At 43.7% G+C, this 40,606-nt stretch carries 32 protein-coding genes, 1 tRNA gene and 1 other annotated feature (1 of these 34 running past the window's edge); of the genes, 5 read left to right on the plus strand and 28 right to left on the minus strand.

Annotated elements, in window-relative coordinates:
• The 4 genes from LJE11_RS05485 to LJE11_RS05500 form a co-directional block, all read right to left on the minus strand.
• Positions 1-341: the 5' end (the start) of a 2-isopropylmalate synthase gene (locus tag LJE11_RS05485; protein ID WP_020993933.1), read on the minus strand. Its footprint begins 1,315 nt before the window's first position; 341 of the gene's 1,656 nt are visible here — the first part of the coding sequence; it begins with the start codon at positions 339-341; its stop codon lies off the left edge, out of view.
• Positions 342-435: 94 nt separating this feature from the next.
• Positions 436-699, minus strand: a binding site (T-box leader).
• Between the two features lie 93 nt (positions 700-792).
• A tRNA-Pro gene (locus tag LJE11_RS05490) sits at positions 793-866 on the minus strand.
• A 164-nt stretch (positions 867-1,030) separates the two neighbouring features.
• Complete coding sequence (locus tag LJE11_RS05495) at positions 1,031-1,567, minus strand: hypothetical protein (protein ID WP_008703256.1); 537 nt, start codon at positions 1,565-1,567, stop codon at positions 1,031-1,033.
• 124 nt (positions 1,568-1,691) lie between these two features.
• Positions 1,692-2,933, minus strand: coding sequence for a DUF1015 domain-containing protein (locus tag LJE11_RS05500; RefSeq protein WP_008703258.1), 1,242 nt, complete (start codon positions 2,931-2,933; stop codon positions 1,692-1,694).
• A gap of 258 nt (positions 2,934-3,191) precedes the next feature.
• On the opposite strand from LJE11_RS05500, the gene dpaL reads away from it, so the two are divergent.
• From dpaL to arcC, 4 genes are all read left to right on the plus strand, one after another.
• On the plus strand, positions 3,192-4,421 hold the full coding sequence (gene dpaL, locus LJE11_RS05505; RefSeq protein ID WP_008703260.1) for a diaminopropionate ammonia-lyase: 1,230 nt from the start codon (positions 3,192-3,194) through the stop codon (positions 4,419-4,421).
• A 145-nt stretch (positions 4,422-4,566) separates the two neighbouring features.
• The gene (locus LJE11_RS05510; RefSeq protein ID WP_025581111.1) at positions 4,567-5,877 is read left to right on the plus strand and encodes a YgeY family selenium metabolism-linked hydrolase; all 1,311 of its coding nucleotides are present in this window, start codon (positions 4,567-4,569) and stop codon (positions 5,875-5,877) included.
• Between the two features lie 205 nt (positions 5,878-6,082).
• Positions 6,083-7,276 carry a knotted carbamoyltransferase YgeW gene (ygeW, locus tag LJE11_RS05515; protein WP_008703264.1) on the plus strand — a complete coding sequence of 398 codons (1,194 nt, stop codon included), beginning with the start codon at positions 6,083-6,085 and terminating at the stop codon, positions 7,274-7,276.
• A gap of 201 nt (positions 7,277-7,477) precedes the next feature.
• A complete protein-coding gene (gene arcC / locus LJE11_RS05520; protein ID WP_008703267.1) occupies positions 7,478-8,422 on the plus strand; it encodes a carbamate kinase in 945 nt (314 codons plus the stop codon).
• Here the strand turns inward: arcC and LJE11_RS20745 are convergent.
• The 21 genes from LJE11_RS20745 to LJE11_RS05620 form a co-directional block, all read right to left on the minus strand.
• Positions 8,358-8,651: a DUF6783 domain-containing protein gene (locus LJE11_RS20745; RefSeq protein WP_349826284.1), complete on the minus strand. Its 294-nt coding sequence runs from the start codon at positions 8,649-8,651 to the stop codon at positions 8,358-8,360. The two genes, arcC and LJE11_RS20745, sit on opposite strands and share 65 nt — an antisense overlap.
• A 175-nt stretch (positions 8,652-8,826) precedes the next feature.
• On the minus strand, positions 8,827-9,513 hold the full coding sequence (locus tag LJE11_RS05525; protein WP_020993934.1) for a nucleotidyltransferase family protein: 687 nt from the start codon (positions 9,511-9,513) through the stop codon (positions 8,827-8,829).
• Positions 9,514-9,519: 6 nt separating this feature from the next.
• A complete protein-coding gene (gene yqeC / locus LJE11_RS05530; RefSeq protein ID WP_008703269.1) occupies positions 9,520-10,236 on the minus strand; it encodes a selenium cofactor biosynthesis protein YqeC in 717 nt (238 codons plus the stop codon).
• A complete protein-coding gene (yqeB, locus tag LJE11_RS05535) occupies positions 10,196-11,074 on the minus strand; it encodes a selenium-dependent molybdenum cofactor biosynthesis protein YqeB (RefSeq protein WP_008703271.1) in 879 nt (292 codons plus the stop codon). The genes yqeC and yqeB overlap by 41 nt, the downstream gene beginning before the upstream one ends.
• On the minus strand, positions 11,071-11,571 hold the full coding sequence (gene xdhC / locus LJE11_RS05540) for a xanthine dehydrogenase subunit XdhC (protein ID WP_008703273.1): 501 nt from the start codon (positions 11,569-11,571) through the stop codon (positions 11,071-11,073). Before xdhC ends, yqeB begins: the two co-directional genes overlap by 4 nt.
• Positions 11,568-12,452 carry a xanthine dehydrogenase subunit XdhB gene (gene xdhB / locus LJE11_RS05545; RefSeq protein WP_008703275.1) on the minus strand — a complete coding sequence of 295 codons (885 nt, stop codon included), beginning with the start codon at positions 12,450-12,452 and terminating at the stop codon, positions 11,568-11,570. The genes xdhC and xdhB overlap by 4 nt, the downstream gene beginning before the upstream one ends.
• Before the next feature lie 15 nt (positions 12,453-12,467).
• Positions 12,468-14,741 (minus strand): xanthine dehydrogenase subunit XdhA, encoded by a 2,274-nt coding sequence (xdhA, locus tag LJE11_RS05550; protein ID WP_008703277.1) that lies wholly within the window; start codon positions 14,739-14,741, stop codon positions 12,468-12,470.
• 339 nt (positions 14,742-15,080) lie between these two features.
• Positions 15,081-15,572: a 4Fe-4S binding protein gene (locus LJE11_RS05555; RefSeq protein ID WP_020993935.1), complete on the minus strand. Its 492-nt coding sequence runs from the start codon at positions 15,570-15,572 to the stop codon at positions 15,081-15,083.
• A gap of 2 nt (positions 15,573-15,574) precedes the next feature.
• Positions 15,575-18,157, minus strand: coding sequence for a selenium-dependent xanthine dehydrogenase (gene xdh, locus LJE11_RS05560; RefSeq protein WP_008703279.1), 2,583 nt, complete (start codon positions 18,155-18,157; stop codon positions 15,575-15,577).
• Between the two features lie 428 nt (positions 18,158-18,585).
• On the minus strand, positions 18,586-21,585 hold the full coding sequence (gene ygfK / locus LJE11_RS05565; RefSeq protein ID WP_008703280.1) for a putative selenate reductase subunit YgfK: 3,000 nt from the start codon (positions 21,583-21,585) through the stop codon (positions 18,586-18,588).
• 112 nt (positions 21,586-21,697) lie between these two features.
• Positions 21,698-23,029 (minus strand): putative aminohydrolase SsnA, encoded by a 1,332-nt coding sequence (gene ssnA / locus LJE11_RS05570; protein WP_008703281.1) that lies wholly within the window; start codon positions 23,027-23,029, stop codon positions 21,698-21,700.
• Positions 23,030-23,336: 307 nt separating this feature from the next.
• The gene (locus LJE11_RS05575; RefSeq protein ID WP_008703282.1) at positions 23,337-23,936 is read right to left on the minus strand and encodes a histidine phosphatase family protein; all 600 of its coding nucleotides are present in this window, start codon (positions 23,934-23,936) and stop codon (positions 23,337-23,339) included.
• A complete protein-coding gene (locus LJE11_RS05580; RefSeq protein ID WP_008703283.1) occupies positions 23,929-24,309 on the minus strand; it encodes a bifunctional adenosylcobinamide kinase/adenosylcobinamide-phosphate guanylyltransferase in 381 nt (126 codons plus the stop codon). Before LJE11_RS05580 ends, LJE11_RS05575 begins: the two co-directional genes overlap by 8 nt.
• Positions 24,310-24,319: 10 nt before the next feature.
• Positions 24,320-25,096: an adenosylcobinamide-GDP ribazoletransferase gene (locus tag LJE11_RS05585; protein ID WP_008703284.1), complete on the minus strand. Its 777-nt coding sequence runs from the start codon at positions 25,094-25,096 to the stop codon at positions 24,320-24,322.
• A 63-nt stretch (positions 25,097-25,159) separates the two neighbouring features.
• Positions 25,160-25,684, minus strand: a complete 525-nt coding sequence (locus tag LJE11_RS05590; RefSeq protein WP_008703285.1) for a bifunctional adenosylcobinamide kinase/adenosylcobinamide-phosphate guanylyltransferase — start codon at positions 25,682-25,684, stop codon at positions 25,160-25,162.
• Positions 25,684-26,736 carry a nicotinate-nucleotide--dimethylbenzimidazole phosphoribosyltransferase gene (cobT, locus tag LJE11_RS05595; RefSeq protein WP_008703286.1) on the minus strand — a complete coding sequence of 351 codons (1,053 nt, stop codon included), beginning with the start codon at positions 26,734-26,736 and terminating at the stop codon, positions 25,684-25,686. Before cobT ends, LJE11_RS05590 begins: the two co-directional genes overlap by 1 nt.
• A 24-nt stretch (positions 26,737-26,760) precedes the next feature.
• The gene (locus LJE11_RS05600; protein ID WP_008703288.1) at positions 26,761-27,177 is read right to left on the minus strand and encodes a GtrA family protein; all 417 of its coding nucleotides are present in this window, start codon (positions 27,175-27,177) and stop codon (positions 26,761-26,763) included.
• Positions 27,178-27,190: 13 nt separating this feature from the next.
• A complete protein-coding gene (locus LJE11_RS05605) occupies positions 27,191-28,126 on the minus strand; it encodes a glycosyltransferase family 2 protein (protein ID WP_008703290.1) in 936 nt (311 codons plus the stop codon).
• Positions 28,127-28,436: 310 nt separating this feature from the next.
• Positions 28,437-31,172 carry a YfhO family protein gene (locus LJE11_RS05610; RefSeq protein ID WP_008703292.1) on the minus strand — a complete coding sequence of 912 codons (2,736 nt, stop codon included), beginning with the start codon at positions 31,170-31,172 and terminating at the stop codon, positions 28,437-28,439.
• 494 nt (positions 31,173-31,666) lie between these two features.
• Positions 31,667-35,203, minus strand: a complete 3,537-nt coding sequence (nifJ, locus tag LJE11_RS05615) for a pyruvate:ferredoxin (flavodoxin) oxidoreductase (protein ID WP_008703294.1) — start codon at positions 35,201-35,203, stop codon at positions 31,667-31,669.
• A 274-nt stretch (positions 35,204-35,477) separates the two neighbouring features.
• Positions 35,478-35,885 (minus strand): RrF2 family transcriptional regulator, encoded by a 408-nt coding sequence (locus tag LJE11_RS05620; protein ID WP_008703296.1) that lies wholly within the window; start codon positions 35,883-35,885, stop codon positions 35,478-35,480.
• A gap of 351 nt (positions 35,886-36,236) precedes the next feature.
• Here LJE11_RS05620 and LJE11_RS05625 point away from each other — a divergent pair, with 351 nt between their 5' ends.
• A complete protein-coding gene (locus tag LJE11_RS05625) occupies positions 36,237-37,877 on the plus strand; it encodes an ABC-F family ATP-binding cassette domain-containing protein (RefSeq protein ID WP_008703297.1) in 1,641 nt (546 codons plus the stop codon).
• Positions 37,878-37,919: 42 nt separating this feature from the next.
• On the opposite strand, the gene ybaK is transcribed toward LJE11_RS05625, so the two are convergent.
• From ybaK to LJE11_RS05640, 3 genes are all read right to left on the minus strand, one after another.
• A complete protein-coding gene (gene ybaK, locus LJE11_RS05630) occupies positions 37,920-38,405 on the minus strand; it encodes a Cys-tRNA(Pro) deacylase (protein WP_008703300.1) in 486 nt (161 codons plus the stop codon).
• Positions 38,389-39,165, minus strand: coding sequence for a TM7S3/TM198-like domain-containing protein (locus LJE11_RS05635; protein ID WP_008703301.1), 777 nt, complete (start codon positions 39,163-39,165; stop codon positions 38,389-38,391). Before LJE11_RS05635 ends, ybaK begins: the two co-directional genes overlap by 17 nt.
• A 75-nt stretch (positions 39,166-39,240) precedes the next feature.
• Positions 39,241-40,419, minus strand: coding sequence for a transglutaminase domain-containing protein (locus LJE11_RS05640; RefSeq protein WP_008703303.1), 1,179 nt, complete (start codon positions 40,417-40,419; stop codon positions 39,241-39,243).
• Positions 40,420-40,606 lie beyond the last annotated feature (187 nt).

The following is a 40,606-nucleotide window of genomic DNA, read 5'->3' on the forward strand; positions in this document are numbered from 1 at the left end:
AAAGTTTTGCGGATGATATGCTCTCTGGCCTGAGTCAGAACCTGAATAGTTACATCCTGTGGGATCAGATTCTGCTCGATCAGGGTACGCAGAAATTCATATTCTGTTTCAGAAGCAGCCGGGAAACCTACTTCAATTTCTTTGAAACCGATTTTTACAAGAAGTTTAAAGAATTCAATTTTCTGTTCCAGACTCATCGGAATCACCAGTGCCTGATTACCGTCACGAAGGTCTACAGAACACCAGACAGGTGCTTTGTCCACATATTCTTTTTCTGCCCATTTCATGCATTTAACAGGCGGCATAAAATACTGTCTCTGATATTTGCTTGGATTCATCATTTTTTCTTCCTCCGTTATGTAAATATTATGTTTGGACTGTGGGGATTGACTGTAAAAAGACATAAAAAAATCTTCCATCTCCACAGACTTATCTGCAAGAGACGAAAGATATTATCATCTTACGCGGTACCACTCTTATTTATGAACAATGTCATACACTCATGGGATACGGAATCTCCGGATATCCGGTATTCTTATATCCTCTCCATATAACGGTGGAAACCGTCTGCACCTACTCTTGTATAATTTCAGGCAGCTGCTCAAAGGCGAGTTCCACAATTTCCTTCCACTGCTTCTCAGCAACCAGCAGTTCTCTGTGCTCCGGTCCGGGTGTACTATTCCTTATCATTGCATTTTACTTATAACTTTATTTGGCTTTTTTGAAATGAAATGAACATACGTCTGAATCATTCATTGTAAATATACTACAAACGATTTAACCATATGTCAGTCGGGGCAACAGGATTTGAACCTGCGACCTCACGGCCCCCAGCCGTGCGCGCTACCAAGCTACGCCATACCCCGTAACGCAAGTTAGTATAACAAATTATTTCTGTGATTTCAACTGTTTTTTGAAAAATTCACAAAAATTATACAAATTTAGCAGGAAGAAATTTCATGTACTTTTTTATGTTATAAAATTTCTTCCTGTTTATCCTATGTACAAGCCTTACAATCATCTGTTACAGTTACGCTGGCATGATGGCTTTTTCCAAATTGTCTACACGCATATCCAGTTCAAAAACTTTCTCTCGAGTTTCCTTATTCTCCTTTCTATAGCGAAGCTCATCCATACGTGCATCAAATAGGGCAGATATTTTTCTGTCAATTTCATTTTCCAGTTTAAGTTCTATAGTTTTTACGCTTCCCTTGAGTTGCACAATATCTGATTTCATGTTCGTGATATCTGCCTTCATGTTCGTGATATCCGTCTTCATGTTTGTGATATCTGCCTTCATGTTCGTGATATCCGTCTTCATGTTTGTGATATCCGTCTTCATGTTCGCAATATCTGTCTTCATGTTTGTGATATCTGCCTTCATGTTCGTGATATCCGTCTTCATGTTCGTGATATCCGTCTTCATGTTCGTGATATCCGTCTTCATGTTTGCAATATCTGTCTTCATATCTGCGATATCGTTCTTTACATCGGACATATCATTTTGAAAACCGGCAATGCTTCCCTGTATAGAAAAAAGGATATTTCTCAATTCCGCATCTTCCACATTCTTCCCTCCTTTCGTTATAGTACGTTTCGTTCTCTTTTGTATAGAACCAATTGTACCATTGAAGGAAGAAAAAGTCTACAGCGAAATTATTATAATATTTTTATAAGACATCTTCGGCAAATTATAACTTATGTATAAACAGCCCACTCCGAAGCTTTGGCTCAAACCAGGTGGATTTTGGGGGCATTAATTTGTTCTCGTCTGCAATCTTCATCAGGTCTTCCATAGATGTCGGGTACATGACAAAGGCTACACCGCCGGTTCTGTCCGCAATCTCTGCCAGCTCTGCTGCCTTATGGCTTCCGCCCACAAAGGAGATTCTCTGGTCTGTGCGCGGATCTTCGATTCCCAGGACTGGTCTGAGGACTTTTTCCTGAAGAATGGATACATCCAGCTGTCCGACCACGTCCTTCTTATCATAGATATCCGGCCATGCTTTCAGGTGATACCACTGTCCGTCCACATACATTCCCATACAATGCTTCTCTACAGGCTTGCATGGAAATCCCGGCATCAGCATCAGTTCAAAGTTGAACTTCAGGGCGCCCAGAAATGCCTTTACAGTCAGGCCGTTCAAATCTTTTACAATCCTGTTATAAGGAAGAATGCAGAGCTGGTCATAGGGAAATACAACAGACAGGAAATAATTAAACTCTTCCTCCCCTGTATATCCCGGATTCTGTTCTCTTCTCTTTAAACCTACTTTTACAGCGGAAGCTGCGCGGTGATGTCCATCTGCGATGTACAGAGAATCAACCCCTGCAAATTCCTTATTTATTTCAGAAATGACCTCATCTTCATCAATCACCCATACTCTGTGTGTAATCTGATCCTCTTCTGTAAAATCATATGCTGCTTCATGATGATCTTTCCAGTTATTCATCAGTGTAAGCAGAGAATCCGGATATCTGCATGCCAGAAAAATAGGACCGGTATTTGCATTACAGGAATCTACATGGTGGATTCTGTCCTGTTCCTTATCTTCTCTGGTAAGCTCATGTTTCTTCACTACACCATTCATATAATCATCAATGGAACTGCATCCTACGATACCGGTCTGTGTCTTTCCTTTTCTTACAAGTTCATATATATAGTAACAGGCCTTCTGATCCTGAACAAGAATTCCCTTTTCTTCCATATTGTCAAGATTTTCTTTTGCTTTTTCATAAACCCGATCATCATACAGATCTGTCTCAGGTTCCAGATCCATTTCCGGTCTGTCAATATGAAGAAAGGACAGGGGATTCTCATCTCCGATTGATTTTGCTTCTTCACGGTTTACCACATCATATGGAAGTGCTGCCACATCAGCAGCCTTTTCCGGTGTAGGTCGAAGTGCCCGGAATGCATGAAATACTGCCATAATATTTTCTCCTCTTCTGTATCTTTTGTATTGCTCTTTTATACCCACTTTACTGTCTATCCTGTAAAAATAAAACGAACATTACTCATTATTTTATCATATCCAAATCCTTATATCAATGTACAAATTATGAAACCTAATTTTTTTTTGAAAAACCTAAAAATTTTTGTATTTTTCTATTGCAATTTTTAAAATATATGGTATGATAGAATCACAAGTTAAGGAAACCAAATGATAATTTTTAAGGGAGGTCATTTTATGACAGAAGGATTAAAATGGACTGTAAACGAGGTTCCGAAATCAGATGATAAACACCTGGAACTGATGTCCGAAGAAAATGTAAAGAAAGCAAATGAGTTCCACAGAAGTTTCCCACAGTACAGTGTGACGCCTCTTCAGAACCTTTCATCCCTTGCGAAATATTTAGGAGTAAAAAATATTTTCTGTAAGGATGAATCCTATCGCTTTGGCTTAAATGCTTTCAAAGTACTTGGAGGTTCTTATGCAATGGGCCGCTATATCGCAAAAGAACTTGGACGTGATATCAGCGAGCTGCCATACAATGTTCTCTCTTCTGATAAATTAAGAGAAGAATTCGGACAGGCTACATTCTTTACTGCAACAGACGGTAATCATGGACGTGGAGTTGCATGGGCAGCTAACCGCCTTGGACAGAAAGCAGTTGTAAGAATGCCTAAGGGAACAACAAAGACTCGTTTCGATAACATTGCCAAAGAAGGTGCTACTGTTACGATCGAAGAAGTAAACTATGATGACTGCGTAAGAATGGCTGCAGCAGAAGCTGCCAAAACAGAACATGGTATCATCGTTCAGGATACCGCATGGGACGGATATGAAGAAATTCCATCCTGGATCATGCAGGGATACGGAACACTGGTTCTTGAGGCTGACCAGCAGTTAAAAGAAATGGGTGTTGAACGTCCAACACATGTATTTGTTCAGGCCGGTGTTGGTTCTTTAGCAGGTGCCGTAGTCGGTTATTTTGCTCATAAATATAAAGATAACCCGCCGGTTATGGCTGTCTGTGAAGCAAGTGCTGCTGACTGCCTGTACCGCTCCGCTGTTGCAAAGACAGGAAATCTGGTAAATGTTACAGGTGATCTTCAGACAATTATGGCCGGTCTTGCATGCGGTGAGGGAAATACGATCGGATGGGATATCCTGAAAAATCACGTAGATGTATTTGCATCCTGTCCTGACTGGATGAGCGCAAAGGCAACACGTATCTACGCTAATCCACTGGGAGATGATCCACGCGTTGTCTCCGGTGAATCCGGTTCCGTTCCGCTTGGTTTCTGCTTCACTGCTCTTCACGATGAAGATGCAAAAGACTTAAAAGAAGCGCTGAAACTGGATGAGAATTCCGTAGTACTTGTTATTTCCACAGAAGGTGACACTGATCCTGTTCGCTACCGCGAGATCGTATGGGACGGATTATACGGAACAGACGAATCTTTAAGTAAATGATGTTTTTGGTGAACACAGACAGGTAAGTGGTATGGTTATCTCGAAAATGATATACCAGTAACTAATAATATGATATCAGATTAGGGGCAAAATACCTTTTGACCCTAACATCATAATATTTTATACATATTGGGAGGGTAAAAAAATGGATTACGCAAAAATTAACGAAGCTGCAATGGGTTATAAGGATGATATGACTAAGTTCCTTCGCGATCTGGTTCGCATTCCTGGCGAAAGCTGCGGAGAAAAAGGACATATCATGAGAATCAAAGAGGAAATGGAAAAAGTCGGATTCGACAAAGTTCAGATCGATCCGATGGGCAATATCCTCGGCTACATGGGAACAGGTAAAACTCTCATTGGTTTTGACGCTCATATTGATACAGTCGGTATCGGTAATATCAAGAACTGGGAATTTGATCCATACGAAGGTTTCGAATCTGATGAAGAAATCGGCGGACGTGGAACATCTGACCAGATGGGCGGTATTGTTTCTGCAGTATACGGTGCTAAGATCATGAAAGACCTTGGTCTTTTAAACGATAAATATCAGGTACTTGTGACAGGTACTGTACAGGAAGAAGACTGTGACGGTCTCTGCTGGCAGTACATCATCCATGAAGATGGTGTTCGTCCTGAATTCGTTGTTTCCACAGAACCAACAGACGGCGGTATCTACAGAGGACAGCGTGGACGTATGGAAATCCGCGTAGATGTAAAGGGTGTTTCCTGCCATGGTTCCGCTCCGGAACGTGGTGACAATGCAATCTACAAAATGGCTGATATTCTCCAGGATATCCGCGCATTAAACGAAAACGATGCTGCTGATACCACAGAGATCAAAGGTCTTGTAAAAATGCTTGATGAGAAATACAACCCTGAATGGGAAGAAGCACGTTTCCTTGGACGTGGCACTGTTACTACTTCCGAAATCTTCTTCACATCTCCAAGCCGCTGTGCAGTAGCTGACTCCTGCTCTGTATCTCTTGACCGTCGTATGACAGCAGGCGAAACATGGGAAAGCTGCCTGGATGAGATCCGTGCTCTTCCGGCTGTACAGAAATATGGCGACGACGTAACAGTATCCATGTATGAATACAACCGTCCGTCCTATACAGACCTTGTATATCCGATCGAGTGCTACTTCCCGACATGGGTAATCCCGAAAGATCACAAAGTAACACAGGCTCTGGAAGAAGCATATAAAGGACTGTACGGCGAAGAGCGTCTCGGAAATGCTGAGACAGAAGGCATGAGAAAAGCTCGTCCGCTTACAGACAAATGGACATTCTCTACTAACGGTGTAACAATCATGGGACGTAACAGCATTCCTTGTATCGGATTCGGACCTGGTGCAGAAGCACAGGCTCATGCTCCGAACGAAAAAACATGGAAGATCGACCTTGTAAGATGCGCTGCTGTATACGCTGCTCTTCCAACTGCATACTGCAAATAATAAATAAATTTTCAAATTTTTTAGGCGACGGATTTCCTATCATCCTAAAGGCTTAATATGTGTCCGGACAGAATCCCTGCTGTAACAGGCAGGGACACAAGATAAACAGATACAGCCGGATAACCGGTGTTCTGCCAAACGCAGAAATTCAATTATTTCATATCAGGAAAGGATAAGCTATCAAAGCATAGCAGGTATTGATTTTATGAAAACATTACAGGATTACATTGATAAATTAAACAGCTTAAACTTCAAAGAAATGTACAACAACGATTTCTTCTGGACATGGGACAAAACAGATGATGAACTGGAAGCTGTTTTCACAGTTGCTGATGCTCTCCGTTTCATGAGAGAGAACAATATCTCCACAAAAGTATTCGAGAGTGGTCTTGGAATCTCTATCTTCCGCGATAACTCCACACGTACACGTTTCTCTTTTGCTTCCGCATGTAACCTTCTTGGTCTGGAAGTACAGGATCTTGATGAAAAGAAATCTCAAATCGCTCATGGTGAAACTGTTCGCGAAACAGCAAACATGGTATCTTTCATGGCTGATGTGATCGGTATCCGTGATGATATGTATATCGGAAAAGGACATGCTTACCAGAAAGAATTCATGGAAGCTGTTACAGAAGGAAACAAAGACGGTATCCTTGAGCAGAGACCTACTCTTGTAAACCTTCAGTGCGACGTTGACCATCCGACACAGTGTATGGCAGATATGCTCCACATCATCCATGAATTCGGCGGTGTTGAGAATCTGAAAGGCAAAAAGATTGCTATGACATGGGCTTACTCTCCATCCTATGGTAAACCACTCTCCGTTCCGCAGGGCGTTATCGGTCTGATGACACGTTTCGGCATGGACGTTGTTCTTGCTCATCCGGAAGGATATGATGTAATGCCGGAAGTTGAAGAGATCGCCAAAAAGAATGCTGAGAAAAACGGCGGATCCTTCACAAAGACAAACGATATGGCTGAAGCTTTCAAAGATGCTGATATCGTATATCCAAAGAGCTGGGCTCCATTTGCAGCTATGGAAAAACGTACAGACCTTTATGCAGAAGGCGACTTCGACGGAATCGATAAATTAGAGAAAGAACTTCTTGCACAGAATGCACAGCACAAAGACTGGGCCTGCACAGAAGAACTTATGAAAACAACAAAAGACGGAAAAGCTCTTTACCTGCACTGCCTGCCGGCTGATATTACAGGTGTAAGCTGCGAAACAGGTGAGGTTGACGCTTCTGTATTCGATCGTTACAGAATCCCGTTATACAAAGAAGCAAGCTTCAAACCATACATCATCGCTGCTATGATCATGCTTTCCAAATTTGAAAATCCACAGGATATCCTGAAGAAACTTGAAGTCAAAGCAGCTCCAAGAATCCTGAAATAATCAGGCGCAGATTAACAGTTGGATTGCAGTAATATTCCAGCTGCTTTCAAACAGATATTTAATTTTGAAAGCAGTTTCAGAATTTAAATATATTGAAAAATAGTACTCATCATATTGTATAGCAGGCGGGGCTGTCGCAGAAAGCACACAATCTTTATTGCGGCGGCCCTCTTTGCCTTTAAAATCAGGAGGTTTTTACAAATGTTTACAAGAAAAAGAATCGTTATTGCGCTCGGTGGGAACGCTCTGGGAAATACTCTCCCGGAACAGATGGTAGCTGTAAAAACTACTGCAAAAGCATTATGCGATCTGATCGAAGAAGGTCATCAGGTTGTTGTTGTACATGGAAACGGGCCACAGGTTGGCATGATCAACAATGCCATGTCTGCTCTCTCCAGAGAAGATGAGAATCAGCCAAACACTCCTCTCTCTGTCTGTGTTGCCATGAGTCAGGCTTACATCGGATATGATCTGCAGAATGCTTTGAGAGAGGAACTTCGAATCAGAGGATTTGTCCGCACACCTGTCGTCACTGTTGTCACTCAGGTTCGTGTAGATCCCAATGATCCTGCTTTTGAAAATCCATCCAAGCCGATCGGCAAATTCCTGACAAAAGAGGAAGCAGACCATCAGGCCAAGGCATATGGACATATCATGAAAGAAGACGCAGGGCGTGGTTATCGTCGTGTAGTTGCATCTCCAAAGCCTGTTGAAATCGTTGAACAGGATGCGATCAACAGTCTTGTGGATGCAAATAAAATCGTTATCTGCTGCGGTGGCGGCGGAATTCCCGTTGTTCTTAACGGACATCATCTCAAAGGTGCATCAGCAGTTATTGATAAGGATTATGCAAGCTGTCTCCTGGCCAAAGAGCTGGATGCAGATATGCTTATCATTCTTACAGCAGTGGAGAAGGTTGCTGTAAACTTCGGCAAGGAAAACGAAGAATGGCTGGATGACATCACTGTAGATGACGCTAAGAAATATATTAATGAGGGACAGTTTGCCCCAGGTTCCATGCTCCCGAAAGTTCAGGCTGCCGTTGATTTTGCAAGCTCCAAAGAAGGAAGAACTGCCATGATCACTTTACTTCAGAAAGCCAAAGACGGTATCCAGGGAAAAACCGGAACCAAAATCCATCTTTAATCTGTTCAGCAGATATCTTATCATATATCAGCTGTTTAATACTGATATATATAACTGCCACATATTCAGGATATCTGCCATATAGCGAAATAATTGCGCAAAAAAAGTTCCGGTGACCTCGCCCGGAACTTTTTTTGTGATGAGTGGACCAGAGTGTCTGGAAAATCATTCCTGCAATCTGCACGCCCCACTTTTCGGTATATTTTGACATACATCTTGCGGAAAGCATTTTTCAGACACGCTTTAGTACATCGTTTTCGAAATAACTATACCACTCACTTGTCTGCGAATCCGATTGCACAGGTCTAAAAGCCTCAGCGTAGCCCGCTACGCCTGCGTTTTTATACCAGCACACTCGAATCCGCATCCTACGCGATTGGTATAGTTATTTACGAAACGATGTACTAGTGGACTGCTATAGATTCATAATAATCAATATCTTCCAGTTCCCTGCCTGCTTCTATCTCATAAATCTGCGTATCATCCAGATGTTTCATGATCACTTTTTTACCGCCTTTATCCCCTTCCAGAGAAAGCAGCTCATTGTAATATTTCCTGTCAAAAATACATGGATTTCCCATTTTCCCCTGACAGGAAACACAGGCGATTCCTTTGGAAGTGTTTAAAAACACATGGATCAGTTCACAGATTGTCTCGCTGGTAAGCCAGGGCTGATCAGACACAGTAAAAAGCACTGCATCTGCATCCAGGCTGGCATTCAGACCGATTTTTACAGAGGAAGAAATTCCATCTTCCGGATGGGGATTATACAAAACCTGTATTTCCTTTGTTTTTGCTGCTTCTGCAATGGCATCATATTGAGTAATAACAATAATATTACAGATTATTTTTGCTGTAATATTATTTCTGTACAGGTTATTTAACTGAACAATATCTGAATTATTATCATTATTATTATCCTCTGTAATATCTGAATATTCCGAATAGATATTTTCTATTTTCTTCTTTGTATCATCCAGTTGTTCCAGCACATGTCGATACATAGGTATTCCGTCTATTTCATATAACAGTTTATTTGCCCCAAAACGGCGGCTGTTTCCAGCCGCCAGCATGATCATTGCAATTTTCAAAATAATTTATTCCTCCAAAAGGCTTCCGTAAGCCGCTACTGTATTCTTCCTTTCCAGTTCCTCAACAATGTGCTCTGCAGGTTCTTTCTCTCTGAGTATATCTGACTTGTTCAGATACACTCTGTATACTCTTTCTTCCACATCCTTAAAAAGTCCGCAGATAGAAGTCGCAATCTTTACAATATCTTCTTCAGTGATCGGAGCTTCCAGACTTTTCCTGAGAAATTCCGAGGTACGTTCCATACGGTAAGCACTCTGACTGATTGGCTGCCCCAGACAGTCCAGCCCGATCACACTAATCACAATGTCCGCACATCTGGGGATTACAGGCTCCCATTTCTCCGGGACTTTTACCGGATGATGCTTTGCTCCGTCCGCTTCCACAAGCATTACATCGCATAATTCTCTCAGTTCTTCCAGTTTTTCATCTGTCAGAGACGCATATTTACCTGTGTCCTCCTCATATTCCGCAGCAATCACATATCTTTCTTTGTCCAGAAGTTCTTTTACCCTGACTGCATCTCCGCCCCTGGCAAACGGAAGTTCAGATTCTCCTGCCATATGGGTGGTCGTGGTAATGATCACTCTCTTTCCCTTATCGATCAGTTCATCTGTAAGACGGTAGATCAGGCTGGTTTTGCCGCCGCCGCCAACTACAGCGATCACAGGGTATTTTTCATAATCAATCTGCAGCAGTTCCAGAAAATCGACCTGGTGCTTCATATGGCATCACTCCTTCTGAAAGCAGGATTTCCAATACACTGCCGGCAATACAGCGGGCTTTGTCGGAAATCGTGAAACAGTTTTTCTTTTGTTCTTTGCGCGGATCAATATCTGCAATTTTCATCCCCTTCGGCACTGTAAATCCATCTCTGATCATGCCACGCAAAACTCCTGTAAGAGAAGCCCTGACAGGTGTATCTCCGATCCAGGCAAGGACCTGATCCTTCTCCACGATATCTGCAATCTTTGAGATACAATGGATTTTCCCTGCAGCAGGAGCATGGAGCACGCGCTCTTTTCCAAATCCTCCAATGATACCCGGAACTCCTGTGTTTGGCATAGCAGCGCCTTTTGTGATGATTCTGGCAAGATTGTGGCCTCTCATAGTCTCCACTACATAATCCACATCCTCACCTGCCACAAATCCCGGTCCAAGACCAACGGTTAGATCTGCCATCTCTCTGGTTGTTCCAAGATTCTTTTTTGCAAGAATTGCATCTATCAGTGCTGCAGGTCTGTATTTCTTAAGGACAGTTCCTTCTGTGTCTGCCATAAGAGGAATCTCCCCGGCTTTCCAGACTGCCTCGCATTCCTCTACACTGTCAACTTTTCTGCAGAGAACTCCTTCCACAGAAGACTGCCCGTCGTAAACAGCCTCGCAAAAAGAAACCATTCGCCTGATCGCAGTGGGTTTCTCACATTCCAGTACCAGAAGACGGTAGCCGCATCGGTATAATCTGTGGATCGTACCGCTGGCCAGATCACCGCCACCTCTTATTATTACAACATTTTCCGGTTTATTGTCAGATTTTGGGACATTTGTGTATCTGTTTGTCATCTTACTGTCTTTCCTCGTCTTGTCTCATTTTCATCCATTACTTTTTCCACCGCATTTACAATGTTCTCATAACCTGTGCAGCGGCAGAGATTTCCTGCCATATGTTTCCGAATCGCATCTCTTGATAATTTCTCTCCACGTTCCAGTAAAACAGTGGCAGACATGATAAATCCGGGAGTGCAGAAACCGCACTGTATGGCACCTTCTTCGATAAATGCCTCCTGAATCCTGGTAAGTTCTCCGTTTTTCTCCAGACCTTCCAGTGTACGGATATTTTTACCCTCCGCCCAGACTGCCAGATAAATACAGGAGTCAATAGTCTCTCCGTCTATGATTACTGTACAGGCACCACATTCTCCTACTTCACAGCCCTTTTTTACAGAAGTCAGTCCAAGGCGGTTGCGAAGCATATCAAGCAGTGACTCCCTTACATCTACATATTCTTCAACTTCTCTTCCGTTTACTGTACATCGTACAAGCTGCATCTGCTTTTTCATATGCGGTCACCTCCTGCAAGTTCTACGGTACGTCTCAATGCCCGTGCCGCAATTTCTCCGCCGATCTGAAGACGAAATGCCCTGGATGCTCTCCAGGAATCTCTCGGATTGATTTCCTCCCGAATCAGCTGTGCTGTCTTTTCATACAGGCTTTCTTCTATCTTCATGCCCTTCAAAGCCTCTTCTGCCTTTGTGCAGCGGTACGGAACCGGAGCTGCAACTCCAAAGGTAATGCGCACATCTTCTATCACTCCTGCCTGTTGATTTACCTTGCTCATCACACTACAGCTGATCGTTGCGATATCCATGGCATTTCGCATGGAATACTTAATATAATGACCATGATACCCTTCATATTCTTTTGCAGGAATGATCACATAGGTCAGGATCTCTCCCTGCCGCAGATCCACCCTGCCGGGTCCAAGATAGAAATCTTTTACAGGTACAAGACGGCCTTCCTTTCCATCTTCCAGCCTCAGCAGTGCGTTCAGGGAAAATACGGTCGGTGCACTGTCCGCACTGACTGCTCCGTTGCAGATGTTTCCACCGATAGTACCAATATTTCGTACCTGTGGTCCTCCTACCTGATCTACAGCCTCGCCAAGAACCGGAATATATTTCCTGATAATTGCATCATTTGTTATATGTGAGAAGACAGTTCCGGCACCAATATAAATATCTCCGTTATCCGCCATTTTTACACCCTGGATTTCTTTGATCCCATGGATGCTCACCAGAGAAGTTCCGGCAAATTTTCCCTCCCGGATCTTGATCAGTACATCACTTCCTCCTGAAATGATCCTGGCATCCGGATGTTCATTCAGTAATCTCACAGCATCTTTTACACTTTTAGCCTGATAATAGTTCTCAATATCGTACATAAAATCCCCTCCCCTCTAAATAAGTCCGGCCCTTATAAAGCCATCGATCAGTCTCTGTGGTGTCAGAGGATTTTCATTAAAGGCTACACCTGTTGCATGAAGTACTGCATTACGGATTGCCGGTGCGCCCGGAATTGCCGGCGGTTCACCCAGTGCTTTGTTTCCGAAAGGTCCAATCGGATCATCAAGTTCCACAAAATCTGCCTTGATATCAGGAGTATCCATCATTGTCATCAGTTTATAGTCCAACAGGGTTCCGTTCAGTGGTCTTCCTGTTTTCTCATCCAGAATGAGCTGCTCCGACAGACCGTATCCCATTCCCATAGACATACCGCCCTGTACCTGCATTTCAGCCAGTTTCGGATTAATAAGCTTACCGCTGTCATGCACATTAATGATATGAAGGATTTTGATCTTGCCAAGCTTTATATCAACTTCCACTTCAGCAAAGCAGCATCCTGTGGCAATCGTATTTTTCTTTACCTGCTCGGAAACCTCTGCTGTAATAACAGAAGAATTGCCAAGACTGTAATAACTTTCCAATGCAAGATTTCCAAGAGATATTGCCGGATCCTTTCCTGCCATGATCCACCCATGATCAAGCCTCAGTTTCCTTGTCTCTTCAGGCAACAGCTCTTTTGCATAATCCAGAATCTTTTCCTTCAGAAGATTTGCGCAGTCTTTAACAACTGTTCCTGTTACAAATGACTGTCTGGATGCATAGGCACCGGTATCAAATGGTGTTACATCAGTATCCTGGACTGTCTGGATATGAATATCACTGATATCCATATTTAAAACCTCAGCCGTCATCTGGGAAAATACCGTATCAGCGCCCTGACCGATTTCAGTAGCTCCCAGCATCAGTCCAACACTTCCATCCTGATTCAGAGTCATTCTTGCACCTGCAATTTCCAGTGAGATTGGCCATACACCTGTCTTATAGGAGAAAAGTGACATTCCGACGCCTCTGCGGATATTACCTGTCTGGTTTGTATATTCTTTTCGTTTTTCTTCCCAGTGGATATAATCTGCACCTTTTTCCAGACATTCAAAAATCCCGTTGGTGTTTGCTGCGATTGGCTTCAGGTAAGCATCCTCATAATATCCTTTGATAAGATTTTTCTTTCTGAACTCCAGAGGATCCATCCCGATCTCTTTTGCAATATCATCCATAAAGCACTCAATTGCAAAACATACCTGCGGGATCCCGTATCCACGCATCGCTCCGCCTACCGGTGTATTCGTATAGACAGTATATGCCTCTCCTTTGATATTCGGACATGCATACTGCAGCCTCCAGGCAGTCAGGCCATTGGCTGCTATGGCGTGTCCATGGGAGGCATATGCTCCCTGATTGGAAATAGCCAGCATATCCTTTGCCAGAAGATGCCCCTCACTGTCAACACCTGCCGTCAGATCATACTCAATAGAATGACGGGTTCTGGTGTTGCAGAAAGTTTCCTCTCTGGTTATATCGAGTTTGACCGGTCTGCCGCCAACCTGCGTGGTAAGAAACGCATTTAACGGTTCATACAGCACATCCTGCTTATTTCCGAATCCTCCACCTATGTATGGCTTAATGACTCTGATCTTTCCCCATGGGATTCCAAGAGCCTGCCCGATCACACGCCGGACAATATGCGGAATCTGAGTGGAAGTCACAACTATGATCCTGCCATTTTCCATGTATGCACAGGAAATCGGATTCTCAATGTGGCAGTGCTGCACGATCGGGGTTTTATAACTGCGTTTTATAACTGTTTCGGATTCCTTCAGCCCTTCTTCCACATTTCCGATAAAGTAATTGGAACGGACAAGTACATTGTCCTTTTTATCAAAATGGATTGGCGGTTTGCTTCCATACATGGATTTACGCGGATGGATTTCTACCGGATATTCTTCATATTCAACTTCGATCAGGCGCAATGCCCTCTGGGCTGTGATTTCATCTTCTGCCACTACAGCAGCAATATCATCTCCGTAATAACGGACTCTTCCGGTAAGGATATTGCGGTCTGCAACATCCTGATGAGCCAGCTCCACAGACCAGGGATGTCCCGGCGTAGGGTAACAATGATTCGGTACGTCTTTAAAAGTAACCACTTTTACTACGCCGTCCAGAGCCTCTGCTTTACTGGTATCGATTGATTTTACGATACCGTTTCCGATCTTTGCGTGATAGATTTTTGCCACCAGACAGTTGGCAGGAACCAGGTCATCAGTAAATTTTGCACGTCCTGTAACTTTGTCATAGGCATCTACTCTTGGAACACTCTTTCCAATCATGTTTTCACCTTCTCTGTATTTATTTTTGGTTATTATATAGAAGGAGCCGGACACACCCCAAGGTATCTGTCTGTTCCCCTCAGGACTTATGTCCGGCTCCGAACCATGCTACTTTCCTTCACCTTTTTTCTGACATCAGGCGAATTTACTTTTTATTTGCATAATTGTTATCTGTTTTCTGATTTGAGTATAGCATATTTGGATATGAAATTGCAATCTTTTATTCAATTTTTACGTATTATTTTCCTATTAACGAAGTTGTCTGATTGGGTTACTGTTCACTGAGAATATCCTTTGTAATGTATTACTAAGAACAGAGTGAACAGTAACCTGATTTATTTAACGTATTTCTGTCAATATTCCATGCAGATCATGGATAACGTGTCTTGGGCATTTCACTGCGCACATACCACAGCTCAGACATATGGATTCCTCGATCACAGCACAGCTGTCTTTTACTTTTATCGCACCGGCTGTACAGGTCTTCTCGCAGATTCCGCAGCCGATACAGCTGACGTCACACTGTTTCTTTGCTTCTGCACCTTTTTTCTTATTGGAACATTTTACCACAATGTAGTTTGCACACTCATGGACATGGATCACTTTCTGCGGGCAGACTTTCGCGCAGGCACCACAGCCAATGCATTTCTCCTCATCCACTTCCGCCACACCATACTCATTGATGGAAATGGCTCCGAATTTACATTTATCTATACAGGCTTTACATCCGATACATCCATCTGCACAGCCGGCCTCACCTTCGGCTGATCTGCACCCCCCATTACATGCAACTACAGCCGCGCGATATGGAAATTTCTTCTTTACTGCCATATTCAGCACTTCCTTTCATATGGTGTTCCGGTCAGAGGAAGACTATACTGTCTTTCACCATTCCATCTGAAATATGCATCTGCAATTGCAGGTGCAGTTGGGATAGAGGTGATCTCACCGATTCCAATGGCACCACAGGCTACATTCAGTCCCGGTTTGTCAACAACGATGGCATCGATTTTCGGAATCTCATGAGAGCGGAACAGACCAAGCGATCCATACTTGTCAATTGGTTTACAGTTCTCATCGATCGGATAACGCTCTCTCAGTGCAAATCCTATGGACATCACTACGCCGCCCTCGATCTGGCCTTCACAGGACAGTGGATTGACTGCTTTGCCCACATCATGAGCAGCAACCATTTCCTCAATCTTACCTGTTTTCTTATCCAGGATACATACCTGCGTCGCATAGCCGTAAGCTACATGTGAAACAGGATTCGGCACATTTGCGCCAAGAGGATCTGTCTTTGCAAGATATTCCCCATAATAAATTTTGCCGATCACATCATCAATGGTCTTACCTGCATTGCGGTCCTCCATAACCTTATCGCAGGCTCTGCGGCAGGCTTCTCCTGTTACCAGAGTCTGTCTGGAGCCGGAAGTTGTACCTGAATCCGGTGCGAACCAGGTATTACTTCTCTCATATACAATATCTTCATGCTTCAGATCTGTATTGGTGACTACCATCTGTGTCAGGACTGTACCAAGTCCCTGGCCGATACAGGAAGCACCGGAATAGATGTGCAGCTTTTTATCTTTCTCAAATACGAGTTTCACGCGGCCTGTATCCGGGATACCGACACCGACACCGGCATTCTTCATGGCGCAGCCGATTCCCACCGGTTTTCCTTCTTCCAGGGCAGCATCATACTTCTTCTTTACAGCTTCCAGTGTCTCCACAAGACCTGTGGAATTATCTACGATCTGACCATTCGGAAGCGTCTCACCGGGACGGATCGCATTGCGGTAACGGATTTCCCATGGAGTGATACCTACTTTGTCTGCCATCATATTCAGCAGGGTTTCTGTTGCAAAACAGGTCTGGGTTACACCAAACCCGCGAAACGCTCCGGCAGGCGGATTGTTGGTATAATAAGCAGTTCCTTCAATCTCGAAATTCTCATAATGATAGGGACCTGCCGCATGAGTACATGCACGTTCCAGCACAGGACCGCCAAGTGAGGCAAATGCACCTGTATCTGATGCTACTTTCGCTTTTACCCCCATGATATTGCCGTTCTCATCGCAGCCCATGGTCATATCCATATAAAACGGATGACGCTTCGGATGAACCAGCAGGGATTCTGCTCTGGTCAGTTTCATCTTCACCGGTTTCTTAGTAGCATAAGTGAGCAGCGAAGCCAGATGCTGTACTGTCATATCTTCCTTTCCGCCGAATCCGCCGCCTACAAGTGCATTCTGTACCTTTACTCTGTCCGTTCCAAGTAACAGGGAACACTCATGTAATGTCTGGTGTGCAGACTGATCTGTGGAATATACGAAAATATCTCCGTCCTCATCATACAAAGCCACTGCGCACTCAGGCTCAAGAAATGCATGTTCTGTCCATGGGGTTTCAAAATGATGACTGATCACATATTTGGAATTACGGATTGCTTCATCTGCATTTCCTCTGCTGATATGTTTATGTGCACAGATATTATTTTCTTCTTCATCAAATACCTTCGGTGCATCCTCTGCCGCTGCTTCCTCAATTGTACGAATATGAGGCAGCACTTCATATTTTACTTTGATCAGTTTCTTAGCTTTCTCAGCTGTTTCTCTGTCTTTTGCAGCAATAACGGCAATGGCATCTCCAAGATAATGTGTCAGACCCCCTACAGGTATCAGTGAATACTGATCATGTTTCAGATGTCCGATCTTATTCTCTCCCGGAATGTCCTCTGCTGTTAATACCGCTTCTACCCCGGAAAGTGCCTTTGCTGCTGCTGTATCGATCTCAAGTACACGTGCACGTGGATATTTACTTCTGAGTGCCACCCCATACAGCATTCCGTCAAAGTAAAAATCATCCGGATATTTGCCGGTTCCCAGTACTTTCTCCTCCACATCCACTCTGGATACTCTGTGTCCTATATTCCAGTCCGGATCCAGATCATCCGGAATCACACCCGTCTTTAAAACTTTCGCAGCCAGCCTTACTGCATCCATAATTTTTACATAGCCCGTGCAGCGGCAATAGTTATTGCGCAGTGCATATTTAATCTCATCATCTGTGGGCTCTTTGTTCACGTCCAGAAGAGCCTTTGTACACATTACCATACCCGGAATACAGAATCCACACTGAACAGCACCTGCTTTTCCATAAGCGTAGGTATAGACTTCCCTCTCCCATTCAGTCAGTCCTTCTACTGTGATCACTGTCCTGCCATCCAGTAAATCTGTGTCCGGCACACATGCCTTGCATGTTTTTCCGTCAATTATAACTGTACAGGCTCCGCAGGCTCCTTCACTGCAGCCGTCCTTCACTGAAGTCAGATGAAGTTCATCCCTCAAAAAGCGCAGTAGTTTCTGATTTCCGGTCGGTTCGACTTTTTGTCCATTGACTGTAAATACTGCCATATCGGACTCTCCTTTCTTTTTCGCACGTCTGCCAATTAGGGCAGTCAGCCAGAGTTTACCTCTTTCTGTTTTTTATCTGCCTGTGATACCGCATGAATTTATTACAAAAGTAACATGCGGCCGCGATTCAGCCTGATATGCAACACTGTCCACAGCCTTTTTCTGCTGTGGACAGCGTTAAATATTTCTTTATAAGTTATCTGATATTACAAATTTAAAATTATTTTACAGCTCTTTATTCCTGTTTTCAGACACGCTCTAGTACAGCGTTTCGTAAATAACTATACCAATCGCGTAGGATGCGGATTCGAGTGTGCTGGTATAAAAACGCAGGCGTAGCGGGCTACGCTGAGGCTTTTAGACCTGTGCAATCGGATTCGCAGACAAGTGAGTGGTATAGTTATTTCGAAAACGATGTACTAGGATCATCATTTCATGATCAGATAGCTGTAATCATCGATTACTGCACAGATCAGTCTGCGAAGACCTTCGTACAACTTATCATTTGCATCATCTGCCTTGCAGTCGGAAATCTGACCAAGGAGACGAACCTTGCACTCTTTTGTCTCCGGATTGATCACTGCAAATCCATCATTTGTGCTGTCTGCCATATCTGCCTCAGAAGCAAATAATGTGAATTTATCCTTGTACGGTGCACTTGCATATGGACAGAAGCTCTTGCAGTTGCCGCATTCGTTACACATATAATCTACATGGATCACCTGATTCATTGCCATTCCCGGAACTTTGATGGAGATGTTTGCTCTGTTGGGACATACATCTACACAATTCTCACAGACTTTATTACAGGTCAGACAGCGCTCACTTTCGTTCGCAGCGTCCTTGCTTTCCTTGAGTATTGCTTTTTTGGAGTAACAGTCTTTTTCTGTTCCCGGTACAGGCTGTCCTTTTACAATATCATGTCCAAGGATTGCTTTTGCAGCAACCTGTGCGTCGCGGATCGCTTCTACGATCGTAGCAGCTCCCCTTGCACCGTCACCGACAACGTAAACGCCTTCTGCACTTGTCTCCATTGTCTTATCATTGATGCGGGCTTTTCCTCGCTCATTGACCGCAATACCATTTGCTTCATAGAACTCAGTCGGAACTTTCTCGCCAACTGCAACGATCACTGTATCAGCCAAAACTTCTTCTGTTTCGCCCGTTTCTGTTACGCCTGCACGTCCGGAAGCATCCATGCTGCCAAGTTCCATCTTCTTACAAAGCAGTTTGCCGTTTTCCAGAGATACAGGAGAAAGAAGTTCTTTGAACTCTACGCCCTCTTCCAGTACTTCCAGTAACTCATCTTCTGCTGCTGGCATATAGCGTTTGGTTCTTCTGTATACCAGGTAAACATGTTCTACACCTTCTGTACGTTTCGCAGCTCTTGCAGTATCCATGGCAGTGTTACCGCCACCGATCACAACTACGTTTTTACCCAGCGCAACCTTACCGTCAGTTGCTTTGAAATCTCTTAAGAATTTCAGAGCGTTGATGGTTTCACCCTTTTCAAGCTTCAGAGTACCCGGTTTATTTGCACCTGTTGCAACGATCACTGCGTCATAACCCTGTGCTTTTAATTCCTGTACAGATTTCACTTCTGTACCTGTTTTGATCTCCACACCCATCTTCTGGATGAAGGAAACATCTTTATCGATTGCATCATCAGAGATACGGAATCCCGGGATCACATAACGGATCACGCCGCCGGCTTTCTCTTCTTTCTCAAATACTGTTACAGAAGCACCTGCTCTTGCAAGGAAGTATGCAGAAGCAATACCTGCAGGACCTGCACCTACAACAGCTACTTTCTTACCGTCTGCTGTGCCTGCTTTGATCTCACCGATCACTGTATCATATCCGTTTTGTGCTGCGATGAGCTTAGTGTTGCGGATATTTACAGGTTCTTCATAGAAGTTACGTGTACATTTGTACATACAGTTGTGCGCACAGAGAGTACCTGTGATAAATGGAAGTGCATTTTTCTCAAGGATAACTCTTAATGCCTGTGCATAATCGCCTTCTCCTGCCAGCTTCACATAGGTTGTGATATCCTGGTGGATCGGACATCCTTCTTCGCATGGAGCAAAGAAACAGTCAAGGAGCGGAACCTCTGAATCAGTTTTTCTCTTAGGAAGCGGTTTGATGCTCTTTACATGGTGAGCGTCTTTTTTCGCATCCTCGGCCAGCTGCTCAAGTGCAGCTACATCAATGCCTTTCCATTCTTTCACACCGTCAGCCATTACTTTCTCTGCCATCTGGGTAAATCTCTGATATCCGCCCGGCTTCAGAAGTGTAGTTGCCACTGTTACAGGCCATACACCACATCCGACGATACGGTCGATATTATAGTAATCAGCACCGCCTGAATAAGCGATACGGAGTTTTCCATCAAATTCCCGGGAAAGTCTGGCAGCAAGAGAAATAGATAACGGGAAAAGAGATTTTCCGGACATATACATTTCTTCGCTTGGAAGTTCATTTCTTGTAACATCTACAGGGAATGTATTGGTGATCTTCACACCAAACGCAAGGTTCAGTTCATCTGCAAGTGCCTGCAGTCTCTTAAACATCGGGATCGCATCTTCATACTGTAAGTCATCTTTGAAATGGAAATCACCGAATACCATATAATCATATCCCATGTCATCCATGGTCTTTCTGGCAAATTCATATCCCAGAAGAGTCGGGTTACATTTGATAAATGTGTTCAGGTGTTTCTCTTTAAACAGATGATTTGCAATGCTCTCAATCTCGTTTGGAGGACATCCATGGAGAGTAGAGATTGTTGCGGAATTACAGATATCAGACGGAATCGCCTCAATATCCTCTTTTGTAACTTTTTCAAATTTATCTACATTGTCCAATAACCACTGTTTACATTCTTTAAAGATTTCTGTATCTTTTGCTTCCATCATACTGTCAATGAAAGTATTAACCTTTGGCTCTTTGATCCCTGCAAGATCATATCCAACGGAAATATTGAACTGGAATCCGTCCTGTGCACCCAGATCAAATTCTTTGGCGATCACATGCAGGATAAACCATGCTTTAATATATTCTCCCATTGCCTGAGGAACATAAAGCTCTGTAGACCATTCACAGTTATATCCTTCATCATCTGCAAGGATACATGGTCTGTTGATACAGGCTGCAAGCTCTGCACCGTCCATCTTCTGAACTGTTTTCAGCTCAAAGAAACGTGCGCCTGCATAGTAAGAAGCAACAATGTTCTGTGTTAACTGTGTATGCGGTCCTGCTGCAGGTCCGATCGGTGTTTCCAGATTTCTCTCAAATATATTCAGCTTCCTGTCAGTTCCCGCTGCATAAGCTCTGTGCTGTCCGAAAACTGTTCCTTTTGTTTTCTTTTCTTCTAATACCCAGTTCATTAACTGTTCAAAGGGCATACAGGTCATGACTTCACTCATAATCCGATCCTCCATTATTTCATACGGTATGGCTTCTCTCCATCCGTTCTATATTTTATTTACATTTATTTTTGCCAGGCAGAAAACTTATCTTCTTTACAATTTTTACAGATTAACCATTAATATCATCTGCAAGTTCTTTTGCAGCCTGACGGCAGTCTGCCATAACTTTTGCCTCGTCGCATACAAGGACTTCGCGGTCTTTCATCAGGACTTTACCGTTACATACAGTAGTCTGGACCATGCTTCCGTTTACACCGAACATCAGATGTCCGTTAATGTTGCTTTCATTCATTGGTGTCAGCGGATCATAATCGATCACGATCACGTCTGCTGCCGCACCCTCTTTCAGGACACCGAGCTGTTTCTTAAAGTATCTGTTTGCAATCTTTGCATTTCCTTCAAAAAGCATCTGTGGAACTTCTCCCCAGGCTGCGTTAGGGTCGCAGAGGCTGTGTTTGTGTAAAACATTTGCAACCTTCCAGGATTCCATCATATCATGAGTATATCCGTCTGTACCAAGACCTGTGAGGATTCCCTTCTGTACCATTCTCATGGTTGGAGGACATCCGCATGCATTACCCATGTTAGATTCCGGGTTATGTACAACCATGGTATCTGTATCTTTGATCAGATCCATCTCATGTTCATTCACATAGATACAGTGACCGAGCAAAGTCTTCGGTCCAAGGATATTCCAGTCATGAAGACGGTCAACAATACGTTTGCCATGCTCTTTCAGACATTGATGGAGATCGTAAATGCCTTCTGCTACATGGATGTGATATCCAACACCTTCCGGTTTCAGTTCATTGCAGAGAGCCATTGTCTCATCAGAGATTGTAAAGGATGCATGCATACCCATCATTCCGGCGATCATATCGCTGTCGTCTGCAAGTGCATGCTTGATAAAATTCACGTTCTCCATTACAGATTCTCTGGATTTCTCCATTCCGTCACGGTCAGAAATCTCATAGCAGAGGCAGGTACGCACACCTAAATCCTTCGCAGCTTCCTCAATCGCATTGAGGGAACCTGTAATATGGCCAAAGCTTGCATGGTGGTCAAACACTGTGGTTACACCATTCTTGATAGAATCAATGTATGTAGCATATGCAGAAAGCTTTGTCTGCTCCAGTGTCAGATGACGGTCAACTGTCCACCATAAGCCGTCCAGAATATCCAGAAATCCCTGAGGATTATATCCGTTAATGCTTAAGCCTCTTGCGAAGGAGCTGTAGATATGCTCATGGGCATTAATAAATGCCGGCATGATAACCCCACCCTTCGCATCAACAAATTCAGCATCCGGATAAACTTTCTTTACCTCTTCAGTTACCCCCACCATTACTATGGTGTTACCATCCATTGCTACAGCACCATTCTCCAGGAATGGGTTGGATGCGTCCTGTGTGATCATTCTTCCATTACCAATTACCAGCATATAGTTCCTCCTTTTACTTGTTAAAAACTACCAATTCGCTACTGCTTTTTACCTTTTGTTTAGGAATTATGTACTAATACTGTAACATACTTCTCCGGATAATGCAAGTAGAATTTACAAAAACTTTTTGGTTTTTCAAATTTTTTTTAGGCTTTATACTATTTCCGGTGAACAGATAAAAAAAGAACGGGGCAGTCATTGATGACAATGAACAACCTCGTTCTTTTTTTGATTTTCCTGTTTTCTGATGAAACTGATTTCATGACAAATTTTCAGGTTTGTCAACAATTTTTGTAAGATAGGAGAGTTATCCTTCCATAATCGCAGAATTAACCCTGAGCTGTTTTCGTCCATTCTTCCAGAGATTCTCATCTAGCTCCACCTCATAGCCGCCGCCATTTCTCACATGCCACTCATAAAATGGTTTCTGTATATCTGCATACTCTTCCATGATATTCATGATCGTACCGCCATGGATGACAAGTGCCGCCTCTGCCACATGGCTGCGGATACATCCGGACACAACCCTGTCAAATCCTCTCAGGTTTCTGCTTTTAAACCCTTCCCTGCTTTCTCCTCCCGGAAAAGGCAGAGTACCGTTGCTGTCAATCCATTCCTGATAGTGTGGATTACCTTCCAGCTCTTTATAGTTCTTATTTTCAAACTCTCCGAAATCGCATTCTGCCAGTTCTTCAATAATATGTACCGGCTCTCCCGGAAAAAGAATCTCTGCTGTCTGCACGCATCGTTTCAGAGGACTTACATAAACCGCCTGAACCTTTGGATAATCCATCTTATGCAGAAACTCTGTTCCCTCCTGACATAACGGCTCATCCGTTGTGCCGATATATCTGGAAAGTTTATTCCCTTCTGTTTTTCCATGTCTGATCAGCCATAATTTAAGCATCTTTGATCACCGTTCCAATCCCGCAGATCACGCGCGTCACCTTATGACTGTATGCTGCCAGCTTCGTACATACACGCCCTACAGCCTCTCTGTATTTTCTGTCAAAAGCATCCACAGGTACAACCCCGTACCCTACTTCCTGAGAGACAAGGACAATATCCGGATTCTTACAGATGATTTTTTCCGCAAGATCTGACACATCCTTTCCATTCTCCAGTTCACTGCGGATATACTGCTGAAAACCAGTCACACCCTGAGCATTCATCAGTTCCTCCTCTGTGACAGAACCGCCGTCACTCCACCTTAACTGTGGATACTGTTTCCTGGCATATTCAGTCTTTCCCTGATATGCACCGCCGATTATCATTTCCATACTCTTCTCCTCAAAAATTAGAAACCACCGCCAGGATCAATGCCATCCCAACTTCACAGATACAAAGAAAAAATCCCGAAATATCCCCGGTTGTCCCGCCAAAGTACTTCATCGCAATATGATGATAATACCAGAAAATCAGCAAAGCTCCCACAAAAGCCAGACTTCCCCATACAGGCCGGATCAAGATCATTCCCGCAGCCAGAAGCACCAGATAGACGATCAGCACATTTCTCGAGAGCACGTCTGAAGAATTTCTGGAAAACTCAGCAACTGTACCGTCTGCCTTTGCTTTCGGAAAGGTAATAACTCCAATCCCTGACAGACATCTGGAAACCATAAAGCCAAGGCTCAGAATTCCGATCGCCCTCATATTCTCTGCACTGTTAAACAACTGACTGTAAGCGCCGTACCAGGCAATGAAATATACCGCCGCAGTAATAACGGCAAAAGCACCTGCATGGGAATCCTTAAGAATCTCCAGCCTTCTGCTTCTCTCCTGCCAGGAACTCAGGGCATCCGAAGTATCCAAAAGACCATCCACATGGATCCCGCCTGTCACAAATACAGGTACCAGCACCAGCACTGCTGTCACGAATCCCGGCTGATACCCAAACCGAAGTCCCAGATACGCCACCAGCATAGTCAGCCCGCCGATCACAGTTCCGATAAACGGAAAAAAACAGAACATATACTTCATATTTTCCTTTGTCCAGTCAGCGCGGGGCATGGGAATCTTAGAAAACATGGCAAATGCCACCTTAAAATTATTCCATAAAGATTTCATTGATCAATTCCTCTTTTTCATATTATGGCAATCCTGTCAAATATATTATTTGCAAAGATTGCTTCAGGTATCTGTGGATTTGTGAAAGACTGGTATCCCATATACAACTTCCACCACTTCATCAGCTCTCTGCGCAGCAGCCTGATTGATTTTTCCCAGATATTCCAGATAAGAATCCATATCTCCATCAAACACAACCGCATCTGAAAAAATCTCATTTGTAACGATTACCACATGAGCAGCCTGTTCCAGCAGATTCTCAATCCCTTTTGTAACTTCCGAAACTGTCCGGTCATGGGCTCCCTGCTCTTCAAACATTTCATTTGCCACCAGATTCGACATACATTCCAGAAGCACCACACATCCGGCAGGCAGTTTCACATTTTTGAGCCCTGTATAGCACTCAACTGTCTCGAAACCTTTTCCTGCACGCATCTTTTGGTGTCTCTCGATCCTTTTATGGCTCTCTTCATCAAAAGGGTGCATGGTCGCTATGTAAATCCTCTGTGCATCCCCGAAAGAAAGCACCCTGTCTTCCGCAAAAGCAGATTTTCCGCTCCCGCTCCCCCCTGTCACAAGCGTCAGCATTATTTCAACTCCTCATACTGTTCCACATGGATATCATCAAAAGTACTCATAGAATGATAAACCGCTGCTGCCAGATCAAGGATCGGGAATAAAGCTACTGCTCCGGTTCCCTCGCCCAGACACATATCCGCATGAATGATTGCCTCTTTCCCCATATTCTCAAGGATCAGATGGGCAGCAGGCTCTTTTGATACATGGGATGCAAGAATATAATCCCTCGCAGCCGGGCAGATACGCATGGCGATCAGCGCAGAAACACAGGAAATAAATCCGTCCATGACTACAGGAATACCATAAACCGCACCTCCCAGAAAGACACCTGCCATTCCAGCGATATCAAGACCGCCTACCTTTGCCAGAACATCAATGGCATCCTCAGGATCCGGTTCATTTAATGCAATGGCTTTTTTGATCGCATTGATCTTGCACACAAGTCCCTCGCTGGTCAGACCTGCGCCGCGCCCTGTCATCTCTTCCACCGGCTGTTTCAGCAACACAGAAGCAACTGCACTGCTGGTGGTTGTATTTCCGATTCCCATTTCCCCTGTTGCCAGAATTCGGTAGCCCTTATCATTCAGTTCCCTTACCATGTCAATGCCTGCTTCAAGCCCCTTTACAGCCTGTTCTCTTGTCATGGCAGGACCCTTGGTCATATTCTGTGTACCATAGGCAATTTTATGGTCTGTGCGGACTTTTGTGTCCGTCACCATCCCCATATCCACCGGAAAAATCTCCGCATGGTTCTGCTTACACATCACACCGACAGATGTGTCATATTTCAGAAAATTCTCGGCAACGATGGCAGTAACTTCCTGTCCGGTCTGTGTCACACCCTCTTCTACCACGCCATTATCCGCGCACATGGCGATCAGACCTCTCCTGGAAAGATCCACCTCTGCGTTTCCTGTAATTCCCGCGATCTGGATCAAAAGAGTCTCCAGTTTTCCAAGAGAATGCAGTGGTTTTGCAATACTGTCCCATCTTTTCTGTGCAATCTCCATGGCATTGTGATCTAATGGCTTAATCTTTGCAATAGCTTCTTCCAGAGTCATGAGTTTTCCCTCTCTTTTCCTTCATTATTTTGATTTCCCTGTTGTGAACACAAAAAATTTACTGAATACATAATTCAGTATCAACACAATAAACTGTGTCAGGAATTTCCCAATCATATCATTAAGCCCCATCACTGACACAAGCAGCCATACACCGCCAACCTCGATCACCATAGTGACCAGTCTGGCACTGACAAATTTGCAGAATGGCTGAACATGATCCTTCAATGTCTCGCATTTATCCTGAAAAACATACTTCGAATTTACCACATAGGCAAACAGGATCGCCAGGATGATCGAAATAATATTGGCGATATTCAGCTCCACCTTCAGCTTTCTGAGAATGAAAAAGCTGACCAGATTTACCATAGTGGTACATCCGCCAAAGAAAATATAGCGGATAACGGAACTTTCATACATTTTTCTGATCCATTGCTTCATAAAATATATCCTCTCAGTTCTGTATATTTCCATTCTTAATTACTTTTGAAATAATATATCTCGGTCTGCGCTTTACTTCTTCATAAATCTTGGAAATATAATATCCAATGATCCCAAGACTGATCATCATGGCACTTCCCACCAGAAGCAGCACCATCAGCAGGGTGGTATAACCTTCCACTGCAGAACCTGTAAAATACTGCACAAGCGAATAGACCATAAGTACCAGCGAACAGATAAAACATATCGCTCCTGTGATTGTAACAAACTGCAGCGGAAAAGTAGTAAATGCCACTATATTTGTAAACGCATATTTCACCAGCGCCCAGGGAGACCACTTGGAAACGCCGGCCTCTCTCTCCTGCACCTCAAATTCCACACTGGTAGTCTTATATCCCACCCAAGAAGAAGTAGCCCGAAAGAACATATTCCTCTCAGGCATAGACAGAATACTGTCCACAGCCTTCCTGTCCATCATCTTAAAATCCGAGGCATCCTTCATATTCACCTTAGTTGCCTTAGACATGATATCATAGAAAAATCCTGCACATTCTTTATGTAAAAAGCCCTCTTTTCCTCTGTCTGCCTTCACGCCCTCGATCACTTCATAGCCTTCCTGCCACAGCCTGTACATCTCAATAAGTGTCTGCGGCGGATGCTGCAGGTCACAGTCCATGACAGCCACCACATCTCCGGTAGCCTGCGCCAGTCCTGCAAAAATCGCTGCTTCCTTTCCGAAATTTCTGGAAAAAAGAACGCCTGTCACATTCGCATCCCTCTCTCCTGCCTTCTGAATTTCTTCCCATGTCCGGTCGCCGGAACCATCGTTTACAACCACCAGCTCATAGGGAATCTTCGCTTCTGTAAGAACTTCCGCCAGCACCCGACAGGTTTTCCCAACCATCAGCTCCTCATTATATGCCGGAAGTACCACTGATAATTTACTCATGATGTCATTCCTCATTTTGTTTCATTCATTTACAACAGACCAATTTCTCATTCACTGTCTGTTATTCCTATAAATATTTTCTATAATGTCAGGGGCAAAAGGTATTTTGCTCCTAAGCACTTTACAGCTCCTGCAATTCTTATTTCTACTTTATTATACACAAATTTACAGAAATGTCCATTCCAACAATCTGCATACTCCAGTGTGTCAAACACTTCACAGGATAGTAGCACGTATATTACTGTTCTCTTCGTTCTCAGTAACGAGACTCAAATTCATTCCAGACTTTCCTGAAGCAATGGAATTTGAATTACTTTTTCTTCCTGAACACCAGCATTACATATATAGCCAGCCCCAGAACAGAAAGAAGCATTCCCGCTTTCAGGTAAGGTGTGCAATATGTAAGGCGTATCTCATGTGAACCAGGTTCCAGTTCCAGAGCCATAAACATGGTATTCGCCTTCTGAAGCTTCGTTTCTTTCCCGTCCACATAAGCCGTAAATCCCTTACTGTACGGAACAGACAACACAAGAGCTTTCTTTTCGGAAACACTGATATCCCCTGTAATCTCATTCGTTCCCATTTTTACATTCTCGAGAGCTTCTTCACCCAGCTTCACAGTTTTTTCCTCAATCCCCTGCACCGGCTGACTCACAACCCTTAATTTATCATAGGTATAAACACCCGTATTGGCAAAGGTGATCGTCATAGTACGAACTCCTGATCTGGAATATCCCATATTGCAGAGAAAATCATGCCGTCCACTGTAGGCATTATACTTATCCGTAAAAATCTTTATGGTCTTGGTCACATCATTGGAGCTGACTGTCATAGCCGCTTCCTTTGATTCCTTCCAGTATCGCCACCGGCTGTCCTCATCAAGAACCTTATTTTGGTCATACTCAGACATCTTCTTCCACTGACTGTTACCAATCAGTTCTCTCGGTGAAAGACTGTCATAATCCAGATTATCTGCGATCAGGTAATTCTCACTGTCCGTAAGACCATGGAACACAAGCTTCATCTGCGCCCCTTCCTTCGTCACCCTGATTGCTCCCTTAGACAGAGCGCAACCATCCCCTGCCTCCATACGATACTGGATATTCTCATTATCAGCATCAACAGATGCCTCAGGCAGTGTACTCTCCTCAAGCACCACACCGTCCATCAGAGCCTGCTGCTTTTTTACCACATCCATTTTCTCATATTCCGATACAGGAATATAACTGTCATAAGTATAACCCAGAGGCAGTGCATTCTCATTCTCATAAGCCCTGCACTCACTTTTCCCCTTTCCTGCAGAACCTTTCTCCCTGTTATATCCATAGGAAAGATAGCGGAAATTATCACCACTTATCACAAAATACTTCACAGAAGCCAGCCTGTCCAGAATCGTCCTTCCGTCCAGGTTCTCATAATGCTGCTCCCATGGCGTATTCAGATACATTTCACTGAAAAAATCACTGATACTGCTGTTTGCAAGACTGAAATAATAAGCAGTACTGTTCGTACCCATATACATAGAAGTATTATCATAGGGCAATGCCCCATACTGGTCATAACGATAGACACCTGAATCCCCGGCAGCAAGAACCGCCTTATCCGTATTCGACTCCAGCTTATCCAGCGACTCCTCTTCGGCTGCAAACTCTGACAGATAATCCTTCTCATAAGAATACTGATAAGAAACATTCAACATAATGCTCACCACAAGCAAAGCACTGAGAAGCCCGCACATATACTTCCCCTGCAGAAAAATATTTCCAAAAGAAGTAACCGTAAACACAGCCAATACCAGAACCAGCACACCTGCCATATTTCTCTGTGTCCTTGCAGCCTTCGCAAACAGAGCCAGCACACAATAGACCACGACCATAACAAAAATCTTCTTTTTCTCCCTGACAGTCAGAGTAAACAGCTCAGGATACGCCTTCACAAAAATATATGCGATCATCATCCCATAAGCCCAGATCCACCTGTTGGACACATAAGAGAAACCATTGAGCACATGCCCTGCAAAAGGCACCAGCAAAAACAGATTCAACAGCCCAAACCCTAATTTCAGATCCAGATACTTCTTCTTCCTGGAGAAAAGCACAAACACACCCGCCATAGCAACAGCAGAATACCCGGCAACCCCCCACTGGATCATATTCTCCCCGATCAGATCACCCAGATACTTCTCATAATAAATTTTATCATATAAAAGAGGCACATAATTCTCAGCCTGAAACCTGTCCGTACCAAAAATCGTCATGATCACCGGAAGAAAAATAACCGCCGCGATCATCAAAGCCACCGCATAATAGCCGATAAACTTCACCAGCCATCCCAGAACATCCTTCACACTTCTCTCACTGAAAATCCCAAAATACCGGAAAGCCGCATAAATAAACATAAAAATACAGATCATATAAAAGAAATAGAAATTCGACATAGCCGAAACCGCAGTCGCCCAGATAAACAGCCATGGCTTCTCCCTCTTATAAATCTTATCAATCCCCATCAGAACCAGTGGCAGATAAATCATAGGATTGGAAAAATACGGATGCTTCATAGCCGCATAAATCGTCCATCCCGCAAAAATATAGATCAACGTTCCCATAAACGTCGCCTGCTTCGGATTCTTATGATAAAAACAAAAAACACTAAAAGAAATCCCTGCCAGATAGATCCTCAGAAAAATCAGAACCTCATACAAAACCTCCGTCTTATCCGCCGGCACAAACACAGACAACAAAGTCAGCGGATCCCCGATCACATAATAATGCAAAGTTGTAAGAATATCTGAACCATACCCGATATTCATATCCCACATAGGCAATTCCAGCTTATGCTCTACAAAAATCGTATGCAGAACCTCCCTCAGATACCGCCCATAATACGCCAGAGAATTCAAATGCTGCGGAATCCCATCATGACTCCACACCAAAGACTTCCCATTACCCGCAAACTGATAATAGATAAAAAAAGAAATAACCCCAAATACAAGCGTATATAATAAGTAGAAATCCTTCTTACTATCCCTGCTCACAAATTTCCTCATAACCGCTCCTTTATATTCTATCATTCTAAACCGAGTTATAAAGTTCTCACTGATTATAGACAAATATCCAATACTTGTCAAATTTATAGCCAACATTATTTCATTGTTTAAGAACGACGAAAGTATTTAAATCAGCCAACAACCAGCCGGGGAATGACAGAACATCTGAGGCGAATCTCGAGGGTTCATGTAATTTCTTAGTATTTGGAAAGCCGCGTTATTCAGAAATTGCTCACTGTTTGAGCGAAGCGAGTTTGAGCAATTTCTGAATGTTTTTAGCGGTTTTTCAAATACTTAGAAATTACATGGTTCCGAGACTGAGCCTCAGATGTTCTGCCATTCCCCGGCGTCCCCTTTTTAAGCAATACATAAAAGGACCGCGATACAAAAAGTACCGCGGCCCACATATATCGTCTGGACACTATAAATAGCTCTATCTATTTATTTTTTAATGATTTATAAACTTGTTTACAGTCGTTCAAAAACCGAAAAGATTATTCAGCGCTATGAAGAGCGATCAGCTTCTGCAGATATTCAAATCTAGCCTTAGCCTCAGCCTCATTCTTAGCAAACAGTCTTGCAGCCTTCTCAGGATTCTGACGTTTCAGAGAGTTGTAACGAACCTCACCGTCAAGGAATGCCTGATAATCTTCCATGCTCGGAGCCTTGGAATCAAGAGAGAACTTGTTTCCTTCAGCTGCAGGATTGAATCTGAAGTTATGCCAGTATCCAACCTTAACTGCTAATTCTTCCTCTGTCTGAGCTTTTGCCATACCTTTCTTAATACCATGGTTGATACATGGAGCATAAGCGATGATCAGAGATGGTCCCGGATAAGCCTCAGCCTCTGCAATAGCTTTTACAGTCTGGTTGAAGTCAGCACCCATGGAAATCTGAGCAACGTATACATAGCCATAGCTCATAGCGATGGAAGCCATATCTTTCTTCTTAGTCTCTTTACCGCCTGCAGCGAACTGAGCGATAGCACCTGTAGGTGTAGACTTGGAAGACTGTCCACCTGTGTTAGAATAAACCTCTGTATCGAATACCATAACGTTGATGTCACGTCCACTAGCGAGAACATGGTCAACACCACCGAATCCGATATCGTAAGCCCATCCGTCACCACCGAAGATCCACTGGGATTTCTTAGCCAAGAAATCTTTCTGAGCAAGGATTTCTTTTGCTTTGTCACATCCGCAAGCTTCAAGAGCAGCAACAAGTTTGTCTGTAGCAGCGCCGTTTGTAGCACCTACAGCAAATGTATCCAGCCATTCCTGACCAGCTGCCTTAACGTCTTCGTTTGTTCCGTTAGCAACAACATCTTCAACTTTTGCTTTTAAGCCATCGCGGATAGCTCTCTGAGCAAGAAGCATACCATAACCAAACTCAGCGTTATCTTCGAACAGAGAGTTGGACCATGCAGGACCCTGTCCCTTAGCGTTTACTGTGTATGGTGTAGATGGTGAGGAGTTACCCCAGATAGAAGAACATCCTGTTGCGTTTGCGATGTACATTCTGTCACCGAACAGCTGAGTGATCAGTTTAGCGTATGGTGTTTCACCACATCCTGCACAAGCTCCAGAGAACTCAAGCAGAGGCTGTTTGAACTGGCTGCCTTTAACAGTTGCTTCTTTAAATTTAGCGATAACATCTTCTTTAACCGGCAGTTTAACTGTGTAGTCAAAGTATTTCTGCTCGTCTGCGCTTGCTTCAAGGTTTTCCATAGCAAGTGCTTTCGCACCTTTCTTACCTGGGCAAACGTTTACACAAGAACCACATCCTGTACAGTCAAGTGCGGATACGGACATTGTGAATTTGTATTCTTTCATACCTGTAAGGTCTAATGTCTTCATGCCTTCAGGAGCATTAGCTGCTTCTTCAGCTGTCAGAGCTACAGGACGGATAACTGCGTGCGGGCAGACATAAGCACATCTGTTACACTGGATACAGTTTTCAGGATTCCATACAGGAACGTTAACTGCGATACCACGTTTTTCATATGCAGCAGAACCGGATGGTGTAGTACCGTCTACATAATCCTTGAATGCAGATACAGGTAAGGAGTTACCTTCCTGAGCATTAACTTTAGCCTGGATATTGTTAACGAAATCGATAACATCCTGACGTCCTTCTGTTGCATGAGTCATATGAAGACCTTCGTCCTCAGCGTTCTTCCAGCTTTCCGGAACCTGGATCTCTACAACCTGTTTAGCACCAGCGTCGATAGCTGCCCAGTTCTTCTGTACGACATCATCACCTTTACGTCCGTATGTTGCCTTGGCAGCAGCTTTCATAAGGTCGATTGCCTGATCTTCCGGAATGATTCCTGTCAGTTTGAAGAATGCAGACTGAAGGATTGTGTTGATACGTGTTGGTCCCATGCCAGTTTCAATACCGATCTTAACACCGTCGATTGTGTAGAATTTGATATTGTGGTTAGCGATGAAAGCTTTTACCTGTCCTGGTAAATGTTTCTCAAGACCTTCCATATCCCATGCACAGTTAAGGAGGAATGTACCACCGTCAACAAGTTCCTGAACCATGTTGTATTTGTTTACGTAGGATGGATTATGACATGCTACGAAGTTTGCTTTGTGGATCAGGTATGTGGATTTGATCGGTTTCTTACCGAAACGTAAGTGGGACATTGTAACACCACCGGACTTCTTGGAGTCATAATCAAAGTAAGCCTGTGCGTACATGTCTGTGTTGTCACCGATGATCTTGATGGAGTTCTTGTTGGCACCTACAGTACCATCAGCTCCCAGACCCCAGAATTTACAGTTTGTTGTTCCTTCAGGAGTTGTTACGATCGGAGCACCTGTCTCAAGGGAAAGGTTAGTAACATCATCAACGATACCGATTGTGAATTTTTCTTTAGCAGTGTTCTCATAAACAGCTACGATCTGTGCAGGTGTAGTATCTTTGGAACCTAAACCATAACGTCCGGAGAATACTTTTACGCCGCCGAATTTGCTGTCTTTTAATGCTGCTACAACGTCAAGGTACAGTGGCTCGCCAAGTGCACCCGGCTCTTTAGTTCTGTCAAGAACTGTGATCTGTTTTACAGATTCCGGAATTGCATCGATGAGTGCCTGTGCGCAGAATGGTCTGTAAAGACGAACTTTAACAACACCGACTTTCTTTCCTGCTGCTGCAAGGTAGTCGATTGTCTCCTCGATTGTATCGTTTACAGAACCCATAGCAACGATTACGTGTTCTGCATCAGCAGCTCCGTAGTAGTTGAATAATTTGTAATCTGTACCGATCTTAGCGTTAACTTTGTCCATGTATTCCTGAACTACTGCCGGAAGAGCATCGTAGTATGGGTTACATGCTTCTCTTGCCTGGAAGAAGATATCAGGGTTCTGAGCGGAACCTCTCTGGCATGGGTGATTTGGATTCAGGGCATGGTTACGGAATTCAGCGATTGCTTCCAGATCTGCCATATCCTTAAGATCTTCATAATCCCATGTCTCGATCTTCTGGATCTCGTGAGATGTACGGAATCCGTCGAAGAAGTTGATGAACGGAACTTTACCTTTGATTGCTGCAAGGTGAGCAACAGGTGTTAAGTCCATAACTTCCTGTACAGAAGATTCGCAGAGCATTGCGCATCCGGTCTGACGACAGGCCATAACGTCGGAGTGATCACCGAAGATTGAAAGTGCGTGGGAAGCAAGTGCACGTGCAGATACGTTGAATACTGCAGGTAACTGCTCACCGGCAATTTTGTAAAGGTTCGGGATCATAAGTAACAGACCCTGAGATGCTGTATATGTTGTTGTTAAAGCACCTGCTGCCAGAGATCCGTGTACAGCACCTGCTGCACCAGCCTCAGACTGCATTTCAGTTACCTGAACTTCCTGTCCGAAAATGTTCTTTCTTCCCTGGGTTGCCCATTCATCTGTTGCTTCCGCCATAACAGATGAAGGAGTGATCGGGTAAATAGCGGCTACATCTGAGTATGCATATGAAGCATGAGCAGCTGCATGGTTACCATCCATGGTTTTCATCTTTCTTGCCATAGTTTGTTTTTCCTCCTTAAAGGTTGATGAAAATTAATTATTTATTTCAAGGCATAAGTAAAATATACCTCAAATTTCATTGTAGATTATAACATAATCTTCTGCCTGTGTCCAATTTGTTTTGACATATTTTGTATCTTATAAGGTACAAAGCAGGGATTTTCTGTTATTTCAGTAGTAAATATGTGCATTTTTCAAGTTGTTTATAACTAACATTATGCAGATATGCCAAATTTGGGACGAATCAGGCAGATAAAAGTAAAAAAAGGAGGCTCTACGCCTCCTCCATGATCTGCTGTATTGTTTTTCTCTTAAGGAGACTTATCAGTTCATCCTGTACAGATAACAATTCTCTATGTACCAGACATGGCAATCCATCCTGTCCGTCTCTGACACAGTTATATTTCGGATCCAGACATTCGATGATAAACATATCCGGATCAATCGCTGAATAAACCTCATATAAAGTCAACTCATCCAGTCCCCTGTTCAGAGAATAACCACCATGTACGCCTCTGTATCCCTTCACGATCTCTGCCTTCTGAAGTTTCTTCAGGATCTTATAGGCAAAAGGAGCTGTGATTGCTTCTTTCTCACAGATATCGGATACGCTCAGTCTGCTCTCTCCCCAAAGCGCACGTACCACTCGAACTGCATAATCGCACTCTCTTGTAATAAACATAGTCTTTGCAACCTCTCTAAAATTAATTATCCTTTACTGTCCACATCGCTGTTTTGCATAAAACAATGGAAACAGTAATCGTTATTTCTGTCATATCAATGCCTCATATTTCTGTCTGTCAAGAGGCTATATTTATTCTATATTATAACAGTGCTTCTTTTTTTTGTAAATAAAAGAACCCAAAAAAGCAAAAAACAGTTGCAAATTTCCCAATTTACGGTACAATGATAAGCGGTTGTAACTTATATAATAGGAAATAATGTAACTGTTTCCTGCGAAAGATACGTTTTCCATAAACAATCTGCCGGACAGTTACTGCAAAACAATAATTTCACGAAAAAGAGGTATGATATGATTTCAGCAAACAATATTACATTGCGCGTAGGTAAAAAGGCCCTCTTCGAAGATGTAAATATCAAATTTACTGAGGGCAACTGCTACGGTCTCATCGGTGCAAACGGTGCCGGTAAGTCCACATTCCTTAAGATCCTTTCCGGACAGTTAGAGCCTACCAACGGTGACGTTGTTATCACTCCCGGCCAGCGTCTCTCTTTCCTGCAGCAGGATCACTTCAAATATGATGCATATACAGTTCTGGATACTGTTATCATGGGTAACAAGAGACTGTATGAGATCATGAAAGAAAAAGATGCTATCTATGCAAAAGCGGACTTCACTGATGAAGACGGTATCCGTGCCAGTGAACTGGAAGGCGAATTTGCAGAGATGAACGGATGGGAAGCAGAATCTGATGCTGCTACTCTTCTGAATGGTCTTGGAATTGAAACCGATCTCCACTATTCCCAGATGGCTGACCTTACAGGAAGCCAGAAGGTCAAAGTTCTTCTGGCGCAGGCACTGTTTGGTAATCCAGACATTCTTCTTCTGGATGAGCCTACCAACCACCTTGACCTGCCTGCTATTGAATGGCTCGAAGAATTCCTGATCAACTTTGACAACACTGTCATCGTTGTATCCCATGACCGTTACTTCTTAAATAAAGTATGTACTCATACAGCAGACATCGACTACGGCAAGATTCAGCTCTATGCCGGAAACTATGACTTCTGGTTTGAGTCCAGCCAGCTCCTCATCAAACAGATGAAGGAAGCCAACAAGAAGAAAGAAGAGAAGATTAAAGAACTTCAGGAGTTTATTTCCCGATTCAGTGCCAACGCTTCCAAGTCCAAACAGGCGACTTCCCGTAAGCGTGCCCTGGAAAAGATCCAGCTTGACGATATGCGTCCGTCCAGCCGTAAATACCCATACATCGACTTCCGTCCAAACCGCGAGATCGGTAACGAAGTCCTTATGGTGGAGAACCTTTCCAAGACCATCGACGGTGTAAAAGTTCTGGATAACATTTCTTTCACACTCGGACATGATGACAAAGTAGCTTTTGTTGGTGCTAACGAACAGGCAATCACTACTCTGTTTAAGATCCTGGTCGGTGAAATGGAACCGGATGAAGGAAATTATAAATGGGGTGTTACCACTTCTCAGGCATATTTCCCTAAAGACAACACTGCAGAGTTCGATAATGACCTTACTATTACAGACTGGCTGACACAGTATTCCGAGATCAAGGATGCTACTTATGTTCGTGGATTCCTCGGACGTATGCTCTTCCCCGGTGAAGACGGCATCAAACGTGTACGCGTTCTTTCCGGTGGTGAGAAAGTCCGCTGTCTTCTTTCCAAGATGATGATCTCCGGTGCAAACATTCTCATCCTTGATGAGCCAACCAACCACCTCGACATGGAGAGCATCACAGCACTGAACAACGGTCTGATCAAATTCCCGGGTGTTATCCTTTTCACCTCACATGACCATCAGTTCGTACAGACAACAGCCAATCGTATCATGGAAATCCTTCCAAACGGAACCATGATCGACAAGATCACTACTTACGATGAATATCTGGCAAGTGATGAGATGGCTAAGAAACGTCACGTATTCGAGATCAACGAAGAGGACGCTTCCGATAACTAAAGAATAAAATAACAGGGTACGGCTTAGCCGTACCCTGTTATTTTATTCTGTCTTCATGATAATATCCGCCAGCTTTCCGCCTGTCACCTTAAGCAGATCAGCAAGGGGAACCTTCAGTGTCAGTCCGATACGGCCGCCACTCACATAAATCTCTTCAAATTCTCCTGCAGATGCATCAAACACAACAGGATAAGGTTTCTTCATTCCCAGCGGACTGCAGCCGCCTCTCACATATCCGGTAATCTTTGTAATATCCTTCACATGGATCATGTCCACTGTCTTCTCACCGACAGCCTTTGCAGCCGCCTTACGGTCAACTTCCTTTTCAATCGGAACTACAAAAACGAAATAACCGCCGCTCTTTCCTTCCATTACCAGAGTCTTAAAAGACTGGTCATAGGGAGCACCAATCTTATCCGCACTGTGGATCCCGTCAATAAATTCATCACATTCATAGGAGAACGCCTCATATTTAACCTTCTGTCTGTCCAGCATTCTCATTGCATTTGTCTTAGCTTCTTTTGCCATTTTTTCTCGCCTGTCCTTTCTGTCCTCTGGCATATATTGATTCCTCCACGTCTCTGTCCTGAGACTGCTCAAAACTCTGGTCTTGTCTCAGTTCCTGATTTCGCCTGTAAATCTGCTCAGTGCTTTCTTCATCAACCGTTTCTTCATCCTCTTCATCAGAAACCGGTTTGTTGATAGCAAACTGAATCAGCATACCCAGAACTGCAAATCCCACACTCATTCCCAGTCCATAGGGAATATCTGCCAGATTTCCAAGCTGTGCAAGGGAAACCCCTGCCATAATACCACCGATCAGACTTGTAGCCACGATCAGCACTTCCCTGCAGTATTTCACCGCCATGGAACCAAGAGCTACGCCGATCAGAATACATGCAAAAAATACTGCGGAGCTGGTAGGATGCAGGAAATAAATACTGGCCGCCCAGCCGATACCTGCTGCCAGGATAAACACACCTGCCTTATAGATCAGAAATGCAATCACTGCGAACACAACTCCTGCCGCCAGTGCTGCGATCAGCATTGTTGATTTCTCCTGTATTCCCATTGTATGTACAACCACCAGCGCAAGACCGCCACCTACCAGAAAACCTCCCAGCATCATCCAGAAACGCAGAAGCCTGTATCCCAGAATACAGTTCAGCACTCCAAACACAAGGATCACTGCAAATATTACCATCATAAAACGATTCACCAGATCTGAATCCATAAAACTCCCGGCAATACTCAGCGCATTTCCAAATATATCTGTCATATTAACCATAATTTTCAGTCACTCCTTTTAGTTATATATTTATAGCGTTCCTTATCATCAACTGACACATCTGAGCTAAACCCGTCAGAACATGAAGTATAAGGTCTTCATATTGTCGATCACGCCGTAATGATAGGAAATCTGTGACAGCCCATGGACTTCCATATAATATTTTGCGATATCTTGGATATGATTACTGTCGATCAGATCCATATATGCCTCATCATAAGCCCCCTGGCTGCCAAACTTAAAGCGTACCACCGCAGCATCACTGTCAATGCGCAGTCTGCACAGGTCATATACACTGCTCCAGTCATAGGTATCAAAACAGGCGCCGTTTCTCACATAGAAATTCATGTCAGTCGCTGTACACGCAGGAACAGGAAACTCATCAGAGGCCGTATAATTCTCCTCGTACTCCTGTGGGAACGGACACAGATAATCATAGATCGTTGTCTTATGCTCTGCCCGCAGCGTGGCATCACCCTCCAGAAAGTCCGGCTGGTCCCCATTGGTGGCATCCACATAATAATACTGTCCGTTCAGCTCTACAATATTCCAGGCATGTCCCTGGGTACTGTTTGCAGCATCACCCTCCACATAAATACAGGGGATATCCAGACGCTCCAGCAGATACTGCACTGCTCCCGCATAGCCCGCACATACCGCCTGTTTCTTCCAGAAAGCTCCTGCTATACTCTGGTCATCATCAGAGATCACATATTCTGTATTGTCTATGACATAAGTATAAACAGTCATTACCTTCGTGTAATCATCAGCACCATCCGGAATCTGCGATAACACCTCCTGATACGCATTCTCCATAGCCTGCGTGATCTCCTGTCTCTGCTCCTCTGTATAAGTATATCCCGGAGAAAACTGACAGTAATCTCTGCCCGAATAAGTCGTCTTATAAACTTTCTCCCGGTTATGTACCCAGAACAGCTCCGGATGATCCTTCAGCACTGCATGATACACTCTGTCTATCTCATTATCTCCTGAGAGAGACAGATAAAATTTATCCTCAAAGCTTCTGATTCCTTCCAGGATCTCGCGGTAGCCTCTCTGTTCATTCTCATTAAGAAGGCCGAAATAATACTCCCGATGTCCTTCATTCGTCTGCGCTACCTCCTGCTTTTTAAGAGTCCTTACTTCCCCCGGTTCCTGCAAAGCTCTTCCGCCGATGATCAGTCCACCGGCCAAAAGCACCACCACAGGCACCATAAGAATCAGACGCAGCCCGGAAAATCTCTTTTTGCTCATTCAATAATCCTTCTTGGTTATTATTCTATAAGTCTGATATTACATTACTATTTCATTCTGTTTTGTCACATTTAGAATTGTTATTCGTTACTGTTCACTCCGTTCACAGTAACTTAGCCAAAATTCATTCCGAATTGCCTGCGGCAATGGAATTTTGGCTTGTATGTCTCGGGATTTTGGCATATTC

The sequence above is a fragment of the Blautia sp. DFI.1.216 genome, from assembly GCF_020594215.1.
Lineage (GTDB): Bacteria > Bacillota > Clostridia > Lachnospirales > Lachnospiraceae > Blautia_A > Blautia_A wexlerae.

Bases quoted from the DNA above. Each gene is read 5' to 3' on its own strand.
- LJE11_RS05555 (WP_020993935.1), bottom strand. From the start codon at position 15,572: ATGGCAGTAAAGAAGAAATTTCCATATCGCGCGGCTGTAGTTGCATGT.
- yqeC (WP_008703269.1), bottom strand. From the start codon at position 10,236: ATGAAGCACCAGGTCGATTTTCTGGAACTGCTGCAGATTGATTATGAA.
- nifJ (WP_008703294.1), bottom strand. From the start codon at position 35,203: ATGGCAAGAAAGATGAAAACCATGGATGGTAACCATGCAGCTGCTCAT.
- dpaL (WP_008703260.1), top strand. From the start codon at position 3,192: ATGACAGAAGGATTAAAATGGACTGTAAACGAGGTTCCGAAATCAGAT.
- xdhC (WP_008703273.1), bottom strand. From the start codon at position 11,571: ATGAAAAAGCAGATGCAGCTTGTACGATGTACAGTAAACGGAAGAGAA.
- LJE11_RS05605 (WP_008703290.1), bottom strand. From the start codon at position 28,126: ATGAGTAAATTATCAGTGGTACTTCCGGCATATAATGAGGAGCTGATG.
- LJE11_RS05585 (WP_008703284.1), bottom strand. From the start codon at position 25,096: ATGAAATCTTTATGGAATAATTTTAAGGTGGCATTTGCCATGTTTTCT.
- ygeW (WP_008703264.1), top strand. From the start codon at position 6,083: ATGAAAACATTACAGGATTACATTGATAAATTAAACAGCTTAAACTTC.
- xdh (WP_008703279.1), bottom strand. From the start codon at position 18,157: ATGGCAGTATTTACAGTCAATGGACAAAAAGTCGAACCGACCGGAAAT.
- LJE11_RS05510 (WP_025581111.1), top strand. From the start codon at position 4,567: ATGGATTACGCAAAAATTAACGAAGCTGCAATGGGTTATAAGGATGAT.
- LJE11_RS05590 (WP_008703285.1), bottom strand. From the start codon at position 25,684: ATGCTGACGCTTGTGACAGGGGGGAGCGGGAGCGGAAAATCTGCTTTT.
- ygfK (WP_008703280.1), bottom strand. From the start codon at position 21,585: ATGAGTGAAGTCATGACCTGTATGCCCTTTGAACAGTTAATGAACTGG.
- LJE11_RS05635 (WP_008703301.1), bottom strand. From the start codon at position 39,165: ATGGTTAATATGACAGATATATTTGGAAATGCGCTGAGTATTGCCGGG.
- xdhA (WP_008703277.1), bottom strand. From the start codon at position 14,741: ATGATTGGAAAGAGTGTTCCAAGAGTAGATGCCTATGACAAAGTTACA.
- ssnA (WP_008703281.1), bottom strand. From the start codon at position 23,029: ATGCTGGTAATTGGTAATGGAAGAATGATCACACAGGACGCATCCAAC.
- LJE11_RS05610 (WP_008703292.1), bottom strand. From the start codon at position 31,172: ATGAGGAAATTTGTGAGCAGGGATAGTAAGAAGGATTTCTACTTATTA.
- LJE11_RS20745 (WP_349826284.1), bottom strand. From the start codon at position 8,651: ATGCTTTCCGCAAGATGTATGTCAAAATATACCGAAAAGTGGGGCGTG.
- LJE11_RS05640 (WP_008703303.1), bottom strand. From the start codon at position 40,419: ATGAGCAAAAAGAGATTTTCCGGGCTGCGTCTGATTCTTATGGTGCCT.
- LJE11_RS05620 (WP_008703296.1), bottom strand. From the start codon at position 35,885: ATGTTTATTACAAGAGAGTGCGATTATGCAGTTCGAGTGGTACGTGCG.
- LJE11_RS05575 (WP_008703282.1), bottom strand. From the start codon at position 23,936: ATGCTTAAATTATGGCTGATCAGACATGGAAAAACAGAAGGGAATAAA.
- cobT (WP_008703286.1), bottom strand. From the start codon at position 26,736: ATGACTCTGGAAGAAGCTATTGCAAAGATTAAGCCATTAGATCACAAT.
- arcC (WP_008703267.1), top strand. From the start codon at position 7,478: ATGTTTACAAGAAAAAGAATCGTTATTGCGCTCGGTGGGAACGCTCTG.
- LJE11_RS05600 (WP_008703288.1), bottom strand. From the start codon at position 27,177: ATGAAGCAATGGATCAGAAAAATGTATGAAAGTTCCGTTATCCGCTAT.
- yqeB (WP_008703271.1), bottom strand. From the start codon at position 11,074: ATGACAAACAGATACACAAATGTCCCAAAATCTGACAATAAACCGGAA.
- LJE11_RS05580 (WP_008703283.1), bottom strand. From the start codon at position 24,309: ATGGAAATGATAATCGGCGGTGCATATCAGGGAAAGACTGAATATGCC.
- xdhB (WP_008703275.1), bottom strand. From the start codon at position 12,452: ATGTACGATATTGAGAACTATTATCAGGCTAAAAGTGTAAAAGATGCT.
- LJE11_RS05500 (WP_008703258.1), bottom strand. From the start codon at position 2,933: ATGGCAGTATTTCATGCATTCCGGGCACTTCGACCTACACCGGAAAAG.
- LJE11_RS05625 (WP_008703297.1), top strand. From the start codon at position 36,237: ATGATTTCAGCAAACAATATTACATTGCGCGTAGGTAAAAAGGCCCTC.
- ybaK (WP_008703300.1), bottom strand. From the start codon at position 38,405: ATGGCAAAAGAAGCTAAGACAAATGCAATGAGAATGCTGGACAGACAG.